The sequence below is a fragment of the Actinomadura sp. GTD37 genome (assembly GCF_041951365.1).
Classification (GTDB): Bacteria; Actinomycetota; Actinomycetes; order Streptosporangiales; family Streptosporangiaceae; genus Spirillospora.
In genome coordinates this window covers 625,043-682,713 of the sequence record NZ_JBGNUS010000003.1, presented here as the reverse complement: position 1 = coordinate 682,713, position 57,671 = coordinate 625,043, and the positions used below count along the sequence as shown (strand labels likewise).

General features: G+C 72.2%; 54 protein-coding genes (2 of these 54 running past the window's edge). 20 read left to right on the top strand and 34 right to left on the bottom strand.

Translation table 11 applies throughout. The features are described from left to right. Positions 1–1,039: the 3' portion of a DUF1266 domain-containing protein gene (locus ACA511_RS21605; protein WP_375026260.1), read on the top strand. Its footprint begins 389 nt before the window's first position; only the last 1,039 of its 1,428 coding nucleotides appear in the window; the start codon falls outside the window, past its left edge; it ends in the stop codon at positions 1,037–1,039. 26 nt (positions 1,040–1,065) lie between these two features. On the opposite strand, the gene ACA511_RS21600 is transcribed toward ACA511_RS21605, so the two are convergent. The 3 genes from ACA511_RS21600 to ACA511_RS21590 all read right to left on the bottom strand — a co-directional run bounded on the left by ACA511_RS21600 (position 1,066) and on the right by ACA511_RS21590 (position 3,693). Further along, positions 1,066–1,542 (bottom strand): hypothetical protein, encoded by a 477-nt coding sequence (locus ACA511_RS21600; RefSeq protein ID WP_375026259.1) that lies wholly within the window; start codon positions 1,540–1,542, stop codon positions 1,066–1,068. Further along, entirely contained in the window at positions 1,539–3,266 is a 1,728-nt protein-coding gene (locus ACA511_RS21595; RefSeq protein ID WP_375026258.1) for a CpaE family protein, read from the bottom strand. Before ACA511_RS21595 ends, ACA511_RS21600 begins: the two co-directional genes overlap by 4 nt. A gap of 142 nt (positions 3,267–3,408) precedes the next feature. Continuing rightward, positions 3,409–3,693: a hypothetical protein gene (locus ACA511_RS21590; RefSeq protein WP_375026257.1), complete on the bottom strand. Its 285-nt coding sequence runs from the start codon at positions 3,691–3,693 to the stop codon at positions 3,409–3,411. A 208-nt stretch (positions 3,694–3,901) separates the two neighbouring features. Here ACA511_RS21590 and ACA511_RS21585 point away from each other — a divergent pair, with 208 nt between their 5' ends. The 11 genes from ACA511_RS21585 to ACA511_RS21535 are packed head-to-tail and all read left to right on the top strand — an operon-like array spanning position 3,902 to position 22,821. Beyond that, complete coding sequence (locus ACA511_RS21585; RefSeq protein WP_375026256.1) at positions 3,902–4,303, top strand: YbaB/EbfC family nucleoid-associated protein; 402 nt, start codon at positions 3,902–3,904, stop codon at positions 4,301–4,303. Then, positions 4,300–4,602, top strand: a complete 303-nt coding sequence (locus ACA511_RS21580) for a WXG100 family type VII secretion target (protein ID WP_375026255.1) — start codon at positions 4,300–4,302, stop codon at positions 4,600–4,602. Before ACA511_RS21585 ends, ACA511_RS21580 begins: the two co-directional genes overlap by 4 nt. A 41-nt stretch (positions 4,603–4,643) precedes the next feature. After that, positions 4,644–15,968 carry an ADP-ribosyltransferase gene (locus ACA511_RS21575; protein WP_375026253.1) on the top strand — a complete coding sequence of 3,775 codons (11,325 nt, stop codon included), beginning with the start codon at positions 4,644–4,646 and terminating at the stop codon, positions 15,966–15,968. A 53-nt stretch (positions 15,969–16,021) separates the two neighbouring features. Then, on the top strand, positions 16,022–16,876 hold the full coding sequence (locus ACA511_RS21570) for a hypothetical protein (protein ID WP_375026252.1): 855 nt from the start codon (positions 16,022–16,024) through the stop codon (positions 16,874–16,876). A gap of 9 nt (positions 16,877–16,885) precedes the next feature. Beyond that, a complete protein-coding gene (locus ACA511_RS21565) occupies positions 16,886–17,302 on the top strand; it encodes a hypothetical protein (RefSeq protein ID WP_375026250.1) in 417 nt (138 codons plus the stop codon). Next, complete coding sequence (locus ACA511_RS21560) at positions 17,302–18,276, top strand: hypothetical protein (RefSeq protein WP_375026249.1); 975 nt, start codon at positions 17,302–17,304, stop codon at positions 18,274–18,276. The genes ACA511_RS21565 and ACA511_RS21560 overlap by 1 nt, the downstream gene beginning before the upstream one ends. Before the next feature lie 26 nt (positions 18,277–18,302). Then, positions 18,303–19,745: a glycohydrolase toxin TNT-related protein gene (locus ACA511_RS21555; protein ID WP_375026248.1), complete on the top strand. Its 1,443-nt coding sequence runs from the start codon at positions 18,303–18,305 to the stop codon at positions 19,743–19,745. 2 nt (positions 19,746–19,747) lie between these two features. Continuing rightward, entirely contained in the window at positions 19,748–20,251 is a 504-nt protein-coding gene (locus tag ACA511_RS21550) for a hypothetical protein (protein WP_375026247.1), read from the top strand. 32 nt (positions 20,252–20,283) lie between these two features. Continuing rightward, positions 20,284–20,772: a hypothetical protein gene (locus ACA511_RS21545; protein WP_375026246.1), complete on the top strand. Its 489-nt coding sequence runs from the start codon at positions 20,284–20,286 to the stop codon at positions 20,770–20,772. Between the two features lie 40 nt (positions 20,773–20,812). Next, positions 20,813–21,625 carry a hypothetical protein gene (locus ACA511_RS21540; protein WP_375026245.1) on the top strand — a complete coding sequence of 271 codons (813 nt, stop codon included), beginning with the start codon at positions 20,813–20,815 and terminating at the stop codon, positions 21,623–21,625. Continuing rightward, positions 21,622–22,821: a hypothetical protein gene (locus tag ACA511_RS21535; protein ID WP_375026244.1), complete on the top strand. Its 1,200-nt coding sequence runs from the start codon at positions 21,622–21,624 to the stop codon at positions 22,819–22,821. Before ACA511_RS21540 ends, ACA511_RS21535 begins: the two co-directional genes overlap by 4 nt. Positions 22,822–22,837: 16 nt before the next feature. On the opposite strand, the gene ACA511_RS21530 is transcribed toward ACA511_RS21535, so the two are convergent. The 5 genes from ACA511_RS21530 to ACA511_RS21510 all read right to left on the bottom strand — a co-directional run bounded on the left by ACA511_RS21530 (position 22,838) and on the right by ACA511_RS21510 (position 25,275). Then, positions 22,838–23,122 carry a hypothetical protein gene (locus ACA511_RS21530; protein WP_375026243.1) on the bottom strand — a complete coding sequence of 95 codons (285 nt, stop codon included), beginning with the start codon at positions 23,120–23,122 and terminating at the stop codon, positions 22,838–22,840. Positions 23,123–23,293: 171 nt separating this feature from the next. After that, on the bottom strand, positions 23,294–23,623 hold the full coding sequence (locus ACA511_RS21525) for a hypothetical protein (protein WP_375026242.1): 330 nt from the start codon (positions 23,621–23,623) through the stop codon (positions 23,294–23,296). Positions 23,624–23,641: 18 nt separating this feature from the next. After that, entirely contained in the window at positions 23,642–24,445 is an 804-nt protein-coding gene (locus tag ACA511_RS21520) for a hypothetical protein (protein ID WP_375026241.1), read from the bottom strand. Between the two features lie 51 nt (positions 24,446–24,496). After that, complete coding sequence (locus tag ACA511_RS21515; RefSeq protein ID WP_375026240.1) at positions 24,497–24,814, bottom strand: DUF6317 family protein; 318 nt, start codon at positions 24,812–24,814, stop codon at positions 24,497–24,499. Next, positions 24,811–25,275, bottom strand: coding sequence for a hypothetical protein (locus ACA511_RS21510; RefSeq protein WP_375026239.1), 465 nt, complete (start codon positions 25,273–25,275; stop codon positions 24,811–24,813). The genes ACA511_RS21515 and ACA511_RS21510 overlap by 4 nt, the downstream gene beginning before the upstream one ends. Before the next feature lie 323 nt (positions 25,276–25,598). On the opposite strand from ACA511_RS21510, the gene ACA511_RS21505 reads away from it, so the two are divergent. Together ACA511_RS21505 and ACA511_RS21500 are read left to right on the top strand one after the other, a co-directional pair. Next, complete coding sequence (locus ACA511_RS21505) at positions 25,599–25,916, top strand: hypothetical protein (protein ID WP_375026238.1); 318 nt, start codon at positions 25,599–25,601, stop codon at positions 25,914–25,916. 106 nt (positions 25,917–26,022) lie between these two features. Then, a complete protein-coding gene (locus ACA511_RS21500) occupies positions 26,023–26,805 on the top strand; it encodes a hypothetical protein (RefSeq protein WP_375026237.1) in 783 nt (260 codons plus the stop codon). Positions 26,806–26,815: 10 nt separating this feature from the next. On the opposite strand, the gene mycP is transcribed toward ACA511_RS21500, so the two are convergent. The 7 genes from mycP to eccD form a co-directional block, all read right to left on the bottom strand. Then, on the bottom strand, positions 26,816–28,096 hold the full coding sequence (gene mycP, locus ACA511_RS21495; protein ID WP_375026236.1) for a type VII secretion-associated serine protease mycosin: 1,281 nt from the start codon (positions 28,094–28,096) through the stop codon (positions 26,816–26,818). 81 nt (positions 28,097–28,177) lie between these two features. Then, complete coding sequence (locus tag ACA511_RS21490; protein WP_375026235.1) at positions 28,178–29,317, bottom strand: hypothetical protein; 1,140 nt, start codon at positions 29,315–29,317, stop codon at positions 28,178–28,180. A gap of 23 nt (positions 29,318–29,340) precedes the next feature. Then, entirely contained in the window at positions 29,341–29,829 is a 489-nt protein-coding gene (locus tag ACA511_RS21485) for a hypothetical protein (RefSeq protein ID WP_375026234.1), read from the bottom strand. Between the two features lie 215 nt (positions 29,830–30,044). Further along, the gene (locus tag ACA511_RS21480; RefSeq protein WP_375026233.1) at positions 30,045–30,341 is read right to left on the bottom strand and encodes a WXG100 family type VII secretion target; all 297 of its coding nucleotides are present in this window, start codon (positions 30,339–30,341) and stop codon (positions 30,045–30,047) included. A 45-nt stretch (positions 30,342–30,386) separates the two neighbouring features. Beyond that, positions 30,387–30,674 (bottom strand): WXG100 family type VII secretion target, encoded by a 288-nt coding sequence (locus tag ACA511_RS21475; protein WP_375026232.1) that lies wholly within the window; start codon positions 30,672–30,674, stop codon positions 30,387–30,389. Between the two features lie 209 nt (positions 30,675–30,883). Continuing rightward, on the bottom strand, positions 30,884–32,326 hold the full coding sequence (gene eccB / locus ACA511_RS21470) for a type VII secretion protein EccB (protein WP_375026230.1): 1,443 nt from the start codon (positions 32,324–32,326) through the stop codon (positions 30,884–30,886). A gap of 7 nt (positions 32,327–32,333) precedes the next feature. Continuing rightward, complete coding sequence (gene eccD / locus ACA511_RS21465) at positions 32,334–33,734, bottom strand: type VII secretion integral membrane protein EccD (protein WP_375026229.1); 1,401 nt, start codon at positions 33,732–33,734, stop codon at positions 32,334–32,336. 173 nt (positions 33,735–33,907) lie between these two features. Between eccD and eccCa the strand changes: the two genes are divergently transcribed. Next, complete coding sequence (eccCa, locus tag ACA511_RS21460) at positions 33,908–37,882, top strand: type VII secretion protein EccCa (protein WP_375026228.1); 3,975 nt, start codon at positions 33,908–33,910, stop codon at positions 37,880–37,882. A 75-nt stretch (positions 37,883–37,957) separates the two neighbouring features. On the opposite strand, the gene ACA511_RS21455 is transcribed toward eccCa, so the two are convergent. Continuing rightward, on the bottom strand, positions 37,958–39,211 hold the full coding sequence (locus tag ACA511_RS21455) for a S8 family serine peptidase (RefSeq protein WP_375026227.1): 1,254 nt from the start codon (positions 39,209–39,211) through the stop codon (positions 37,958–37,960). A 174-nt stretch (positions 39,212–39,385) separates the two neighbouring features. On the opposite strand from ACA511_RS21455, the gene ACA511_RS21450 reads away from it, so the two are divergent. Genes ACA511_RS21450 through ACA511_RS21440 form a run of 3 tightly spaced genes read left to right on the top strand, consistent with a single transcriptional unit; the run spans position 39,386 to position 41,114 of the window. Next, positions 39,386–39,931, top strand: coding sequence for a hypothetical protein (locus ACA511_RS21450; protein ID WP_375026226.1), 546 nt, complete (start codon positions 39,386–39,388; stop codon positions 39,929–39,931). Further along, positions 39,928–40,527: a hypothetical protein gene (locus tag ACA511_RS21445; RefSeq protein WP_375026225.1), complete on the top strand. Its 600-nt coding sequence runs from the start codon at positions 39,928–39,930 to the stop codon at positions 40,525–40,527. The genes ACA511_RS21450 and ACA511_RS21445 overlap by 4 nt, the downstream gene beginning before the upstream one ends. Further along, on the top strand, positions 40,524–41,114 hold the full coding sequence (locus ACA511_RS21440; protein ID WP_375026223.1) for a hypothetical protein: 591 nt from the start codon (positions 40,524–40,526) through the stop codon (positions 41,112–41,114). The genes ACA511_RS21445 and ACA511_RS21440 overlap by 4 nt, the downstream gene beginning before the upstream one ends. Here the strand turns inward: ACA511_RS21440 and ACA511_RS21435 are convergent. From ACA511_RS21435 to ACA511_RS21390, 10 genes are all read right to left on the bottom strand, one after another. Next, on the bottom strand, positions 40,996–42,303 hold the full coding sequence (locus ACA511_RS21435; protein WP_375026221.1) for a hypothetical protein: 1,308 nt from the start codon (positions 42,301–42,303) through the stop codon (positions 40,996–40,998). The two genes, ACA511_RS21440 and ACA511_RS21435, sit on opposite strands and share 119 nt — an antisense overlap. A gap of 247 nt (positions 42,304–42,550) precedes the next feature. After that, on the bottom strand, positions 42,551–42,859 hold the full coding sequence (locus tag ACA511_RS21430) for a DUF1416 domain-containing protein (RefSeq protein ID WP_375026220.1): 309 nt from the start codon (positions 42,857–42,859) through the stop codon (positions 42,551–42,553). Positions 42,860–42,906: 47 nt separating this feature from the next. Then, the gene (locus ACA511_RS21425; RefSeq protein WP_375026219.1) at positions 42,907–43,746 is read right to left on the bottom strand and encodes a sulfurtransferase; all 840 of its coding nucleotides are present in this window, start codon (positions 43,744–43,746) and stop codon (positions 42,907–42,909) included. Continuing rightward, positions 43,743–44,180 carry a DUF4395 domain-containing protein gene (locus ACA511_RS21420; protein ID WP_375026218.1) on the bottom strand — a complete coding sequence of 146 codons (438 nt, stop codon included), beginning with the start codon at positions 44,178–44,180 and terminating at the stop codon, positions 43,743–43,745. Before ACA511_RS21420 ends, ACA511_RS21425 begins: the two co-directional genes overlap by 4 nt. 77 nt (positions 44,181–44,257) lie before the next feature. Beyond that, positions 44,258–44,443: a putative leader peptide gene (locus ACA511_RS21415; RefSeq protein WP_375026216.1), complete on the bottom strand. Its 186-nt coding sequence runs from the start codon at positions 44,441–44,443 to the stop codon at positions 44,258–44,260. Next, entirely contained in the window at positions 44,440–44,868 is a 429-nt protein-coding gene (locus tag ACA511_RS21410) for a TlpA family protein disulfide reductase (RefSeq protein ID WP_375026215.1), read from the bottom strand. Before ACA511_RS21410 ends, ACA511_RS21415 begins: the two co-directional genes overlap by 4 nt. A 38-nt stretch (positions 44,869–44,906) precedes the next feature. After that, complete coding sequence (locus tag ACA511_RS21405) at positions 44,907–45,653, bottom strand: anti-sigma factor family protein (protein WP_375026214.1); 747 nt, start codon at positions 45,651–45,653, stop codon at positions 44,907–44,909. After that, on the bottom strand, positions 45,650–46,165 hold the full coding sequence (locus tag ACA511_RS21400) for a sigma-70 family RNA polymerase sigma factor (protein WP_375026213.1): 516 nt from the start codon (positions 46,163–46,165) through the stop codon (positions 45,650–45,652). Before ACA511_RS21400 ends, ACA511_RS21405 begins: the two co-directional genes overlap by 4 nt. Before the next feature lie 47 nt (positions 46,166–46,212). Beyond that, the gene (locus tag ACA511_RS21395; protein ID WP_375026212.1) at positions 46,213–46,920 is read right to left on the bottom strand and encodes a DUF2993 domain-containing protein; all 708 of its coding nucleotides are present in this window, start codon (positions 46,918–46,920) and stop codon (positions 46,213–46,215) included. An 87-nt stretch (positions 46,921–47,007) separates the two neighbouring features. Beyond that, positions 47,008–47,262, bottom strand: coding sequence for a MoaD/ThiS family protein (locus ACA511_RS21390; protein ID WP_375026211.1), 255 nt, complete (start codon positions 47,260–47,262; stop codon positions 47,008–47,010). A 227-nt stretch (positions 47,263–47,489) separates the two neighbouring features. Here ACA511_RS21390 and ACA511_RS21385 point away from each other — a divergent pair, with 227 nt between their 5' ends. Then, positions 47,490–48,206 (top strand): winged-helix domain-containing protein, encoded by a 717-nt coding sequence (locus ACA511_RS21385; protein WP_375026210.1) that lies wholly within the window; start codon positions 47,490–47,492, stop codon positions 48,204–48,206. A gap of 179 nt (positions 48,207–48,385) precedes the next feature. Beyond that, complete coding sequence (locus ACA511_RS21380; protein ID WP_375026208.1) at positions 48,386–49,291, top strand: alpha/beta fold hydrolase; 906 nt, start codon at positions 48,386–48,388, stop codon at positions 49,289–49,291. A 17-nt stretch (positions 49,292–49,308) separates the two neighbouring features. On the opposite strand, the gene ACA511_RS21375 is transcribed toward ACA511_RS21380, so the two are convergent. The 8 genes from ACA511_RS21375 to mshD all read right to left on the bottom strand — a co-directional run. Then, on the bottom strand, positions 49,309–50,934 hold the full coding sequence (locus tag ACA511_RS21375) for a phospholipase C (RefSeq protein WP_375026207.1): 1,626 nt from the start codon (positions 50,932–50,934) through the stop codon (positions 49,309–49,311). 18 nt (positions 50,935–50,952) lie between these two features. Continuing rightward, positions 50,953–52,161 carry an iron uptake transporter deferrochelatase/peroxidase subunit gene (efeB, locus tag ACA511_RS21370; RefSeq protein ID WP_375026206.1) on the bottom strand — a complete coding sequence of 403 codons (1,209 nt, stop codon included), beginning with the start codon at positions 52,159–52,161 and terminating at the stop codon, positions 50,953–50,955. Between the two features lie 57 nt (positions 52,162–52,218). After that, positions 52,219–53,358, bottom strand: coding sequence for an EfeM/EfeO family lipoprotein (locus tag ACA511_RS21365; protein ID WP_375026204.1), 1,140 nt, complete (start codon positions 53,356–53,358; stop codon positions 52,219–52,221). 107 nt (positions 53,359–53,465) lie between these two features. Continuing rightward, complete coding sequence (gene pstB, locus ACA511_RS21360; RefSeq protein WP_375026203.1) at positions 53,466–54,242, bottom strand: phosphate ABC transporter ATP-binding protein PstB; 777 nt, start codon at positions 54,240–54,242, stop codon at positions 53,466–53,468. A 19-nt stretch (positions 54,243–54,261) separates the two neighbouring features. Further along, positions 54,262–55,167: a phosphate ABC transporter permease PstA gene (gene pstA / locus ACA511_RS21355; RefSeq protein WP_375026201.1), complete on the bottom strand. Its 906-nt coding sequence runs from the start codon at positions 55,165–55,167 to the stop codon at positions 54,262–54,264. Further along, entirely contained in the window at positions 55,164–56,141 is a 978-nt protein-coding gene (pstC, locus tag ACA511_RS21350) for a phosphate ABC transporter permease subunit PstC (protein ID WP_375026200.1), read from the bottom strand. Before pstC ends, pstA begins: the two co-directional genes overlap by 4 nt. Before the next feature lie 89 nt (positions 56,142–56,230). Next, positions 56,231–57,334, bottom strand: coding sequence for a phosphate ABC transporter substrate-binding protein PstS (gene pstS / locus ACA511_RS21345; protein WP_375026199.1), 1,104 nt, complete (start codon positions 57,332–57,334; stop codon positions 56,231–56,233). A gap of 257 nt (positions 57,335–57,591) precedes the next feature. After that, a protein-coding gene (mshD, locus tag ACA511_RS21340) for a mycothiol synthase (protein ID WP_375026198.1) crosses the window boundary here: on the bottom strand, positions 57,592–57,671 show its 3' end. The gene runs 781 nt beyond the window's last position; 80 of the gene's 861 nt are visible here — the last part of the coding sequence; its start codon lies beyond the right edge, outside the window — the gene reads right to left on this strand; its stop codon occupies positions 57,592–57,594.

Here is a 57,671-nt window from a genome sequence, read left to right as displayed (position 1 = left end):
GGTGTGGAAGAACGGGCCGTTCTTCCGGCGCCTCTACGTCCGGCACCCGTCGCTGCGCAAGCAGCTCGCCGGCTTCTTCGGCAGCGAGGAGCGGCAGGCCGCGGAGTTCCAGCGGCGGCTCTGGGAGCTGATCGCCGAGCCCGACCTGCCCGGCGTCCTCGTCCACGGCAGCGACCTCACCCCCGTGCAGCGCTGGATCATCGGCGCGGGCGCGCCCTACGGCGCCGTCAACGGGTTCCGGGTCGACCGGCTCGGCACCGCCCCCGGCGAGTCCGCGACGGCCGCCGACCGCCGCGCCGCCCACGAGCTCTTGCAGGACCCATGGGGCGCCTACGACCTCGAACAGCTCCTCGCCGCGGCCACCTGGCTCGTCCAGGACGGGCACCGCGCCGACTTCGCGCAGGACGCCCACCTCGCCACCCGGTCCGCCGACGCGCAGGAGGAGTACGGGGCGCTGCTGCGCGAGGTCGACGGCCTCATCGCCGGCGACCGGCTCGAACCGCCGTTCGTCGAGCGGCTCATCGAGCTGGTCCGGGTCCGGTACGGGGACGAGGGCGGCTCGTACGCGCGGCTCGTCCCGGCGCTGCTGCGCGACGAGCCGGGCGCCGACGCCAGCGAGGAGGGCGCCGAGCTGGCCCAGTTCCTCCACCAGCTCTTCAACGACCGCGGCCACGCCGCCGAGGAGCTGCACCGGCTGAAGGCCCTCGCCGACCCGGCGCTGCGCGCCAACTCGGGACGCTTCCTCATCTGGGACTACGGGCGCGCCCTGATGCTCTACCGCTGGGGCCACATGGTCGGCTGGCTCACCGAGGAGTACTGCTGGGAGCGGATGCTCCCGCTGGCGATCGACATCCAGCGGCGCTACACGTCATGGCACGACATGGCCACCTGCTACCTGCAAGGGCGGATGCTCTGGTCGGGCAGCGCCCCGGACGCGCACGCCGACCACGAACGCCTCGTCGAGGACCTCGCCGCCGAGCCGCGCAGCCCCTGGAACCTCGTCCCGTGGGACCTCGACCTCACCCGCGACTGGACGTGACGCGGGGCGCGGGCGCGCGGGGCGGGTCAGCCGATCACGCCGCCCTGGTAGGCGTCGCCGGGCAGCCCGCCGCCGGGCGCCGGGGCGCCGCCGGCGGAACCGTCGCCCCCGTGACCGGACGCCCGCCAGCTGCGGGCCGGGGCGTCGGCGGCCCCCTCCGGGTACACCATCCCGCCGAGCCAGCGGACGAGGGAGTCGGCGAACTTCCGGGCCACCCGCATCGCGTCCGGGACGTCGGCGGCCGCCCGGACGTCCACCCACCAGCACGGCTCGGTCACCCGGCCCGCGAACTCGGCGCCGAGCAGCCTGCCGATCTCGCCCTGCACCGACACCTGCACCGGGTCCTCGATGGACACGAGCAGGCGGCCGTCGCCGTCGTGCAGGCGCGTCGAGTCGGGCTCACCGCCGCGCAGCTCCAGCGACTCGCCCATCGCGATCATGCCGTCGGCGATCGCGTGCACGTCGGGACGGCGCCGCACCAGCGCGACCAGATCGGCGCTCACGGCGTCACCCCCGCGGCCAGCGAGCGGGCGAACACCTCGTGGACGACGCGGAGCACGGCCGTCCGCGCGGCGGCGGAGATGCGGGACATGTCGAGGGAGCTCCCGGTCGCGAGCTGCCGGTCGTACGGAACGGCCACGACGGGCAGTCCCCACGCCGTGAGCATCTGGTGCGCGCGCTGCAGGTCGGCGTTCACCTGCGGCGCGTGCGACACCATCGCGATGACCGTGCGCGGCAGGAGCGCCTGCTGGTTGTTCGCCGAGAACCACTCCAGTGCCCCGCGCGCGCTCAACGCCCCGTCGACCGTGCCGGGCGTGACGAGCACGAGGCCGTGCGAGCCGGCGATGACGCCGCGGTTGACCTCCGTGAGGATGCCCGCGCCGCAGTCGACGACCGTCGCGGCGACGTACCGGCTGACCGCGCTCAGGGCGGTCTGCAACGTCTCCAGCGTGAACTCCCCCGCGATGCGCCCGCCGCGCGTGGACGACAGGACGTACAGTCCGGCGGGGGTGCGGGCGAGGTAGCGCTCCGCCTCCTCGAACGTCTGCGGGTTCTGTGCCGCCAGGTCGAACAGCGACACCTGCGAGTAGACGCCGAGGCGCAGCGGCAGCGACCCGAGTTCGGCGTCCGCGTCGGCGGCCAGCACCCGGTCGGCGCGGTGCCGGGCCAGCTCCGTCGCGACGAGCGCCGCCATCGTGGTCTTGCCGGCGCCGCCGCGCACGCTGGCCACGGCGATCCGCCGGGAGCTCGGCACCGGCCGCCGCATCAGGTCGGCGAACGCGGCCTGCTCCCTGGCCTGCTGCCCGCCGCCGCCCATCGCGTTGCGGACGCCGCGGCCCATCCGGCGGGCGAGGGGGTCTCCGTGCTGGTTCCTGCGGACGAGCTCGTGCGCCGGGATCTGGTGGCCGCCCGCGGCCTGGTCGGACGGGGCGGGCGGAGGCGCCTGCGACGCCGGGACCGCGGCGCCCGCGTCCGGCGCCGCCTGGCCGGCGCCCTCACCGGCCGACGACACTCCACCGAGGACGGGGTTGACCGCCGACTCCCAGTCGAAGTCGGAATGGATGAGGGGTTCGACCTGCTCCGGGCCGCCCGGGGCCTCCGCGGCCTCATGCGTCTGCGGAGCCTCTGGGGCCTGCGGGGCCTCGGGGGGCTGCGCGGTCTCGGGGGCCTGCGGGCTCTCCGGCCACGCGGCGGGCTGCTGGACGGCCTCCTGCCGCGGCGTCTCCTGCTGCTGTGCCTGCTGGTGCTGTGCCTGCTGTTGCGGTGCCTGCTGTTGCGGTGCCTGCTGTTGCGGTGCCGCCGCCTGCTGGTCGGCGGCGGCCGCGTCCGGCTGCGGGGGCTGCTCGAACCATTGCGGCGCCGTCTCGGGCTGCTGCGGGGGCGTCTCGGGCCGCTGCTCGGCAGGCGGCTGAGGGTCCGGGAGCTGCGGATCCGGGAGGAGCGGGGCGGCAGCGGACCCGGCGAGCGCCGGCTCGGTGGGCGCGCCGAACGGCGGCGCCGCGGGAGCCGCTTCGGACGCTGCCTGGACGGGCTGCGGCGCGGGGGGCCCCGGCTGCGGGACGGGCACGGCGGGCGGCTGCTGCTGCTGCTGAGCGGGACGGGGCGGCGCCTCCGCACCCCAGGACGCCTCGGCGGAGCCGTGCGACGCGACGTCGAGCCACTGCAGCCCCCGGCGCGACACGCCGATGTCACGCAGGACCGCGTGCTGCCAGTTGGAGTCGGACACCTGCCTCCCCTCTCACCGGCCAGCCTACGAGACACGCGTCGCCGGACGCACCGGGACGGGGTGCGCGAGCCGCCTCCGACACCCTAAGAGCCTTCGCGCACCAGGGTTTCACCGGCGCGGGGGCCTGCACAGGGAAACGTCGTCACAAATCCGACGCTTCGTCGGTCCGGCGCGCCGCCTTGCGCGCCTGGGCCGACTCGTAGGCGGCCAGCGACCGCTCCCCGCCGGGCCGCAACTCGAAGCGGATGCCCCGGTCGCCCTCGTAGGGGTTCCGGTGGTCGAACCCGCCGCGGTAGATCTCGTTCGGCACCTGCTCGGGGAACGCGGCGCAGTACGGAATCCAGCGGTCGAGCGTCGTCCGCGCGTCAGGGTTGGACCTCTTCTGCAACCGCACGCAGGCGTCACAGATGTTCGGTCTCCTGCGCATCGTCCGCCACCCTCCAAGGTCGTACTGTCGGCCTCCGCAGTGTTCCATACCCCCGCCGCTTCGCGCCGCGCCCGTCCGCTGTCATGGATAGTTGGGAAGCGGTTGCTAAAACGGCTTTGAAACCCGTATACATTGATCAATCCCTGTGTGTCTGTGATCGTGCGCGGTCGCGGGCTATCGCAAGCTCCCGACGAACAGAGGGGTGACCGTGCGCGCTGAATGGCAGGCGCATATCGACGAGCTCCTGCAGACGTACCAGGAGAAGCGTCGGCAGATCGCGGACATGCAGTCCCGGCTGGAGACCATCGAGGCCGAGGCGGAGGCCGCCGACGGCATGGTGCGGGTGAAGGTCGACCGGCAGGGCCGGCTGACCTCCCTCGAACTCGACCCGCGCGTGCAGCGCAAGCTCGGCTCCGAGGAGCTCGCCGAGGCGGTCATGGAAGCGTCCAAGGACGCGCAGGCGCAGGTCGCCGACCAGATGCGCGCGGCGATGCAGGGCCTCGCGCCCGAGGGCCCGGCCGAGAGCGGCTTCGACATCACCAAACTGCTGCCGGAGCGTCCCGACGACTTCGACGCGGTCCGCGAGCGTCTGGGGATCCCGCCGCGATGACCTACGAATACCTGGAAGTCGACACAGACGAGCTGCAGCGCGCCGGCAAGGGCTTCACGGACGGCGCCACGCAGCTCCAGGCGATCTACGACAGGCTCAACTCGGCGCTGATGGCCGAGGGCGAGTGCTGGGGCGCCGACGAGACCGGCCAGACGTTCGCCGAGGGCTACAAGAAGCCGAGCACGCAGGTGCTCGAGTCGTTCCCCAAGCTCAAGGAGGGCCTGGACGGCATCAAGAAGGGTGTCGACCAGATGGCCAAGACCTACAAACAGGCCGAGGACACGTCAAGGCTGAAGTGAGCTGATCCGTGGGTCTTGAAATCCCAGAATCGGTCCAGTGGTTGTCCTGGATCATTGGAGCCGACTGGCCCGAGGGCGATGAGACGGCGATGCGCCGCTGCGCCGAGGCGTGGCGGACCGCAGGCACCGAAGTCGGCGAGCTGATCGAGGAGCTCAACCAGGCGGCGACGGACGTCCGCGGCGCGCTCGACAGCGGCGCCGCCGACGAGTTCGGCAAGAACTGGGAGAAGTGGGTCTCCACCGACCCGCAGATCCTCACGAAACTCGTCGAGTCGTGCGGCCAGTTCGGTGAGACGCTGGACGGCGGCGCGCTCGACATCGAGTACGCGAAGTACATGTTCATCGCGCTGCTGATCATCACGGCGATCGAGATCGCCTATCTGATCGCGGCGGCCTTCGCGACGTTCGGCGCCTCCACCGCGGGCATCCCCGCCGTGGAGGCGGGGGCGCAGATCGCGTCCAGAACCATCTTCCAGCGGCTGCTGGAATGGCTGAGCAAGCGCCTCCTCGGCGCCGTTCTGAAGGGCGCGCTGGTCGGCGCGCTGGAGGGCGGCGGGCTGGACCTGCTCGTCCAGGGCATCCAGATCGCGCAGGGCAACCGGGACGGCGTCGACTGGAAGAAGACCGGCGCGGCCACCTTCGACGGTGCGATCGGCGGCGCCATCTCCGGCGGCGTCGGGCACGGCATCGGCAAGATCCCCGGCGTGGGCGAGGCCGCCGACACCGCGGCCGGCAACATGCTCAAGGGCATGGCCCGGGACGGCGCGTCCGAGGCCATCAGCGGCGTGGCCGGCACGGTCGCCACGGCCGCCATCCACGGTGACCCGCTGACCTGGGACGCCATCGCCAAGGGCGCCACGTCGGGCGCGTTCGGCGGCGCCGTCGGCGGCGGCAAGGACGGGCTCAACGACTACAACTCGTCCCACCCCGGCGGCGACCCGCCGGCCCCGGGCGAGCCACCCACCCCGACCCCGACCCCGACGCCCACCCCGACGCCGTCGCCCGATCCCAGCACGGGCCCCTCACCCTCGCCGTCTCCCTCGCCGTCGCCTTCCGGCGGCGGCGGAGGCGGCGAAGGAGGAGGAGGCGGCGGCGGCGGAGGCGGAGGCTCCGACCCCGGCGGTGGTGGCGGAGGCGGCGGCGGAGGCGGCTCCCACTCCAGCGGCGGAGACGGCGGCGGTGGTGGCGGAGGCGGCGGCAGTTCGCCCTCCGGCGGTGGTGGTGGCGGTGGCGGCAGTTCCCCGTCCGGCGGTGGAGACGGCGGCGGTTCGCCCTCCGGCGGCGGCGGTAACCGCATCGCGACGCTGCTCGGCGACACCGGCGGAGGAGGAGGCGGAGGAGGAGGCGGTTCCTCCCTGGCCTCTTCATCCCCCGACGGCGGTGGCGGCGCGCCCTCCGGTGGGACGGGCGGATCCGGCGGCGGCCTCGGCGGCAACCCGGCCGCGTTCGGCGGCTCGTCGCCGTCCGGCGGCGGTGCGGTCGGCGGCGCTCCCGCAGGCGGCGCCGCGCCCGGCGGCATGGCCCCCGTGGGCGGCGGCGCCGCCCCCGGTGGTGCGGCCCCTGGCGGTGCGGCCCCTGGCGGTGCTGCTCCCGGCGGCGGATCGTCCTCGCCTGGCGGCAGTTCACCCTCGGGAGGCTCGACCTCCTCGGGCGGATCGTCCTCGTCTTCGTCCGGTGGCGGATCGTCTCCCGGAGGCTCCTCCTCGTCCAGCGGCGGGTCATCCTCGTCGCCCGGCCGCGGCGGCTCGCCGTCGTCCTCCGCCCCTTCTTCGAGCACCGGCGGCGCGCCGGACGGCGGCTCCGGCACGCCCGGCAACGGATCGCCCACACCGCACCCCGACACCGGCTCCGCCACCCCCGAAACCGCGGGCGCGGGCACACCACCGTCCAACGGCGACCCGTCACCGGCCCCCGGCGGCACACCGGACGGCGCGACACCGAGCAACGGCCCGACACCCGGCGACGGCTCCGGCGCAACGCCGAACAACGGCCCGACGCCAGGCGACGGCACAACCCCGGGCGACGGCCGGACGCCGAGCGACGGCACGACCCCGGGCGACGGCACGACCCCAGGAGACGGCACGACCCCGGCCGAAGGCCAACCGCCAGGGGACGGCGCGACGCCGGGCGATGGCACGACGCCAGGCGACGGCGACGGTGCCGGTACGACGCCGGATGACGGCACGGCCCCGGCTGAGGGCACACCTCCCGGCGACGGGACCGCGCCCGGCGGCGAGCCTGCGCCCCGCGGCGGGGGGACCACGAACACCGCCTCTGAGGCGCCCGACGGGTCCGATGGGACGCGGGACCCCGCGTCGCCGTCCGACGATGGTTCCGGCGCCCAGCCCGCTTTCATCGCCCCAATGCCGATGGGCATGATGGGCGGCCCCGCAGGGACCGCGTCGGCGGGCGGCGTCGGCGGCCCCTCCGGCGGAGGCTCTGAGCGGGCACCCGCGTCCCCGTCGCCGTCCACGTCACGGCCGGCGGAACGTACGGGCGCGGACAGCGGCCCCACTCTGGAGTCTCCGCGACCGAGGCAGGAGCCCCAGCCCTCCGCTCCCGTGGACTCCGATGGCGTCGTCCGCAACGAGCAGGCTCCGCCCGCGGACGAGTCGGCGCAGCCCGATGGGGACGCACCCCACAAGAAGGAAGCGGACGGCAGCACGCCGGACGACGGCTCCACCGACGACGGCTCGTCCGACGACGGCACCCCGGACAAGAACGACTCGCCGGACGAGGCGCAGCAGCTCGCTGACGCCGAGCAGCAGGCCCAGGACATCCTCGCCCAGTTCGGCGACGACGCGCCCACGGTGGACTTCACGTCCAACCCGATCGACCCGGCCGCGGCACGCGAGGTCAACAACGCCCTCCAGTCGCTCTCCGCGGACTACCCGAGCACCATGCAGGGCCTGACCCACATCGGGTCGGAGGACTTCAGCCAGTCGCTCGGGCCGGGCAACGAGGACGTCCTCGCCTACGCGACACCGGAGTCGGGCGACCCCGGCATCTACCTCAATGACGACTCGTTCGCGGACAACGAGCAGCGAACCGAGGACGGCGCCGACGAGGAGGCGACCAGCTTCACCGTGCCGGGCGGCGGCTCCACCGAAGGCGTCTTCACCCACGAGTTCGGTCACCACCTCGGCGAGCAGCTCCTCAACGACCCGCAGATGCTCGGAGACCTGAACCAAGCGGTCTCCAACGCACTCGGCATCCCCTACGACGCGACCCAGCCGCATGACCCGGCCACGCAGCAGCGCGTGGAGGACGCCCTGTCCGGCTACGGTTCCGGCGACCCGCACGAGATGATGGCGGAGGCGTTCACCGAGTACCGCCTCGCCGAGAACCCCCGTCCGCTGGCCCAGGCCATCGGCGAGGTCATGGACCGCCACCTCGGCGCGAACAACGGTAACCCGCCCGCGCCGGACGGAACGAGCAACACCGGCGGCGACTCGACACCGTCCCAGACCGCGGACGGCGCGGACCCCGAGAGCGGCAACCCCCAGAACGGGGAGGGCCAGCCCGAAACCGAGGGAAGCCAGCCAGGCTCAGACGGAACCCAGGACAACCCCAGCGGCGACCCACCGCGCACGAACGACGACCCACCGCCCGCCGACGACGGCCAACCCCGCACCGACGAGGACCAGCCGTCCGCCGACAGCGAGCAGCCGCGCACCGACGAGGACCAGCCCCGCACGGACGACGGCCAACCCCGCACGGACGAAGACCAGCCGTCCACCGACAGCGAGCAACCCCGCACCGACGAAGACCAGCCCCGCACGGACGAAGACCAGCCCGCCACCGACGACGGCCAACCCCGTACCGACGAAGACCAGCCGTCCACTGACAGCGAGCAGCCGCGCACCGACGAGGGCCAACCCCGCACGGACGAGGACCAACCCTCCACCAACGACGGCCAGCCACGCACCGACAGCGAGCAGCCGCGCACGGACGAAGGCCAACCCCGCACGGACGGCGAGCAGCCACGCACCGACGAAGGCCAGCCACGCACCGACGACGGTGAAGGCCGACCGCACGACGGGCAGCCCCGTAACGACGGTGATGGGCAGCCCCGTAACGACGGTGAAGGGCAGCCGCGGGCGCGGGAGGGGCAGCCGGAGGACACCTCCAACGGGCAGCCCGCTCGGCGGGACGTACCGGAGGGCCTGCCGGACCGTCTGCACGACACCTGGCGGAACAGCGCGGAGACCCCGGCGGGGCGGGCGCTGTACGGGCCGGACGAGCCGCACATGCGGGACGCGGCGGCGATGGTTCCGCCCGATCCCGCGGGCCGGTTCGTCCTCGACGCGCACGGCGACCGCAACGGGCTGATCGTCGGCGACCGGCCGATGAACGCGACGGATCTCGCGGCGCTGGTCCGCAACGACCCGACCTGGAACGGGCGCGACCTGGTCCTGCTGGCCAACAACAGCGGCGACGGGCGGCTCCCTGCCGACCTCGCCCAGCAGCTCGGGGTCCGGGTCACGGCCCCGCGCGGCGCCGTCGACCTCAACGCGCACGGCACCCCCGAGTCGACGGGCTGGACGGTCCACGACCCGGACGGCAGCACGGTGGCGCACGACCCGGTGCGCCGCTTCGACACCAACGACGAAGGCCAGCGGTACGGCGACGACCGGCTCGGGGACCAGTACCGGAACCTGCCGCCGGAGCTGCGGAACGCGCTGTACCAGTACACGGTCCAGTCGATGCCGAACGCCTTCCTCCGTCCCGGCGCCGACCTGCCGGGCTACCTGAACCATCTGCAGGGCGAGTACGGCACGGCGTGGGCGCTGAACAACATGAACGGCGGCAACGGCCTGCCGACGCTCGACACCCTCAGCAACTGGGCGTCCAACCCGAATCTGACGCCCGACCAGCGCGCGCTGGTCGACCACGTGATGTCGGCGGCCGACCCGGCGGACCGGCTCGCGCAGATCTCGAACAACGCGAACTACTGGTCGTTCCTGCACGGGTACTTCGGCGACACGCCCACCGTGGACGCCTTCAACGCCCGCATCGGGGAACTCGACCAGGCGCTGAACCAGCCGCTGCCGGACCCGCTGCAGACCGAGCGCGGCCTGCACGACCTGAGCTTCATGCAGCTCCCGGACGGGACGACGCTCGGCCCGCGCGACGCGCAGCTGCTCGTCGGGACGGTCCAGACCGAGCCGGGGTACATGTCGACGTCGCTCGGACGCGACCCCGCCGTCGTCGACGGGAGCCCGTTCGGCTACCGGATCCACATGGATCTGCCGGAGGGGTCGCGCGGCGTGTGGATGGGCGGCGAAAGCGCCTACTCGACCCAGCGTGAGCTGGTCCTCCCGCGCGGCACCCGCTACGAGATCACGCACGTCGACACCAACGCCCGGGACGCCGACGGCAACCCGGTCGTCGAGATCCGCGCCACGGTGATCCCGCCGGGCGCCCCCGACCCGGGCACGCCCGGCCCCGGTGGCACACCGGCGCCGAACGCCGACGGATCGTGGCCCGCCGGCCCCGCGCCCGACCCGGGCCCGGCACCCGGCACAGGCCCGGCACCCGGCACGGGCCCGACACCCGGTACAGGCCCGGCGCCCGGCACGGGCTCGGCCGGTCCGGGGTCGACCGATCCCGGTTCGTCGTCGGGACCGCCGCCGCGCTTCCGCTCCACGCCGCCGTCCGATCCGGGCTCGGCCCCCGCGCCCGGGACGCCCGGCGGCAACGACGCGGGACCGCGCCCCGGCACCGACGCCCCCGCCGCACGGGGCGGCGACGGACCGGCCGCCCGCGACAACAACGGACCGGCCGCCCGCGACAACAACGGACCGGCCGCCCGCGACAACAACGGACCGGCCGCGCGCGACAGCAACGGCCCCGCAACACGCGACGGAGAGGGACCCGGCCCCCGAGGGGACGACGGTCCAGCGGCGCGGGGCGGGGACGAGCCCGCCGCGCGGGGCGACGACGCGGCGCCGCGTTCCGATGACGGTGGGCAGCACCGTGACGAGGACGGCCCGGCCCATGACGGGGACACGGGCGAGACGCCGCCCGACGGCCTTCCCGACCATCTGCACGACGTCTACCGCGGCAGCCAGGAGACCCCTGGCGGGCGCGCCTTCTACGGGCCCGGCGAAGGCTCCATGCGCGACCTCGCCTCGCGCGTGCCCGCCGACCCCCAGCGGTTCATCGTCGACGGGCACGGCGACGCGGACGGTATGCGGGTCGGTGACCGCCGGCTCAGCGTCGACGAGGTCGCCGACCTGATCCGCAACGACCCGAACTGGGACGGCCGCGAGGTGATGCTGCTGTCGTGCGAGACGGGCGACGGCCAGTTCGCCACGCAGCTCGCGCAGCGGCTCGGCGTCCCGGTCACGGCGCCGCACGGGCTCGCCTGGTCCGACTCGGACGGGAACGTGTACGCCTCGTCCGGCCGTCCCGGCGAGGACGGGCGGACGCGTCCCGACCTGCCGCCGAACGGCGGCTGGCAGACCCACCGCCCGGACGGCTCAGCGACCCCGGCCGGACGCGACGGCTACGCGCCCGGCCATCCGGTGCCGCAAACCGGGGACGGCCCGGCGCGACCCGGCGACGGCGACGCGACCCGCGGGTCGCCCTCGCAGGACCCGTGGAATCCGCCGCGGGTGGACCGGGGCGCCACCCTGGACCACGAGCTGCGGCCGGGCCAGCACGCCGCCGACGCCGACTACCCGAGGCGGGAGGGCCGCCACCGCATCCTGGCGCTGGACGAGCACGGCGCCCAGGTGCGGGACGACAGCGGGCGGCAGGTCGTCCGGTCGATCGTCTACACGAACGCCGACGGCCAGGTCACCCACGTCACCAACCCGCAGGCGGAGGGCGAGCCGGGCGCGCTCCGCAACCCCAACGAGAACATCGACCTGACGCAGCCGAGGCCGGGCGTCGTCCACCAGATCGACTTCGGCCAGGGGGACCCGCACGTCTTCGTCGGCGGCGAGGACGGGCGGTCGCCGGCCGCGGCGCCGTTCGACCCGCCGACCCACACGGCCGACGGCGAGCCCCTCGACGAGGTGACCCGCAGCCACGACCCTTCGGACGGGCCGTACAGCGCGAACCAGCCCCTGGAGCCGAACTCCAGGATCGAGGTCCGCGACGGGAACGACCGGCTGCACGGCATCTTCTGGACGGACGGCGACGGCAACATCACCCACGTCCGGACGTGGTTCGGCGACCAGGACGGCGCCGCCAACTACAACCCGGAACTCGGCCTCCTCCCCCACAAGAACGAGGGCGTCCCGCTTCCCAACGTCAACTACATGGTCGAGCCGCGGGACCGTTTCGCGACCCTCGACCCGGCGGACTTCGACCCGAGCGACGCCGTCCGCCGCGGCGATCTCGGTGCGCAGCGGGACCCCGACGAGGACGGGGTCCCCGATTCCGACGACCCGGACGGCGGCCCGACGGAGAACTACCAGGTCGAGCCCGGCACGTTCCTGTTCCACACCGACGAGAACGGCCAGACCGACCTGGCCACCGGACGGCCCGACTACGCGGCGGGCGGCGGCGCCCGCTACGCGGTGCAGGGACACGTCGGGCACATGGGGAACGACGAGTACTCCGGTACCCGGTTCAACGGCGGCCACATCTTCGGGCACCAGGGGCACGGCCCGCGCGAGCGCATCAACTACTTCCCGCAGTGGGAGGTCGAGAACCAGGGCAAGAACGCCCACCAGGTCACCCGTCCCGAAAGCTGGTTCGGGCTGGAGGAGCACCTCGCGCAGCTCGACCAGAACAGCGGCAACCGCATCAGGGTCGACCGGTTCGAGTTCTTCGCCGAACCGAACCGCACCGACGCGGACGGCCTGGCCTACACGCCGCAGGTGATCCACGCGCGGTGGGCGCAGACCGATTTCAGCACCGATCCGCCGACGACGACCGTCCACTACCGGTCGTTCTACAACCTCCCGCCGAACCAGGTAGGCACGTCGCCGACGCTGCCCGTCGACTCGGACGGCAACCCGAAGGGCCCGGCGCGGCCCTTCGGCTGGACGGACCCGGCGTCCAGGACGGCGGGCGAGCCGCCCGAGCCGATGGCCCGCTCGGCGGACCCGACTCCCCCGGACGGCCCCGCGTCCCGTCCGGATCCGGCGGCGGGCGAACCGGGCCGGGAACCGGCGGCGGGCGAGCCAGGTCGGGAACCGGCGGCGGGCGATCGGCCGGAGGGCGCGCCGCGCTCGGATGACGCGGATTCGCCGGCGCCCGGCCAGCGCGCTTCGGACGAGGTGATGCGCCAGGTCCACGACGATCCGCGCGTCCGGGAGATGCTGGACCGCGCCGGGGAGCCGCTCGGCGAACAGCTGGCCACGCAACTGCGCGACACGCTGCCGGACCACCCCGAGCTGGCCCGGATCATCGCCGGGGACGGCCTGAACGACGTGGAGACGTCCCTCCGCGAGTCGCTTCTCGCACGGCCGAAGACGCTGAACAGCGTGCTGAGCCATCCCGAGGCGGTGCGCATCCTCGAAGGGGCCGTGCACGACGTCAACGAGCGCGGTGCGGACGCCATCCTCAACGGGGACCGGGTGAGGGCCCAGCCGACGCCGCTCACGCCCGACCAGGAGCGGATCAGCCGTGACCTCGCCGACTCCGTCGCGGACGCGCGGCGGCCGGGCGAGGATGAGAACCCGCGGGTGGCGCCGGACCAGCCCGGCTTCGAACCGTCGCGGGTCGATCCCGAGGCCGGACGCGACGACCCGTACATCAATGCCTACCTGGACGGCCTCTACGACGCCAAGCACGAGTCCGAGGCCGTGCTGCACGCGCTCGTCCACGATCCGGAACTCGCGGAGATGGGCGCCGACCCGAAGCTGCGCCCCGGCGACAAGGACCGGGTCCGCGCCCTCGACAAGATCATCGGTGACTACGAGGGGGACGCGAGCAGGCTGAACGACCTGCTCGGCGCCCGCATCCAGTTCCGCTCCGTGGACGGGCTCTACCAGGCGCTCGGCAACATCCAGCGGATCGCCGGGGAGCACGGCGTGCAGATCGTCTCGGTGAAGGACCGGATGCAGAACCCGGTGCCGAGCGGCTACCGCGACGTCCAGCTGACGATCCGCATGCCGAACGGGCACATCGGCGAGTTGCGGCTGCACCTGCGCTCGATCGACGACGTCGCCTCCTACGAGCACTCCCTGTACGAGGTGCGCCGGGACCTGCCGAACGTCGCCGAATCCCAGAACCGGGACCTCACCCGGGAGGAGCGCGCACTCGACGAGGCCATCAAGCAGCGCGTGATCGGCCGCTTCCAGGAGGCCCTGGACGAGGCCCTCACCGACCCGCCGCCGGGCGACCGGACCACCGGAACGCCTGACACGTCCCCACACGCCCCGCCCCCGGTCGACGGCCCGAACCCAGACGACGGCCCGCCCCCGGCAGACGGCCCCAACCCGGACGACGGCCCGAAGCCGGACGACGGCCCCAACCCAGACGAGGGCCCGGACCCGGACGACGGAGGAACTCCCGGCAACGGGCCGATCCCCGGCGACGGGCCTCCCCCGGGCGACAGGCCGTCCCCGGGCGACGGGGCGGCCGCACGCAGCGAGGCGCCGTCCCAGTCCGGGGTGGCCGCGAAGTACGGCTGGTACTCCGAGCCCGCGCCGGTCACCCCCGCGCCGGTCACCCCCGCACCCGGCGGGACGGTCCCCGGCGGCGACCCCGGCGACCCCGGCGACGCCGGGCGGCCGCACGGCGAGGAGCCCGCGCGGGACGGGAGCGATGCCGGGCCCGCCGACGCCGACCGTCCCGGCACCGACTCGGACCCGGCCGACTCGGACCGGGCCGACACCGACCCGGCCGACACCGACCGATCCGACGCGGACGCAGACGCGGGGGACGGCGGCGACCCGGTGCCCGGCGACCTGCCGCCGCACCTGCACGACGTCTTCCGGGACAGTGAGGGCACCCCGGCCGGGCGGTCGTTCTTCGGCACGGACGAGCCCGCCATGCGCGACCTCGCCCGGCGCGTCGCGCACGATCCCGAGACGTTCGTGGTCGACGGCCACGGAGACCGGGACGGGATGCTGGCGAACGGGCGGCGGCTGAGCGTCGACGACTGGGCGCACCTCATCCGCAACGACCCGACGTGGGACGGCCGCCAGGTCATGCTGCTGGGCTGCCGGACCGGCGAGGGCGACTTCGCCGCCCAGCTCTCCGAGCGGCTCGGCGTGCCCGTGGTGGCGCCGCGCGGCCTCGCCTGGTCGGACTCCGACGGCAACGTCTTCGCCTCGTCCGGCCATCCGGACGCGGACGGCCGGCAGCGCCCCACCTGGCCGCCGGACGGCGGCTGGGACGTGCACCGCCCGGACGGCACCGTCCTCGCCGGCGACGGCGGCCACGCGCCCGGCCATCCGCACGGCCGCACCCCGCCGCACGACCCGGACGGCGGACCGCCGCCGGACGCCGAGGCCCGCGGGATCCGCGACTGGCTGCGGCCCGAGGGCCGGACCGATTCCGGCGGCGTCCACCGGTTCGACACCGACCGGCAGGGCGAGCGGTACGGCGAGAGCCGGCTCGCGCACGTCTTCCGCGGCCTGCCGGAGCCCATGCGGCGCGCCGCGTGGTGGTACACGCGGCAGTCCATGCCGAACCGGTTCCTGCGGCCCGGCGGGCCGGACCTCGGCGCGCACCTGAACCGCCTCGCGTGGTCGGAGTGGTCCGCCCGGCAGCTGCACCACCTGAACGGCGGGCGGATGCCGACCCGGCTGGAGGAGATCGCCCGGCTGCGGAGCCGCACCGACCTCGACCCGCACCAGCGGCAGCTCGTGGACCGGCTGCTGGCACCCCCGCTGACGTCGGTGACGGCGCGCCTGGAGCAGCTCAGGGCCGACCACCAGGAGCGGAACTGGCTGCGCCAGTACCTCGGCGAGGAGCCGACGGAGCAGGCGTTCTGGCGGCGCATCGCCGAGCTGGACCAGGCCCTCCACCAGCCGCTGCCCGAGCCCGTCCAGGCGGTGCGCGGCCTGGACAACCTGAACTTCCTGATCGGCCGGGACGGCCTGCCGCTCAACGGACGCGACCCCGAGGCCCTGGTCGGCACGGTGCAGACCGACGGCGCCCCCATGTCCACGTCCCTGGGACGCAACCCGGCGGAGGTGGACGGGCAGTCGTTCGGCAACCGCGTCCACCTGGTGCTGCCCGCGGGCAGCCACGGGCTGTGGATGGGCGCGCGCAGCGCCTATCCCGACCAGCGCGAGCTGATCCTGCCGCGCGGCACCCGGTACCAGATCACCAGCGTCGTGCACACGGGCTACGAGACGGTCACGCTCCGCGACGGAACCGCGGTGCGCAGGCCGACCTACGATATAGAGGCCGTGGTCATACCTCCCGGGCCGCCGCCCAGGCCGGGGCCATGATGGGCAGGTCATGGCCATGATGGGCGGACGTCGACGTGAAAGGTGCGCGCGAGATGAGTGACCTGCCTCCCCCGTGGGATCCGGGCGCTCCCGCCGCCGCGCCCGGGGCGCCGCCGCCGTTCCCGGACGACGACCCGCTGCCGCCTGCCACGCCGTCGTACGCGCACTGGACGCGGGAACCGGTGATCTACTACTGGGTGCGGCTGCGCGGCCGGGCGATCGGCTGCCTGTGGGCGTCCGTCCGGCAGCGGGCGGCCGGGTTCCTGCTCGTCCCCGACGTGTCGGAGACCGAGATGTTCGCCGCCGACTACTGGGAGGACCGGCTCGCCGAGGCGTACGCGGCGGACGTGCCCGCAGCGGAGGCCGTCCGGCGCGCGCGCGGGGCCGCCGAGGACCGGGTGGGCGGCGGCATCCCGGCGGACGAGGCCGAGCAGCAGGCGGCCAGCCTGGCTGCCCTGCACCAGGTGGTCGCGCCCGGCTATCCGGTGCCGGCGGGGCCGTCCGTGCAGGACGGCAGGTTCGAGGACGGGACGCCGGCCGACCGGTCGCAGGGGTTCGGGCCGCTGTTCAGCGTCCTGCCGCCGACCTACCCGGAGCAGACCTCCGCGCCCGTCCGGTACCTGCCCGTCACGGTCCAGGGCGCGGTGGCCGGGTATGTGTGGGCTTCGACGGACGGCCTGGCCGCCGGTTACCTGGCCCGCGGGCCCGCGGGCACGGCGGGCGAGGTCGCGGCCGGGCTGTGGAAGCTGCGGCTGAGCGACGCCCACCGGGAGGGCGTCCCGTCGCTGGAGGCTCTGCGGCGGTGCGCGCTCGCACCTGAGGACAGGCTGTCGGGCGTCATCGGCCAGGACGTGCCCGCGCGGGATCTGCCGGGCATCGACGCATTGCGCGAACTCGCGCGCCGGTGAGGGAGCGAAGTGGCTGAGACGTATCCGCAGTACTACGCCTACGAGGGAAGGCCGGTCATCTTCGTCGAGACGCCCGACGGCGGCCTGGCCGTCTGGGTGCTGTCCGGGCGGACCGGTGAGTTCGTACGCGACCGGTCGTATTTGGAGAAGATCTGGTTCGGGACGACCGCCGACATCGAAACGCTGACCCGTGACGAGTTCATCCAGTGGGTCGAAGAGTTCCGGGGTCGGCGGCTGCGCGGTGAGGGGCCGGCGTACGCGCTCTACGAGACCATCAACGGTATCGAGGACGCGGCCCGTGCCGAGCCACGCCGCCTCACACCGGAGGAGAAGGCCCTCATTCACACGCTGCGTCTCCGCGTCCACGACCTTTTCGATGCGGAACTCCGCGCGCAGGGACGCCAGGGAACACCCGAAGATGCGTAATGGGTCCTGAAACGCTTCCGGAGGTTCCGCAGGACGAGCACGAACTCGTCGGGCGGCTCTATCCGGAAAGCGCCTGGACGTTCGTCTGGGCGCGCCGCGTTTTGCGCGACTTCGCCGGCGGCCGGGCGTCGCGTTTCCTGGTAGGACGGCTCGAACCCGGCTGCTGGTCGGTGCTGCGCGGGGACGGCGAATGGCTGATCGTCCGTTCCGCGGATGAGGCGACGCCTTCGCACGTGGCGTCCTTCGCGTCGGCCCAGGACGCCGTGGCGTACGCGGTCGCGGGGCTGATCGTCGATGAGGGCGTGACGGTCCACGAGGACCTTCTGCGGGAGCAGGGCGTCGTCGGCCGCATCTGGGACGAGTCGGCGAGCCGCCTGGTGTGGCGGCTGACGGACGAGGGCGAACGCCTGGTGGCGGCCGCCCGCGACGAGGGACGTCAACGGTACGGGGAGTCCTGCGTCCCGTTGGACGGCGTGCTCGGCGATCCCCGGGGCTACCAGGTGATCCCGCGGACGCCCGGCCCGGAAGGGGACCGTTTCCTCCGCGAGCACGATCTGTTCACCGCGCATGTCCGGGCGCGCCTTCCCGGAGATTTCGGTGCGAGCACGGGGCGGGAACTCCCGGAGGACACGCTGCTGGACAGCTACGCCTCCGCCGACGAGCCGTACCTGTTCACCCTGGACACGCCTTTCGAGCGCCGCGGGCTTTTCCGGTCGGGCAGGGACGTGGTGCGCAAGTTCTTCGTCGTGCGGCGTCCCCTAACGGTGCATCCGGGTTTCCCGGTCAGGAGCACCACCGTTCCCGCACGGCGGCGGAGGAACTCCGGGGAGTCGTCCGACAAAGGTCAGGGCTATCTCCTGCCGCGCCCGCTCGCGGCCCTTCTCGATTCCGGTGACATCGCCCGGATCACCGAGGCGGAGACCCTGCGGATATACCGGGAACAACGCGAGTCGCAACGTCGCCGGGACGGCTGAACCCATCCGGCGGGGAGGTGAGAAGAGTGCTGAGCACGGCCGAGCAGGATACGCGTCTGGACGAGATCGCGTCACTGCTGCTCCATCTCGCGCCCGGCGGCCTGACGTCCATGAAGTTCGCCTATCTCGCGGTGGGCGCCTCCTTCGAGCAGGCCGTCATCCCCGACGGACACGAGCGGACCGAGTCGCTGCTCCCGTTCTCCGGCGTCCTCCCGCTGCTGCGCGAGCTCCGGTCGCGGATGCACGTCGAGGGCGACGGCACCTGGCTGGAGATGAACCTTGAGGTTCACCTGCGGCCCGGCGCGGACGGCGGCGTTCCCCACTGGGAGGTCAGGTTCAAGAGCGTCGACGAGATCACGTCCACGGACGAGATCACTCCGGCGGCCGCGGCCGAGGAGCTGCGGATGTTCCCGCAGGAACCGCACCGCGTCCCCGCTTGGCTGGCGGACCTGGCGGCCGTCCAGGAGGCGGCGGACCGGTTCGCGGCGGACGACTTCGCACCCCAGCGGGAATCCGACCTTGAAGCCGCGCTGCCCGACGGGCAGGGCGGCCTGTTCGAGACGGCACGCGGCCGGCTGCGGGACGTCGTGGCGGCGGAACCGGCCGGCCGGTTCCTGGTCGGCCGCCTCGCGGACGGATGCTGGTCGGTCGTCCACCTGGCGCCCGCGTGGCTCGCCCTGCGCATGGACGGCGGCGAGTGCGCCGAGCGGCGGGCGTTCGCCGACCCGGCGGCCGCCGTGGCGTTCGCGGCCGGCGCCGTGCTCGCCGAGGCCGGCGCGGAGGTGAACTCCTCGGTCCTGCGCGGCGCCGGCGTCCTGAGCGAGACCGCCGACCGCCGGAACGGCGTCGACGCCTGGAGGCTCACGACCCCCGGCGGGAACGGGACCCGGCAGATCCGGCGTTCGATCGGCGCCGAGCGGCCGCGGGGCCCCGCCGCCCGCGGCCGGCGCTATTTCGCGCTGCTGCCCCTCGACAACAGGCCGGGTGGATACTTCATCGTCCATCCCGGCCCAGTTCCCGAGAAGGGCGACTTCGCCAGCACCCACCAGATCTTCGAATGGCATGTCGGGAGCTCGCTCCCCAAGGCGAAAACACCGGAACCAGCCCCGGTGGAGGACGTCGTTCTGGAACCCGGCATGGAATTGGACACCTACGACGGCGAGAACACCGGGACCTTGTTCACCATCGGCACACCGTTCGAAAGGCGCCAACTGCACGGCTATCCCGAGGACACACCGCTCCGCGTCTACCGCGTCCTGCGGCCCCTCCGCGCGACGCCCCTCACCCTGGACGCCCGGACCGTGTACCGCCCCGGGGAGCGGGGCCCGAAGAGGCTGCCCGACGAGCACGGCGCGGCGTACGGCCTCGAATTCTCGATCGGGGACCATCGGGAGTCCGGCGACCTGACCGAGATCAGCGGCCCCGGCGGCGAACCCGTCCCGCCGCGCGACCCGGACGCGGGGGAATAGCCGTGGCCAGGAGAGCACCCGTCCGGCTCGTCCCGCCGGACGTCCCGGCGCAGGAGCCCCGCCCCTACGACGAGGAGCAGCACGCGCGTCTCCTCGACCGCGTGAAGCGGACGCTGACCGATATCGCGCCGCGGGACTGGGCCCGCGTCGACGCCAAGATCCTCATGCTGGCGGACGTTTGCGAAACCGACCTGACCGTCGTGACGAAGAAGGGCGGCAGGCCCTTGGTCGAGCCCGTCCCCGAACTCGTCCGGACGGCCGCGGAAATCCGGTCGGCCATGTACCGGCCGGACGAGGGGACATGGTTCGGAATCCGGTTCATGATGGACGCGCCCGGCACGTTCTGGGCGAGTTTCAACCGGACGTTCGACCCGCTGTGGGACCCGCCCCTCCCGCCCGAGGTCTGGGCCCGCGACCTGGCCGTGTTCCCCCGTGCGGAAGAGGCCGTTCCCGAATGGCTTCGCGGCAGGCTCGCGGCGCCCGCCCCGCACCGTCCGGACCAATAGACTTGCGCGACGAGGAGAGGAGCAGCGACGCGATGAACCAGCCCCCCGCCGAGTTCCCGGTGCCGCCGCAGGAACCGCGGCCCTACGACCGGCAGCGCTACGAGGAACTGACGCAGCAGTTCGGGCTGGCGGTGCTGCAGGTCGCCCCCGCGGGCTGGCGCCGCGTCGACCTGCGGATCCTCATGCTGGTCGGCGTCACCGACCTCCGGCTCTCGGTGATCATGCCGGACGGGGCCTCCCCCGCCGTCGACCCGCCCCGCGAATGCGCGCAGATCGCGGCCGAGCTGCGGTCCATGATGTACCGGCGAGGCGAGGGCACCTGGTTCGGGATGCGGTTCATGATGGACCCGCCGAGCGCCTACTGGGTCAGCTTCAACGCCGACTTCGACCCCCACTGGGACCCGCCCGTCGCGCCCGAGGCATGGGCCCGCGACCTGGCCGTGTTCCCCCGCACGAACGAGCACATCCCCGGCTGGCTGCGCGAGCGGCTCGACCAGACCGCGGGCGCGCACGGCGGATGACGCCAGGCCAGCCCCCCGGACGGACGGAAAGAGGTAAGTCGTGAGCGAGAACGGGCCGCTGAACCCCGTCGAGCAGAACGACCTGCTCCAGCAGATCACCCTGCTGCTGACGCACACCCTGCCCCCCGGGTGGGGTGGCTGCACGGTCGTGCACCGCTCACTCGGGCCGCACACCGAGACCCTGGGGCAGCTCCGCCTCGTCACCGGGCCCGGCCTGCCCAGCCCGTTCGACGTGCCCGCGGCGCTCGGCGAACTGTTCGAGCGGTTGCGCGCCGGAATGTACGCGCCCGGCCTCGGCACCTGGTTCTCCGCCACCTTCACGCTGACGTTCCCGTTCTCCTACGAGGTCCAGTACGACCGCGACGGCGAGCCGCGCTGGCAGGCCCCGCCGCCGCCGGGCGCGGCCGAGGACGACCTCCGCAGGTTCCCGCGCGACGCCGAGCACGTCCCCGCCTGGCTGGGCGCCGCGGCGGCGCCGGGCATGCGCGTCGCCCGCCCCTTCGACGGCACCGCCCCCGACGGGCGGCCCGAGGTGCGGCGGCCCGACGTCCCCGGCGCCGAGCGGGACGCGATGGTCCGCTACCTGGAGCAGGCCCCGATCGTGCTGGCGGCCCGCAGTTACGACAGCGACGCCCTCGACCCCGGCCACGCGCGGAACGTCCCGCTGACCTTCCACACCGACGGCACGTGGATCTGGCCCGGTGCCGTCGGCTACTACCTGCGCGCCCACGGCGTCCCGCCGGAGCCCGAGCTCGCCGCCCACATCCGGGAGGCCGGGTTCGAGGTGCCCGACGTCGCCGACGGCGTCCGCTCCGCCGCGGTCGCGGCCATCACCGGCTCGGAGTCGTCATGAGCAACGTCCCGCCGCCGAGCGGTTCCAGCGGACCGCCGGTGCCCGCCTACCAGCCGCCGGAGGGCTACGCGACCTCGACGCGCACCCCCGTCGTCCACCTCCCGGTGCTGCTGAACGGCCTGCACATCGGCTACCTGTGGGCCGGGACGGACGACCGGTCCGCCGGTTTCGTCCGGCGCAAGGAGTTCCTGGAGCAGGCGTACGAGGCACCGCTCGCCTGGTCGCGCCGCCTGCGCGAGGCCCACGCGGCGGGCCTGCCCGCCCGCGAGGCGATCCGCCAGTGGATCGGCCGCCCCGAAGACCCGCGCGGCGGCGGCGTCCCCGCCGGCGCCCGCGAGGACGTCGCCGACGGCAAGCAGGACCTGCTGCGCCTCGCCGACCCCGACGCCGAGCCCTCCCCGTGGGACTCGCTGCGCCCCGGCGAGCTGCCGGACGGCACCCCGATGGACCGGTCGCAGGGCTGGGGTCCGCTGCACTTCGAGCTGCCGCCCGGCTACGACCTGACCACCGACGGCCCGGTCCGGTACCTGCCGGTCGTCCAGGACGACATCGTCCTCGGCTACCTGTGGGCGGGCGGCGCCGCCGCACTGTTCCTCCCCCGCGCCGACGCGGGCGCCCTCGGCGGCGACGCCATGGGCGCCTGGGTGCTGCGGCTCCGCGAACTCTACGCACAGCACGTCCCCGCGTCAGAGGTCCTCGCCCGCTCCCGCACCCTGCCGGCCGATCCCGCCGCGGGCGCCGTTCCGGCGGACGCGACCGTCCAGGAGGCGCCGAGCCTCCAGCACCTGCGCGACCGCGCGGACGTCTACGAGCAGTCGCTGCGGCCGGCGAACAACCCGGTCCCGGGCGACCCCGAGGTCATGAAACGCCCCGCTCCGGACGCGGCCGAACGCGACGCGGTCCTGCGCTACCTACGCGAGGCCCCGGTCGTGTACGACAGCGGCCGCCTCCTCACCGACGGCTTCGACCCGGCCCGTCCCGCAACCGTCCCCGACACCTACCAGACGGACGGCACCTGGATCTGGCCCGGCGGCATCCCCCACCACCTCGAACACCACGGCGTCCCGCTCGAACCCGACCTGCTCCGGCACATCCGCGGCAACAACGCCCAACTCCCCCCCGAGGACCCCACCGCCCGCGAGCGCGCCAAACGCACCCTCCGCTGGCACCGCATCCTCGTCCCGCCCCCCACCTGAGCGGACGTCCAGCCGGTCAGTCGAAGGGGTCCTTCCCCGCCTGGCGGACCGTGTTGATCAGTACCACCACGCCCGCGCCGAGCCCGAGGCACATCGACACCAGCATCACGGTGCCGGCGACCGCACCGGACCTGTCCAGCGCGAACGTGATCAGGAACAGGCCCATGAAGAAGTTGGAGAAGGCGACGTACTGCAGGCCCTCCAGTTCCGTGCCGCGCTGAACCCGCAGCACGCAGGCCCCGGCCAGAATCAAGCCGAACACGACGAGCCCCGCCCCGACCGCCAACTCAAAATTCTTCATACGTCTCTACTCTGCTAGAACAGATCTTCAATACCGCCCCATATGCCACCACCGGACGAGCCGATCAGCCCCCCGATGGCGGCTCCGGCCCGTCACACCACCGCCCGCGAGCGCGCCAAACGCACGCTCCGCCGGCACCGCATCCTCGTCCCGCGCCCCGGACGGGCGGGCTCAGCCCGCCTTGGCCCGCGCGATCTCCTGCGCCGCCCTCCGCAGACCCGTCTGAATCACCACGTAGGCGACGAAGGAGCAGAGCGCCACGAAGAAGAGCACTGCTACGACAGCCTCCGGCAGGAGACTGAACGGGGCGCACAGGAGCAGGACGACCCCGAGAACGAGCAGGGCGTTCCCCGTGCGGACCCGTTCCCGGCGCGGCAACTCGCCATAGCTCACCTTGCTGCTGCGGGACACCTTGTAATTCCCCACACCTCGACGCGTTCGCACTCCCGAGGCGATACAAGCGAGCCCCAGCAGCACGTACGCCGCGGTGCCGACGATCACAGGCACAACGAAACCCCTTCAGAACCAGTCATCGATTTGATCGACGGCCCACTTTCCTCCGCCCACCACCCCACCGGCGACAAGCCCGATCCCTCCCCCGATAGCGGCACCGGGAACGGCTCCAACCCCGCCGAAGAACGCTCCGATGGCAGCGCCGATTCCGGCCCCGCCTCCGACCCAGCCCACGAAGTCGGTCCAGGGGAAGTCATCGTCGGGCAGCCCGTCATCGAGATCGTCCTCCACGTCTCCGAGCTTGCCCCTGAGGTTCTTCGAGACGTCGTCATCCTTGGAGCGGGCCTTGACCGCGTCCAGCACCGACCAAGACCCCTTCTTCTCTCCCGAATAGAGCGAGACCAGGTGTTTCGCGGCGTCCGACTGCATCTCCCTGGCCTTGTTCTTCGCGTTCTGCAGCATGATGCTCAGGTCCCGCTTCACCTGCGGATCATCGGCCGGCCGGGTGCTCTTGCGCTCGTACTCGAGCTTGCGGTTGTTCGCCGCGATCTGAAGCTCGGCGAGCGCCGAGGCCAGATCATCCAGGATCTTGGCCGCGTCGTCGGTGAACATCGAGAGCTTCCCGGCATCACTCGCGTCGGCGCCCCACGCGTCCTCGAACGTGTTGGCGTCGTCGCCCTTCCAGCCGGCGTCTCCGACCAGCCTCTTGACCGAGCCCTGCATCTGCTCGACGACCTTCTCGCTCGCCGGCGCGTATCCGTAGAGCTTGGTGGCCAGCGCCGCCAGACCGCGGATGTCCACCCCGAGGCTGAAGAGACCTCCCGCCGCCTGCACGCCCGGCGGAATCGGTGCCGCCTCCTTCGGAGCCACTTCCTACCTCCGGGTTTTGCTCGCTCTCATCGCGCGCGCTCGGCGTCCGCTTCAGAACTTGGGTTGGATGTTGTCCGGGTCATCGATCCTGTCCAGCAGGTCGTTCAAGTCATCCTCGGTCTTCCGATACCTGTCGTGCACGTACTTGAGCTTGTCCCCGTGGGCTTGCATGGAGGAGCCGAGCGCATCGTGCATCACCTCGACCGCATTGAGCACGGAAGAGATCGCACTTTCAAGCGACCCTTCGGTCACCTTGGGTACCGCGCCGATGCTCTCGGGAACAATGTCGGCGTACTTCTTGCCGCTGTCCTTGAAGAGGGTCGAGGTTTTGAGGATGTCGGCGTAGACGACCCCGATCTCCTTGCTCATGAGCCCGCCCAGGGCATCGCCGGTGTCCCGGTGAGGCCGGGGTCCAGCCGCGGGTTCAGGGCCACGCCGATGCGCTTCTTGCCCACCAGGTAGAGGAGTTCCAGCAGCGATGCCTCCGACCAGGGCTGGTCGACTCCCAGACACTCCACGAGGCGGTCGGCCGACGTGTACACCGCGATCCCCGCGCTGCCGTCCTCCAGCGCACGCAACTGGTACTCCGGCTTCTCTCCCGGCCCTACCGGACGGGTTGTGGGGACGTAGACGCTGGACAACCCACCCGGTGCCGCCTCGCCGGAACTCACGGGCGGCCGGGAGGCGGCGGCTCCGGCGGACGTCCCCGGCGGTGGAGGGGCCGAACGCGTGGCGGCCAGCCGCTCTGCGGCCTCATCGGCGTCACCGGGAGCGTGCGGAGTGCTCTGGTTCAGCTTGCCGAGCAGAGAAGAGGGAACGTTCGGCTCCACCTCGCCGACCTCCAATCAATCCCGGAACACGATCAGCGCCAGACCCGGCCGGCACGTGCGGCACGATACTTCCCAATCCACCATTCAGTAAAGACCGTCGATATTTTGGAACTGTCCAACGATCTGGACGGCGACCCACATCAACTCCACCTTGACTAGGCAGATATTTTTCAAGGCAGCTGACCTGCGCATTATTACCGGCCAGGCGGAGGACACTGAAGTCCGGCCGTCATGCATCCGATCGGGAGAGAATCAGAGTCCACGGAGCACCCGCTCCGGAACCACCCGGCCTCGCCCCGGACGCACGCTCACTTCCATCCGGCTTGACCGCCGAAGCGCAGGAACCGGCCGCCGGCGCCTGGTTCGCGGCATCCGTGCTGCTCATCGCGCTGACCTTCGCCGTCGCCGCGGTCGTCCCCGGCGCCGTGGTCGCGGTGCTCGCGGCGCTCGCCGTCGTGCTCATGCTGGTCTCGATCGTCGTCTACCTGCATCCGCCCAGGTGGCTGCTGCCCCGATACGTCCGGTGGCTGGACGGGGACGGCCGGCTCACCGAGCGCCCCGCCTGCCTCGACACGTACCGGGATTCGCGGCTGAACAGGATCATGCGCAAGCTCACCCTCGATCCCCGGCAGGAATTCTGAGGCGCCGGGCCGTGAATGTTAACCTCTCGGCGGATGTCGGGATATGAGAATGGGAGCTCGCGTCTTGACCGATGGCTCGCGGCCTGAAGGGTCTCGTCCGGAGTTCGTGGCTTCGGAGCAGGAGCTGGACGGCTCCGCGCGGGTCGTCGAGGACGCGCCCGCCGAGGCGCCGGAGCCTGCCGCGCGGGGCCGGCGGCCCGTTCCCCGGGGGCGGTGGGCGGCGGGCGCCGGTGCGGTGGCTCTGATCGCCGGCGGGATCGGCTGGGGGGTGCACGCGGCCTCCGGTGAGGCCGAGCCCGCCCGGTTCACGTCGATGCCCGAGCCGTGCTCACTGGTCCCCGGGGAGACGCTCGAACGGTACCTGCCGCTCACCGATCCGCCCGTCCCGGACGAGGGCGCGAAGTCGGCGGACGAGCGGTACGTCGGCTGCTCATGGGTGGAGCGCCCAGGTCTGACGGGCGTCCAGGCGTCACGACGGCTGGACGTCTCGGTGCGGCTGCACCTGAAGAACGTGACGCTCGCGGAGGCGGAGTACGACGCCGCGTGGAACGGCGCCCGGACGATGGAGGGGACGTCGAAGGGCGCACCCGGATCCCTGCGCGCCGAGGCCCCCACCCTCATCCGGATCGGCGACCGGGCGTTCGCGCAGTACCTGACGCTGACGGGCCCGCTGGGACGGTCCGGCACGGCCGCGGCCACCGTCCGCCTGCGGAACGCGGTCATCACGGTGCGGTTCCGGGCCACGGCGTCACCAGCCGGTAAGGACGCCTCCCCCAAGACCCGCGAGGCGCCGCCGCTCGACAAGGCGGCGGCCCGCGCCGCCGCCGAAGCCGCCGCCCGGGGCATGACCGCCGCCCTCACGGCCTGCCGGACCTGCCTGAGCCGCTAGCGGACGTCCGTCAGCGGCCGGGAGGCGGGTTGTGCGGCCCGCCGGGCGGGGGGCCCTGCTGCGGTCCGGGCCCCGGCGCCCCGAAGGGCTGCGGCGGCGCCATCGGCCCCGGCACCGCCCCGGACGGCGCGGCGCCCTTCTTCCGGCCGCGCATGAGCAGGAATCCACCGACGCCCACGACGATCAGCACCACCACGACGCCGCCCACGATGAGCACCGGGAAGCCGCCGGAGTCGTCCTCTTCGGCCGCGGCCGGCTTGGTGGCGCCGGCCCCGGTCTTCGCGCCGCCCCCGACCTTGTCCAGCCGCTCGTAGACGGGGTTCGGCGCGGTGGCCGGCACGTCCTGCTTGAGCGCGCGCGGGATGCTGATGACGCCGTACCCGAGCAGTTCGTCCTTGCCCTTCGGGCCGAAGTCCTTCGCCGTCGCGGTGACGCGCTGCACGATCTGACGCGCCGACATCTCCGGGTAGCGGCTGCGGACGAGGGCGATCGCCCCGGAGGCCAGCGCGGACGCCTGGCTCGTGCCCTGCCCCGAGTTGTAGGCGTGGCCCTCCTTGCCGAGATACCCGACATCCGCACCCGGTGCCGCGACGGTGACGTACGGCTGCCGCTGCGTCGACTTCCAGGGCTGGCCGTCATGGCCGAACGCCCCTACGGCGAGGACCCCTGGGCACGACGCGGGATAGTTGGGCTTGTTGCCGATGTCGCCCGAGTTGCCGGCGGAGGCGACGAGCACCACGTCCTTCGCCGCGGCGTACTTGACCGCGTCGAGCAGCTCCGGCGGGCACTGGTTCGGGTAGATGTCGGCGGACTCGCTGCTCTCGGAGATGTTGACGACCTTCGCCCCATGGTCGACGGCGAACCGGACGGCCTTCGCCGTCGTCGGCCCGCTCACCGAGGGGGCCGCGATGGGAAGGATCTTCGCCTCGGGCGCGATGCCCATGAACCCCGTCTTGGTCCCCTGCGAGGCGATGAGGCTGGCCATGCCGGTGCCGTGACCGTGGTTGTAGGAGTCGTTGTCGCGGCGGCCGTCGCCGCCCTTGCCGGTCAGGTCGGTGCCGGGGAGCACCACGGACGTCATGTCGGGCAGTTGCGCGTTGACGCCCGTGTCGATGACGGCGACCGTCACACCCTTGCCCTTGGTGACGGGCCACACTTCCTTCTGGATGCTCCAGGCCTGGAACCACCACTGGTCAGACCTGGGGCCCGGGGCGGCGTGCGCGGGAACGGCGGGTGCCGCCGCCAGCCCGATCGCCGCCGTCGCCGCCGCCGTCCGAAGCAGCCACCGCATCTGTCGCACTCCCTAGTCCGTCGTGCCGGTGCGGGCGGCACGGAGGCCGTTCGGCCGTCCGTCCGCCCGCGTCCGAGAGGTTCAGCCGATCACCGGTGGAGCGGTGTCGTCATCGGCTCCCCACACATCTTCGTCCTCGGTGAGCCAGGTGTTGCGCTCGCGCTCTTCGCCCTTGCCGCCCTGGGCGCCCTGCCCCATCGGCATACCGCCCATGGGCATACCGCGCCCGGCGGCGCCGCCCGCGCCCGCTCCGGGGCCGCTGCCGAGAGCACCACCGGGGCCGCCGGCCGGGCCGCCCGCCGCGTTCGCGCCGCCGAGGCCGCCCGGGTCGGCGCCGAAACCGGCGCCGCCGCCGCTGGGCAGGCCGCCGCCGCCACCGCCGCCGGGCGGCATGCCCGCCAGGTCGGTGCCCGGACCTCCCGCGCCCGAACCGAACGGCGAGGTCCCACCCGAACCGAACGGTGAGGTCCCGCCGGGCGACGGGCTGTACGAGCCCGCGCCATCAGGGCTGAAGGGGCTGTTGCCGCCGGGGGCGAAGGGGTTGCCGCTCCCGGACGGGTTGAAGCTGCCGGCGCCGTCCGACGTCGGAAGCTTCGGGCCGTCGCCGCCGGGGTCGGTCTTGAACCCGCCGGGAGGCGTCCCACCAGGAGGGGTGCCACCGGGAGGCGTGCCGCCCGGAGGGTCGCCGCCAGGAGGAGTGTCGTTGACACCACCGCGCTGGCCGGGCAGATCCTTGGTGATCTTGAGCGGGTGACCGTTGAACGCCTCTTGCATACGCCCGATGAACCTGTTCATCAGATTGCGGGCGTTCTTGTCGTCACCGCCGGTGTGCACATAGCCGTCCGTCATGGTCTCGCCCTGGGTCTTGTACCAGTCGAGGACGTCGTGCTTGTACCAGGAGTAGAGCGTCGCGTTGTTGTGGCTGTCGTCCGAGAGCTTTCCGGCCGTGGTGTAGACCTGGCCCAACTGGTCGAGAGCCTTCTGCGCGTAGTCGCCCTTCCAATGCTTAATGATCTTCTTGGCGAAGTTGTTGGTCAGCTCATCGGTCATCTCGGCCAGGACGTCCGCGGCGTCCTTGTAGGCGGTCGAGGCATCGCCGACCTTGCCGGGGTTCAGGCTCTTCAGCTTCTTCTTGACGTCGTCATGGCTCATGCCATCGGCGTTGTGGGAGCCGAAGGCCATCCCATCCCGGATGGGGTAATGCTCGGTGTTCTTTCCCATCGATCCTCCTCTCGGGCCGACGATCAGCTGAGGTTCGGGGTGCCGCCCGGGTCGGTGGCGTTCACGGTCTTCTGCGTGTTCCCGTGAGCGTTCTCGTACTGGTCCGCCGTCGCCTTGAGGTTCTCGATCACGCCCAGGTAGGCGGTCTCGATGGCGGTGATGTACTCCTGGAAGCCGCTCTTGCTCGCGTTCACGACGTTCACGAACTCTTCGGAGCCCTGGATGTTGCCGAGGTCGGCCTGCGAGATCGACGTGGTGCCGACCTTGTTCAGCTTGCGCTTCCAGATGTCCAGCTTGTACTTCATATCGCCGGCGAGACTCCTGAGCTCCGCCGGATCGACCTCGTACCCCTTCTCGGCCGTGGCCTTCCAATCACCGCGTTCGGGCTGCTGGCCGCGCGGAAGGGCGTTGCTCGGGTCGTCCCACGTTTTGGCGTCGGCGCCCCCGCTGTAATCGAAGTACAGTTCGCGCTGCCGCGACTCCGAGAGGTTGTCCCATTCGTCGCGGGTCATTCCCGTGACGGTCTGGTACTCCGGGATATCCCCGCTCTCGTCCCGACCAGCGGTGCCCACGTGCCTGTCGTGAACGACCTTCGCGAGTTCCGCGTCTGTCAGATAGTAATCACTCATCGCTGACCCCTCCGGCGGATCACATCACCCCGGCACATCTGCGTCGTGCGAGTCCGCGACGGACCCGCACGACGTAGACGGACCTTGCGGGCCTTCCTTCAGCCCGACCAGATGTTCTGGTTGGCCCGCTCGGCACCGCTGTAGTTGCTGTGCGCGTCGCCGATGACGACGCCGAGCTGGTTCAGAACCCTGCCGATGTGGGCGGCGGCGGCGTCCCACTGCCGCTTGGCCTCCCAGTAGGCGGACTGGGCGCCGCCCTCCCACTGGGAGAGGTGCTGCTCCAGGTTCTTCTCAAGGTCGTCGAGCTCGTCGACGAGGGCGCGGTAGGCGAGCGTGAAGTCGGCCTGCGCCTGTTGCATCGCGCCGAAATTGGCCTTGGTGTAGCTGTCACTCACGATCGGAGTCCTTACGGTCGGAGGGATGGCGGGAACGGGTAACGATCAGGTGGCGCCGTTGAGCAGCTGGTTGATCTTGTTCACCGCGTCCTGCTGCTCCTGCTCCGTGCTCTCGTACGTGATCTTGGTGTGCACGAGCTTCTGGTGCATGCCCTCCAGGGCCGTCCGCACCTTGCCCATTTCGGTCTGGAACTCGGTGAAGACCCGGTCGAAGGACACCGCGGCGTTACCGGCCCAGCCGGCCATCAGCTGCGACTTGTGTCCGTCGAGCTGGGTCGAGAGACCCTTGACGATGCCCGCGGAGTCCTCGATGCGCGTGGCGGCCTGCTGCATTGCCGCTCTGTCGGCTGCGGATGTGTTCCCCACAGTGTCACCTCCGTTTTCCGATTTTTGGTCGCGCACCATCGGGAGAGTGGAGGCCGACCGTAACCCGGGCGGCCAGGGAGCAATCCCGATGACACGAAATGTCAGCGATCATAAGCCTTGCGCCCACCTATGTCGACGCAAATGATGATCTAGTGGTTCCTGTGATCTACATTACATTATGCCTTCGATGACGAGACGGGCTGCCGTGCGAGCGCGGGGTCGAGGGCGGGGCCCTGCGGGATCAGGTGGATGACGCTTGACGGCACCGGCGCGGCCTGCTTCGCCTCGTAGCCGAGCTTCTTCGCGACGTCCGCCGAGGGCAGCGCGAACCGCACGCCCTGGTCGTTGACGAGGGACAGCGACCCCGAACCGGCGCCGGAGGTGTCACCGCCGGCCGGCACCAGGCTCATCAGCGCAGCGCCGCCGGGCGGGAGCACCATCTGGTCGATCGTGCCGGACGAGCCCGAGGTGCCGGCTCCGAGCGCGCCCGCCGCCGGCGCCGGCAGCGACCCGCCCATCGTCAGCTGCGCCGTCGACGAGCCGATCGGGAACACCGAGCACAGCGGCGTCGAGGTGTCCCAGGAGACGAACTTCGGCAGCGTCGGCGGCAGGTTGTTGTCCAGCAGCGGCCTGCTGGAGGCGAGCGCCTGCGCGGACGGGACGTCCGTCGGCAGCGGCAGGGCCTGCGCGCCCGGGTAGGCGGCGGCGGTCCGGACGTCGCGCAGCAGCAGCTGCGCCTGCGTCTCGTTGATCTGCGAGAGCCCGTCGGCCAGCATCACGTACCACAGCGCCTGCCCGCCGGCGCCGGTCTCGGCCTTGAACACCTGGCCGACGCGCGCCGTCCCGTTCCGCGGGCCGGTGACCGACTTGCCGCGGTCGGGGACGTCCGGTGAGGCGAAGTTGCCCGCCGCCGGGATCGCGTTCAGCCACGTCGCCGAGACCTCCACGGCGCCGGGACCGCCGGTCAGCGCCGTCACCTGGTTCGCCGGGGTCGTCATCTGCATCCGGTGGTCCTTCCAGACCACCCACGGGACGCCGCCGCTCTGCACGACGATGGCCTCGGTGTCGGCCAGCCGGCGTCCGCCCACCTTCCGGCCCGCGGCGAGCGCGCTGATCTGCCGCTTCACCCCGGTCGGCCCGGCCGCCTCCCGCGTGCACACCGACCAGGGCCCGCGGATGAGCTGCTCCTTGCCGGGCAGCGAGTCGGGCGCGCCGATGATGCCGATCATCGCGCCACGCTCGAAACCGGCCAGCGACTTGCGCGACACGGTGCGCCGCTCCGGCGTGCTGTCGGAGTCGAGGGCAAGCAGCGCGGACGCGTAGTTCGCGACCGGAAACATCTTCCCGCTCTGGGCGTTGTAGATGTACTTGGTGCCGGTCTCCTTCTCGATGATGAGCTGACCGGCCTTGTCCAGGCCCTTGGCGCCGCCCGGGGACAGGATTCCCCAGATGCCGAACACGGCGATGATCAGCAATCCGACCATCACGCCGGAGAAGGCGCCCACCGACAGCCGCCGCATCGGCGACTCGGCCACATCCGGTTCGCCTTGCAGCAGGGCCAGCCCGACCCGCTGCGTCATCAGGCGGTGCGCCTGGTACAGATCCCGCCGGTTCTGCATCAGCGCGTCACCCGGCCAGCCCGCGCACGCGGGAGTAGACGTCCAGCACGGCGAGTGCCAGCGGAATCAGCCCGATCATCACGAACATGTCGAGGATGTCGCCCCACCGGCCCCAGACCGGGGTTGGACGGTGGCCCGGCAGCCACAGCGTCACCGCGACGACGATCCCGGTGAGCACCAGCAGCGGGACGAGCGCCACGGCGAGCGCGACGATCTGGCTGCCGTGCAGCGCCATCCCGATCGTCGTCAGCACCAGGCCGAACAGCCCGATCACGAGCATCCACGAGCGCTGCCCGACGCCGCGGAAGATCCGGGCGCGCAGCAGCAGCGACACCGACATGGCCGTCGCCGTCGCCGGTCCCGCCCAGCCGTCCTCGCCGGACAGGAACAGCATCGCCCCGGCCGCGACGAGCGCGATCGAGGCGATGAGCCCGGTGGAGAACCGGTCGGCGGCGGCGGTGCGGCCGAGCACCTCGCGGCCGTCCACCGTCTCGGTGTCGCGGCGCAGGTCCTCGGCGCTGCCGGGGACGGGCGGCAGCGGCATCCGCGCCAGCTTGAACGACAGCGACGGGACCGCCGCGATGAACATCATCATGACGACCGCGCAGACCGCGGCGATGCCCGCGGCCGGAAGGTCGTCGAACACGAATCCGACGGCGGAGCCGATCACGCCCATGAACGCGGCGAACGCGATGCCGAGGAAGACCGGCAGCCCGTCCGCGATGGCGAACGCGGCGATGATCGCGGCGAGCGCGGTCACCCCGAATCCCGCCAGCAGGTGCGGGGCGCCGAGGTCGAGCAGCTCCAGGTCCTTGCGGGCGGGCGCGGCCAGCCCGGCGATGAACGCGTACGGGAGCGCCGTGTAGCCGAGGATCACGCCCGCGCCCGAGTCGGCGACCGCCCGCGACAGCACCGTCGCCATGATGAGGGTGATGAGCGCGACGATGCCGGCGGCGACGGCCGGGACGATCCACGGCGGCCCGGACAGCGCGATCACGACCGCGCCGACGAGCAGCGCGATCCCGCCCGCGCCGAGGCCGAACGAGCGGGTCGTGGTGGGGCGCCACCGGTCGGTGCGCTCGCGGATCCCGGACGCGATGACGTCGGCGACGTCGTCGAACGACATCTCCGGCAGCTGCGCCATCCGCGGCCGGAAGTAGAGCATCTCCCCGTCCCGGATACCGAGGGCGCTGGTCGTCTGCGCGGCGTCGAACGGGTTGCCGTCGAGACGCTGGAGCACCCAGCCGGAGTGGGCGAGCCCGGCGTCCGCCATGTCCTCGCCCGCCGCGCGCAGCAGCGTGGGGAGCATGTGGGCGAGGGGGACGTCGGCGGGCAGGGACACGTCGATGCGCCGCTTGGGGGCGACGATGGTCACCCTGCACAGTTCGGTCGTGGCAGGCGAGTTCACGGGAGCTCCCGTCCTCCAAGTCAGATCAGGGGCCGGATCCGAGCAACGCGCAGCTTAGGATGTGGCGTCCGCTTACGCTAAAGCAACCTCAAAGATAAACAAGTATCCCCCAACGGGCCGGCCTTCCCCCCGCACCGGCCGCCCCGGTGTCAGAGCTCCGGAGGAACGCCGAGGTGAGCACGATCCTCGTGCGGCGCAGGGAGCGCCGCAAACCCCCGCCCGCCCCCAAGGGCGAACTGCTGCTCGAGTCGCCGCCCGAGATCCCGGAACTGCAGAGCGGCGGCCTGCAGAACGTGCTCACGTACCTGCCGATGGCCGTGATGCCGCTCATGATGGGACTGATGTTCCTGGGCGGCGGCACCCGCAGCCCGATCATGATGGTCAGCAGCGGCGGCATGGCGCTGGCGATGGGCGGCATGATGCTCGGCCAGCTCGGCCGCGGCTCCGGCGAGCGCAAGTTCAAGCTGAACGGGGCGCGCCGCGACTACTTCCGCTACCTGTCGCAGGCCCGCCGCAAGGTGCGCCGCGCCGCCGAGCAGCAGCGCGAGTCGCTGGAGTGGAACAGCCCCGCCCCCGACTCGCTGTGGTCGCTGGTGATGAGCGCCCGGATCTGGGAGCGCCGCCCCAGCGACCCCGACTTCGGCAACGTGCGGATCGGCGCCGGCCCGCAGAAGCTCGCCGTCCAGCTGATCCCGCCGGAGACGCGGCCCGTGGAGGACCTGGAGCCGATGACGGCGGGCGCGCTGCGCCGCTTCGTCCGGGCGCACTCGACGGTGCCGAACCTGCCGGTCTCGGTCTCGCTGGCGTCGTTCGCGCGGATCCTGCCGATGGGCGACCCGGACGCGGCGCGCGGCATGGTCCGCGCGATGATCTCGCAGCTCGCCGCCTTCCACTCGCCCGACGACCTGCGGATCAGCGTGTGCGCGTCGGCCGAGGCGATGCCGCACTGGGACTTCGTCAAGTGGCTGCCGCACGCGATGCACCCGACGGTGTCGGACGCGGCGGGGCCCGTCCGGCTGATGACGGGCAGCCTCGTCGAGCTGGAGCGGATGTTCGGCGCCGAGGTGAAGGACCGACCCCGGTTCACCCCCGGCCTCCAGCAGAGCGACCTGCCGTACCACGTCATCATCGTGGACGGCGGCGCCATCACCCCGGACTCGCAGATCGGCTCGGACGGCATCGAGGGCGTCTGCGTCATCGACCTCACCGGCGCCGTCGCCCCGACCACCGACGGCACGATGCTGCGGCTGCGGGTCGCGCCCGACAAGATGGCGATGCTGCGCCGCGACCGCACCGGCAAGGACGTCCCGAGCCTGCTCGGCAGGCCCGACGCGTTCAGCTACGTGCAGGCCGACGGCCTGGCCCGGCAGCTCGCCCCGCTGCGGGCGAGCGCCGCCACCGGCCCGGAGATGGACGCGCTGGCGGCCGCGACGACGCTGACGACGCTGCTCGGCGTCCCCGACCCGGCCCGGGTCGACCCAGGCCAGGTCTGGCAGCCGCGCGCGCCGCGCAACCGGCTGCGGGTGCCGATCGGCATGGACGCCGAGGGCCGCCCGGTCGAGCTGGACATCAAGGAGGCCGCGCAGGGCGGCTACGGCCCGCACGGCCTGTGCATCGGCGCGACCGGCGCCGGCAAGTCGGAGCTGCTGCGCACGCTGGTGCTCGGCCTCGCGATGACGCACTCGTCGGAGGTGCTGAACTTCGTCCTCGTCGACTTCAAGGGCGGCGCGACGTTCCTCGGCATGGACGGCCTCCAGCACGTCTCGGCAATCATCACGAACCTGGAGGACGAGCTGCCGCTCGTCGACCGCATGTACGACGCGCTGCACGGCGAGATGGTGCGGCGCCAGGAGTGGCTCCGCGCCGCCGGCAACTACGCCTCGCTGCGCGACTACGAGAAGGCCCGCGAGCAGGGCGCGCCGCTCAAGCCGATGCCGACCCTGTTCGTCGTGCTGGACGAGTTCTCCGAGCTGCTGTCGGCCAAGCCCGACTTCGCCGAGCTGTTCGTGATGATCGGGCGGCTCGGGCGTTCGCTGGGCGTCCACCTGCTGCTCGCGTCGCAGCGGCTGGAGGAGGGCAAGCTGCGCGGCCTCGACACCCACCTTTCGTACCGGATCGGCCTGCGGACGTTCTCCGCGGCGGAGTCGCGGGTGGTCCTCGGCGTGCCCGACGCCTACGAGCTGCCGCAGGCGCCCGGCAACGGCTACCTGAAGATCGGCACGGAGACGATGACGCGGTTCCGCGCCGCCTACGTCTCCGGCGCCTACAAGCCGGAGGACGGCCAGCCCCAGCAGGCGCAGGGGGGGCCGCGGCAGGTCGCGCAGATCGTGCCGTTCACCCCGGCGTACATGCGGCCGCAGATGCTGGAGCAGGCGCAGCGGCAGCGCCCGCAGGAGGACGAGGGCCCGCAGATCAGCCTGTTCGACCTCGTCGTCAGGCAGCTCTCCGGGCACGGCCCGCCGCCGCACGAGATCTGGCTGCCGCCGCTGGAGGAGCCGTCCACGCTCGACCAGGTCCTGCCGAACCTGCAGCAGACGCCCGAGTTCGGCTTCAGCACGGCCGGCTGGGACGGGCGGGGCCGGCTGCACGCGTTCGCGGGCATCGTCGACAAGCCGTTCGACCAGCGCCGCGACCCGATGTGGCTGGACCTGTCCGGCGCGGCCGGGCACATCGGCGTGGCGGGCAACCCGCAGGCGGGCAAGTCGACGCTGCTGCGGACGCTGATCACCTCGCTCGCGCTGATGCACACGCCGCAGGAGGTGCAGTTCTACTGCCTCGACTTCGGCGGCGGCGCGCTCGCCGCGCTGGCCGACCTGCCGCACGTCGGCGGCGTCGCCAGCCGGCTGGACCCCGACCGCGTCCGCCGCACGGTGGCGGAGGTGTCGGGGCTGCTGGAGTCGCGGGAGCGGTTCTTCACCGAGCGCGGCATCGACTCGATCGTCACCTACCGGCGGATGCGGGCCGAGGGGCAGATCGCCGGGGACGGCTTCGGCGACGTGTTCCTCGTCGTCGACAACTGGCTGACGGTCCGGCAGGAGTTCGAGGCGGTCGAGGCGACGGTCACCGACCTCGCCGCGCGCGGCCTCGGCTACGGCATCCACGTCATGGCCTCGACGAACAAGTGGTCGGAGTTCCGGCTGACGATCCGCGACCTGCTGACGACGAAGCTGGAGCTGAAGCTCGGCGACCCCTACGAGTCGGAGATGGACCGCAAGATCGCCACGAACGTCCCCGCGGGGCGTCCGGGGCGCGGCATCACCCGCGAGGGCCTGCACTTCCTCGGCGCGCTGCCCCGCATCGACGGAAGTCCGTCGGCGGGCGACCTGGGCGACGGCGTCCGGCAACTGGTGCGGACGATCCAGGCGGGCTGGCAGGGCCGGCCGCCCGCGCCGCCCGTCCGGATGCTCCCGGACGTGCTGCCGCACACCTCGCTGCCCGCGGTGGCCGAGACGGGCAAGCGCATCCCGATCGGCATCGACGAGGACACGCTCTCGCCCGTCATGCTGGACTTCGACAACGACCCGCACTTCGTCGTGCTGGGCGACAACGAGTGCGGCAAGTCCAACCTGCTGCGCCTCATCGTCGAGTCCATCAAGGAGCGGTACACGACCGCGGAGGCGCGGATCGTCATGCTGGACTACCGGCGGGCGCTGCTCGACTCGGCGGAGAGCGAGCACGTCATCGGGTTCGCGGCGTCCTCGACGGCCGCGGCCGGGCTGACGAAGGACGTCAACGGCGCGCTGGTGAACCGGCTCCCCCCGTCCGACCTCACGCCGGAGCAGCTGCGCAACCGGTCCTGGTGGAGCGGGTCGGAGCTGTTCCTCGTGGTGGACGACTACGACCTGGTCGCCACCCCGTCCGGCAACCCGCTGGCACAGCTCGCCGAGCTGCTGCCGCAGGCCCGGGACATCGGCATGCACCTGATCATCTCCCGCACCATGGGCGGGGCGGGCCGGGCCATGTTCGACCCGGTCCTGCAGCGGCTGAAGGACATGGCCAGCCCGGCGCTGATCATGTCCGGCAACAAGGACGAGGGCAACCTGTTCGACGTGCGGCCGAGCCCGCTGCCGCTGGGCCGCGGCACGCACGCCGACCGCCGCATCGGCAAGCGCCTCGTCCAGACGGCCTTCTACAGCCAGGAGCAGTAGCGGGGAACGGGAACGCCCCGGGCCGGTCCGGCCCGGGGCGTTCCCGTTTCCGTTCGCCCGCGCCGCGCGGCGCGGTCAGTCGCGTTCTTCGGCGGGGAGGACCGCGCGTCCCGGCCGCCAGCGGCGCCGGCGGCCGAGCGGGATGATCGCCCCGGCGAACGCGACGGCCAGCGCGACCGCGACGGCGCCGCCCGCGACGGCCAGGGCGATGCCGCGGCTCCGGTGGTCGACGGGCTCCGGCTTGGGGAACCGGACGGCGCCGCCCAGCGGGCGCGCGCCGGCCGCGCCCGGCGTCGCGTTCGGGTCGACGAGGGCCGACACCGCCTGCAGGGGGCTGATCATGCCGTGCCCGCTGCCCCGTCCGTTGCCGCCCTCCGCGGTGATCAGAATCCGGTTGATCACCTGCTGGTAGGTCAGATTCGGCTGGCGGGCGCGCACCAGCGCCGCGACACCGGCGGCGTAGGGGGCGCCGAAACTCGTGCCCTGCAGCCCGCCGGCGTAGCCGTCGCCGAGGGTCGAGATGACGTTCTCGCCGGGGGCCGACACGTCGATGCGGGACTTGATGTTGGAGAACCCGGTGATGGTGCCGGCCTCGTCCACCGCGGCGACCGACAGCACGCCCTGGTAGCTCGCCGGATAGGCGGCGCTCTCCTTGCCGCGCTGCTGCTCGGTGACGTTGCCGGCGGCCGCGACGATCAGCGCGTCGTGCCGCTGCGCGGTCTTGACCGCCGCGCGCAGCGCGGGCGTGTCCGGCGCCGCCGACGACACGTTGATCACCTTGGCGCCGTGCTCGGCGGCCCAGGTGATGGCCTTCGCGAGCAGTGAGTTGTCCACCGTGTTCTCGCCGGAGGCGAACTTGGCGTTCAGCAGCCTGACCTGCGGGGCGACTCCGACGAAGGGGACGTTGCGGCTGCGCATGTCGGTCCCGGCGATGATGCCGGCGACCTCGGTGCCGTGCCCGAGGCAGTCGTCGGGCGTCGTGCCGGACGCGTCGTAGGCGCCGGCCACCTTGCCCTTGAGCTGCGGATGGTCCGTATTGATGCCGCTGTCGACGACGGCGACGGTGACGCCCCGTCCGCGGGTGATCCGCCACGCCTCCTCGAAGTCGAGCCGGCGTTGCGCCCACGGCTCGACGGTGATCGCCGACGCGGGCTGCCCGATCGGCTTGTTGCACTTGGCCGCCGGGGCGCGCTGCGGCTTCGCCGGCTGCCGGCTCGTGGGAGCCGCCTGGGGCAGGGCTCCCGGTGCCGCGGCCACCGCCGGGGCGAACGCCAGAACGGACGTCAAGGCCAGACTCGCGGCGCCCGCCGCGATTCGCCCTTCGCGCATACCTCGTCTCTCCTGACGTGTGCGAACCCCACGACTCTAAGGGATGACGGGCCTGGGCATCACGCCCGCGCGACGACAACCCGGTGCATTATCGTCTAGCGGGTGCATTCCACCGCACCGGTCCCCCCGCCCCCCACCGGACAGGGGCGAAGCGCGCCCGCACGGCGCCGGCTCGTGCCGCTCGCCGTCGCCGCCGTGGTCGGGATCCTCGTGCCGGTGGTCTGGCTGGCGGGCGGGTTCGAGAAGACGCCCGAGCAGCCGGCCAGGAAGGCGGGAGAGGCGCTCGACCTCGGGCTGTTCACCGTGACCGTCCACGACGCGAGGATCGGGATGTCCGACGATCCGTTCGGCAGCGGTCAGAAGCGGTTCCTCATCGTGCGGATGCGGGTGCTCAACAAGGGCAAGGAGACCAAGTCGCTGGGCGGCAGCGGGCTGGCGAAGGGCGTCGTCGCGCTGACCAAGGCCGGCAAGTGGGTCGAGCCCGACCGCATCGAAGGGGTCTCCGGCGGCTCGAACACCGAGGTGGCGCAGCCGGGGCTGCCGGTCGACGCGTCCGCGATGTGGGAGGCGGGCCCGGCGGACTCGCCCGCGAGCCTGACCGTGGGCCTGCGCCAGTGGCGGTACGAGCACGGGTTCACCGATGTCACCTACAACTGGATCATCACGCTCGGCAGCGACGCGCTCGCCGGCCGCCTCACACTGCCGGTGAGTCGGACGTGAACGCGCGGCAGATGCTGCTGCGGGGCGGCGCCGGGCTCGGCGGGACGGTCCTGCTCGCCGGCGCGATGTGGCTGCACTCCGTCCGGCCGGAGGTCAGGGCGGAGGCGCTGGAGCCGATCCGGACGGACGGGACGGTCGGCGAGAAGGTCATGACCCGCGACTTCGGCGTGCGGGTGGAGAAGGTCGACGCGGCGCGGTCGCTGGAGCCGAGCCTCTCGCTCGGCGGCAAGCCCCCGGTCGGGACGGACGGCGTGTTCCTGATCGTCCGGCTCAGCGCGACGGCGGCGCGCGAACCGCTCCAGCTGCGGACGGCGGAGCTGGAGACGCCGGGCGGCTACACGTTCCAGGGCGATCCGCGCACCGTGGACGTCTCGGTCAACCAGCCGACGTACCAGCCGATGATCTGGACGTCCACCAAGCTGCTGTTCGAGTTGCCGAAGGACCGGGTGGAGGGCGCGCATCTCGTCGTCGGCACCGGCGGCCTGCTGCCGCAGCTGTCGGCGGCGGCCGACATCGACCTCGGGCTCACCGAGGGCCGGGCGGCCGGGCTGATCCGGGCCGCGGCCGACCGCTACCAGGTCAGGGCGACGTCATGACGGCCTCCGACACCCGGCCCGACGGGATCCCGCTGCCCGGCCCGCCCGGACGGCCCGGGATGCGTCCCCGCGACCGGCGGATCGTGCAGGCGATCGCGCTCACGTGCGCGATGGCGGCGATGCTCGTCCTGCCGTGGCTGGACGAGACCGAGAACGTCCGGAAGTCCCTGAAACCGCCGGAGAAGGTGACGACCGTCCCCGAAGGCCGGATCGGCGAGCTGGCCGGCGCGCAATGGAAGATCTTCGACCGGCGGACGGCCGCGCCGCTCGGCACCGCCCAGGACGGCGAGACGCGGAGCGACGTCGTCGAGTTGCGGCTGGAGGTCGCCGTCCGCCCCTCGGACGCCGCCAGCGCCAAGGCCGTCGGCTCCTACGGCCTGCGGTACCGGTTCCGCGACGGCGACGGCCGCACATGGTTCGCGAACGGGTTCCGGAGGACCGAGCCGAAGGCGGGTGTCGCGATGCGCGTCACCGTCCGGGGGACGGTGCCCCGCTCCAAGGCGGAGGCGCTGCAACTACAGATCCAGGAGCCGAAGGAGTCACGGAAGCTGGGGGCCCCGCTGGCTTCGCTGCGTTTCGTGCACTGACCCGCGCCATCACCAGGTTGAACGCCGCCGCCAGCAGGCACACCCGCAGGATCTCGAACACGAGGCCCGTCCCGTAGCCGACGGCGGGGAGCCACTGCATCCACCACGTCACCTCGTGCGGGCCGATCAGCTCGTACACCAGCCGGCGGGTCGCGTCCTCCCCCACGTGCAGCCCGGCGAACAGCAGGGCGAACGCGGCGAACGGCATCATCCCGGACCGGCGGACGAGCCGCAGCCCGTACCAGGCGGGCAGCCACATCTCCCGCAACCCTCGGGTGAGCAGCTCGCGGGGACTGTTCGTCCGGTCGATCCCGCCGGCCCGCGCGAGCCGCCGCGCCGCGCGGCCGCCGCCGAGCACGACCCGCTCGTCCGCCGCGTCCAGCCCGAGGATCACGCCGGCGATCACGAGCCAGATCAGCGCGCCGAGGACGGCGTCCTTGAACGTCGGCCACAGGTCGAACGCGGGGCCCGCGACGCCGGTCACCCAGCCCCACACCTCCCGCCCGGTGAACCAGCCGACGCCGAGGCCGCGCAGGTGGTCGATGGTGAAGATGCCGAACAGCGCGAAGTTGATCTCCAGGAAGGCGACGAGCGCGCCGATGGCGCGGGGCAGCCGCGCCTCCAGCCGCCACTCCGCCAGCACCTTCAGCACGAACAGCCCGGCGGTGAGGCCGATCGCGAGGCCGATGTGCTTCTCCAGCGAGAGGAGCATCCCGGCGCCCTCGATCTGCCCTTCGAGGCCGCCCTCGGCGAACCCGCGGCTCGCGGCGGACGACGCGAACTCGCGGGCGTCCTCGCTCTGCAGGCCCCACGCCAGGTAGAAGATGACGAACGGGAGCGCGGCGCGGCCGATCGCGCCGATCACCGGTTCCTCGTTGCCGACCGCCCACGGCGTCAGGTCGCCGTCCGCCTCGCGGGCGTGCACGACGTCCAGGCCCTCCCGGACGCTGTGCACCATCAGCACCGTGACCGTCAGCGTGATCACCACGAGCAGGCCGATCGTGACGATCGGCGCGACGGACACGGCCGTGCCCTTCATCGTCCCGAGCTTGTAGCCCCCGTACATCGCGCCGTAGCGGAGCAGCTCCCCCACCGTGAACCACAGGGACAGCGGCAGGACGAACCGTCCCGCGAGCTTCAGGGCGGCCCACGGGAGGACGAGCGGCGAACGCGCGGACGGCCAGGCCATGGCGCCCGATCGTAAACGATCCGTGGGACGGCCGGCTCGGCAGACCGGAACGCGCGGCGCCACGCCGATCATCGCGGCGGGCGCAGGGTGCGGCCGGTTCCGGCCGCGGGCCGGTTCCGGCCGCGGAGCGGGCGGGCGGTGCGCCCGCCCGCCCGCGGTCCGGCCCGGCCCCCGCGCTCGGGGGACGACATGACGAACCCCGCCGTCCCGGATGGGCGGGACGGCGGGGTTCGGCGGCCGGGCTCGGCTAGATCGCGACCTGGAGGCCGGCGACCTCCCCGGTCTTCGCGGTGACGGTGCTGTCGACGCTCACGCCGCCCGCCGCGAGGACGCGCACGGTCCAGTCGCCGTCGGCGGCGAAGAACCGGAACACGCCCTCGTCGCCCGTGACCACCTCGGCGGTGAACTCGCCGGACGAGTCGAGCAGGCGGGCGTAGGCGCTGGACACCGGGGCGCCGTCACGGGTGACGGTGCCCTGGATGACGGCCTCGTTGGTCAGGTCGACGGTCGCGGGCAAGTGCGCCGTCTGCTCGGGTGCTGCGCAGCCCTGGGTCATAGCTCCTCCAGCTTCGGCAAGTCTGCGGACTTAGGTGCGGACGCGGGCTACTTGGGGGCGCCGAGCTCGATCGGCACGCCGATCAGCGAGCCGTACTCGGTCCAGGAACCGTCGTAGTTCTTCACGTTCTCGATGCCGAGCAGCTCGCGGAGCGCGAACCAGGTGTGCGAGGAGCGCTCACCGATGCGGCAGTAGGCGATGGTGTCCTTGTTCAGGTCGACGCCGGCCTCGGTGTAGAGCGCGCGCAGCTCGTCGTCGGACTTGAACGTGCCGTCGTCGTTGGCCGCCTTGGACCACGGGATGCTGCGCGCGGTCGGGATGTGCCCGGCCCGCTGCGACTGCTCCTGCGGCAGGTGCGCCGGGGCGAGCAGCTTGCCGCTGAACTCGTCGGGCGACCGGACGTCCACGAGGTTCTGCTTGCCGATCGCCTCGACGACCTCGTCGCGGTAGGCGCGGATGGCCAGGTCCTGGTCCTTGGCCTTGTAGTCGGTCGCCGGACGGGACGGGACGTCGGTCACCAGCTCGCGGGAGTCCAGCTCCCACTTCTTGCGGCCGCCGTCGAGCAGCTTCACCTTGTCGTGGCCGTACAGCTTGAAGTACCAGTACGCGTAGGCCGCGAACCAGTTGTTGTTGCCGCCGTAAAGGATCACCAGGTCGTCGTTGGCGATGCCCTTGGCGGACAGCAGCTGCTCGAACCCGGTCTTGTCCACGAAGTCGCGGCGGACCGGGTCCTGCAGCTCGGTCTTCCAGTCGATCTTCACGGCGCCACGGATGTGGCCCTTGTCGTAGGCGGACACGTCCTCGTCGACCTCGACGAGAACCAGGCCGGGCGCGTCCAGGTTGGACTCAACCCAGTCGGTGTCCACCAGGACGTCTGAGCGGCTCATGCGGGAACCTCCCTCTCGGAGCGAACTTTCGCGGTGATACGTCGGAAGAGCAGGTACATCTCGCAGCCGAGGCAGAACCCGAACACCGCGTTCAGGAACGCCGCCGCCAGCGCGAGGGCGGTGGCACCGATGCCGAGCCAGGTGGTCCCCGTCAGATATCCGGCCGTTCCGGCCAGGGCGAACGCGAGGCCGACACCCTGCGCGAAGCGGGGCGGGGCGGCGTCCTCCAGTTCCCTGGGCGGCGCGAGCCGGGGACGGATCAGCACTTTGAACGCCAGACCGTACGGGGCGTACCGGAGGCCGAGGAAGGTCGCGAGAGCGAACACGACGGCCTGAGCGGCGAGCAGTGCCCAGCTTCCGGTCACCAGCACCACGATGAGGACGAACGTCGTGACGGCTGCACCGAAGCGCGGCCCACGCGGATCGACCTGCATCGGGGTGCTCCTGGCGGAGTGGAAGCGTGCGTACGAGCTGGAAATCTACGTGCTCGGGGGCGGACGGGCTCGATGCCTCAGGCCATGCGACAGAGCGAGGCGGCCACGCGGCAGAAGTCCACCGCGCGGCGCTTCGTGAGCGTCTGCTCTGTCCAGTAACGCACGGACTCGATGTTAAGCGGCAATCCACGCGCTGTCACATCCGTCTCGCCTTCCGAGACGGTGACATTCCTCTTAGCGCAGGTCGCGAGGCCGGTGTTCACGCGATGACCTCGCCGAGAGCCGCGATGACGTCGGGCTTGCGGGGCGCGCCGGTGGCGCGGCGGACGACGCGTCCGGAGCCGTCGAGGACGAGGACGGTCGGGGTCCGCACGACGTTCAGCCGGCGGACGAGGTCCAGGTGCGCCTCGGCGTCGAGCTCGACGTGCGCGACGCCGTCCACCATCCCGGTGACCTCGCCGAGGACGCGGCGGGTGGCGCGGCACGGCGCGCAGAACGCGCTGGAGAACTGCAGGAGCGTCGCCTTCTCGCCGAGTTCGGCGCCCACGTCGTCCGGCCGGATCGTCTCGGCCACCTCGTCACTCCCGTCCCGCCGCCGGGCGCGCAGCACCCCGTCACGGCGCCGCCGGACGAGGCCGAACACCGTGGCCGCGATCAGGACCGCCGCTGCGATCAATGCTCCGGTCATCGCTATGCCCAACCCGCGGGGGCCGCGTTTTCTTCCGTTCAGGTCGGGATGGTGAGGAGCGGCCGGCCGTCCAGCCCGACGATCTCGAACGAGAACAGCTGGCCGCGGGGGAACATCGTCGACCCGCGGTACTCGCCGTAGCCCTCGTCGTACGGGACGTACCAGCTGCCGAGCGCGTCCCGGCGGCCGTCCCGCGCGATCACCAGCAGCCGGCAGTGCGACCCCTTCTTCACCCCGGCCAGGTGGAGTTCGACCTCGGTCCCCCACTCCTTCCTGCGGAGCACCACGTAGCCCTTGATGTTGCTCGCGGGGTTCGCCGCGCTGATCCGCTCGGCGGTCGCCGCGGGCGGCGCCGTCGCGGACGGCGGGGGCGCCGCGGCGGTGCCGTCCGACCCGATCGGCAGGACGAGACCGCCGAGCAGGCCGCCGATGACGAGCAGCAGGCACGCGGCTGCGGCGAGCGGGGCCCACCCCCCGGCGCCCCGCCCACCGGTCAGCCCGCCGGTCAGCCGGCCGAGCCGTCCCCTCCGCCGCTCGGCGGCCCTGGCCAGCAGCCGGTCGAGCAGCTCGGGCGGCGGCGAGTCGTCCTGCGGGGGGACGACGCTCTCGAGCTGCTCCCGCTCGACCCGTCCGAGCATCGCGGGCAGGCCGGCCAGCCCGGCGAGTTCGTCCCGGCAGGCGGGGCAGTGCTCCAGGTGGTGCTCCACCTGGTTCCGCTCGCCGGGGTCGAGCGCGCCGAGCACGTACACGCCGAGTGAGGTGCGCACGTCCGTGCAGCCGTTCATGGCGCCAACCCCCGCTCCTCCAATGCGAGCTTGAGCGCCCGCAGCGCGTAGAAGGTGCGGGACTTCACCGTGCCGGGCGGTATGCCGAGGGTCCTGGACGCCTCCGCCACCGACCGGCCCTTGTAATAGGTCTCGACCAGGACCGCCCGGTGGGACGGGCTCAGCCCGGCCAGCGCCTCCGCCACCGTCCAGGACTCCAGGGCCCGGTCGATGTCGTCGGAGCCGTCGGCCGTCATCATGACGTGCTCGTCGATGCCGGTCTCCGGCGGCCGGGCGCGCTTGGCGCGGTGCGCGTCCACGACCAGGTTCCGCGCGACCGTGAACAGCCAGGGCCGCACCGGACGCCCCGCCAGCGCGTCGGGATGCCTCCAGGCGCGCAGCAGCGTCTCCTGCACGACGTCCTCGGCCTGGGTGCGGTCCCCTCCCGTCAGCCGCAGGACGTACCCGTGGAGGGGACCCCCATGCTCGCTGTACAGGGCGCGAAGCAACCCCTCGTCCGCGGTCGGACCCACACCACTGACACGTACGCCCCGGCGGGCCGGTTCACCCGGGTCTCGGGCTATTTCGGGACCTGCTGGAGATCGTTCAGCCGGACGTTCTCGGCGGTCGCGGCGACGCGCAGCCCGTCCGGCGTCGGCTCGATCCGGCTGATCCGCGAGCCGACCGGCAGGTCGGTCACCGGGACGACCCAGGTCAGCTGCCGCTTCACCAGCGCCAGCGGGATCTGCGCGGCGCCGTTCGACCCCACCGAGACGGGCGAGATCGCGATGCCCTTGGCGGTCGGCTCGACCTCCACGACGGCGGTCCCGGTGAGGGCGAAGCCGAGGATGTCGCCGGTCAGGTCGACCGAGAGGTCGTCGCCCTTCGGCCCGATCCGCTGGATCTCCTTCGGCGCCTCTTTCTTGATCACGTCATAGGGGATGACGGCGGACGCGGTCGCGGTCTGCGCGGTGACGTTCGCGGCGCTGCCCTTGCTGACCTCCGACAGCGGCGCGTCCACGCCCCGCATGTCCACCTTGACGCCGGTGACGGTGACGCCCCGTTCCGTCCAGTCGCCGATGCCGACCTCGATGTGCTTGTACTCGCCGCCGACCGCCTGCGTCAGGAACGGGATGCCGTGGATCGTGACGTCGGGCTGCCGCTGCAGGTTGTACTGCGCGGCCACCTGCTCGCCGATCTTGTCCTCGGCGACGCGCACGCCGAGCCGGTCCGCCGCGACCAGCACCACGGCCGCGAGGACCAACAGCACCAGCAGTACTTTCCGCATGTCTCTCCTTCGGGCCGCGGCATGCGATCCGCCACACTTTAATGGGCATTCACCACATACCGGGTCGCGCTGGAGGATGACCTCCGGTCACCCTCCGGCGAACGGCGGCAGCACCTCCACGACACCGCCGTCCGGCAGCGCGACGGACTCGTGCGGGCGGCCGCCCACCGGATCCCCGTCGATGAGGAACGAGCTGCGGCGGATGACCCGCGCGAACTCCTCGTCCCGCCCCGACAGGGCCTCGGCCAGCGCCTCCGCCAGCGTCCCCGCCTCGTACGGCTCCTCATGCGTCCCCGCCGCCGCCTTGGCCGCCGCCCAGTACCGCATCGTCCCCTTGCCCATGCGTCCAGTATTCATCGCGGCACGCCGTGCATCGGACGTGATCACGGCGGCGGCCGAGACCGGCGGGGACGGTTCCGTTATGCTCTGGTTGAGGGATCCGGGCGACGAGGCCATGGAGTTCATCCGAAAGACCCTTCATGGTCACCTCGTCTTCGAGTCGCCGGCCACGGGCGGGGTTTGGGGGATGAGCCGCCTGGGTCCTAACGTCTTTGGACGGGAGGCGGCACTTGAGCAGCCTGCTCTTGCTGACCAACGCACTGGAGCCCTCCGACGAGGTCCTGCCCGCGCTCGGGCTCCTGCTGCACTCCGTGCGCGTCGCGCCCGCCGAGGCGTCCGCGCTCATCGACGCGCCGCCCGCCGAGATCCTGCTGGTGGACGCCCGCCGCGACCTGGTCCAGGCCAAGAGCCTGTGCCGCCTGCTGCGCACCACCGGCCTCGACTGCCCGCTCCTCGCCATCGTGACCGAAGGCGGCCTCGCCGCCCTCACCCCCGAATGGGGCCTGGACGACGTCCTGCTCCAGACCGCCGGGCCCGCCGAGGTCGAGGCCCGCCTCCGCCTCGCCGCGGGCCGCGCGGCCGCCGCCGGCGACGACGACGAGGTCCCCGGCGAGATCCGCAGCGGCGACCTCACCATCGACGAGGCCACCTACACCGCCCGCCTGCGGGGCCGCGTCCTCGACCTGACGTTCAAGGAGTTCGAGCTGCTGAAGTACCTGGCGCAGCACCCGGGCCGGGTGTTCACCCGCGCCCAGCTCCTCCAGGAGGTCTGGGGCTACGACTACTTCGGCGGCACACGCACCGTGGACGTCCACGTCCGCCGCCTGCGCGCCAAGCTGGGCGCCGAGTACGAGTCGCTGATCGGCACCGTCCGCAACGTCGGCTACCGCTTCGTCCCCGACCACCGGCCCGGCGACAGCGAAGAGAAGACCCCCGCCCGCGCCTGATCCGCACCGGCGGAGCGTCCGGCCGGCGCGGGCGCCGTCCGCTGTCCCCCGTCCGAGCTACCGGCGATTGTCCACCGCGCGGTGATGATCACGCGACCGGCGAATCAATAGCGTTTCCAACGTGAGCGAGAGCGCTCACCGGAACATTTCGGAACGCCATTCTTTCGCCGGAGGAAATCATGACTCGCAAGATCAGGTCGACCGCCGCCATCGCGCTGTGCTGCGCCGTCGCCGGCGCGGCGCTCACCGGTTGCGACGACGTCTCGGGGACGGATTCGTTCCCGTTCGGCTCCGCCTCCCCGAAGAAGGCCGCGGACGGGTTCACCGGCGCCAAGAAGATCGAGATCGCGGGCAAGTCGGTGCACGTGTCGTGCGCGGGCGGCGCGGCGAAGAACGAGCCCGTGATCGTCCTGATGCCCGGCCTGGGGGACGGGCTCGACAAGATGTCCGCCGTCCAGAAGACCCTGGCCGAGAAGAACCGGGTGTGCTCCTACGACCGGCTCGGCGAGGGCAAGAGCGACCGGCCGGACGGGCCGCAGAGCCTCGCCGCCACCGGGAAGGTCCTCACCGGGGTGATCGACCGGGTCGCCGGGGACGGACCGGTCGTCCTGGCCGGGCACTCGCTGGGCGGGATGATCGCCGCCCGGTACGCCCCCGACCACAAGGGCGCGGTGAAGGGCCTGGTCCTGCTGGACGCCACCTCGCCGACCTCGGCCGCCGACATCGAGAACGCGATCCCCGCGTCCGCGACCGGCCCGGCGGCCGAGCTGCGTGCGAAGAGCCTCGCGGTGGGCAAGGGGCAGAACCCGGAGAAGCTCGTCTTCGGCGACGGGAAGGTCCGTTCGGCCGGGAGCATCCCCGTCGAGGTGATCGGGCACGGCAAGCAGTACCTCGCGGCCGTTCCCCAGTACGGCCCGGGCCTGGAGCGGGCGTGGACGGCTGGGCAGCGCAAGTGGCTCGCGGTGTCCGGCCGCAGCAAGGCGAGCACGGCCGAGAAGAGCGAGCACTACATCTACGCCGACCAGCCCGACGTGGCCGTCAAGGCGATCCAGCGGGTCGCCGCCCAGGCCGCGGACGCCGCCTGACGTCCGGTCGCGGCCGGTCAGGAGCGGGAGGCGACGGCCCCCGTGCCCGGGTCGAGGAGGAGGCGGCCCGCCGCCGGACGGCCGAAGTCGAACATGTGGGCGAGGGTGCCGGCCCGGGTGTCGAAGGACGTGCCGCCGATGCGGCCGGTGCGCCAGTTGTCCTCGATGAAACGCAGGACGGACGCCTGCTCCACCAGGTGGTGGTCCAGGTGGTCGACCTTCGCGTAGGGCGAGATCACGAGCAGGGGGAGGCGCTGGCTGGGGCCGCAGCGGTCCCTGTGCCCGCCGGCCGCCCGCACGCGGCGGCAGGCGGGCTGGTCCTGGGCGGGGTCGTCGGAGCCGTTGGTGATGTGCGGCCGGACGTGGTCGTACCAGCCGTCGGAGTCGTCGTAGGCGAGGATCACGGCGGTCGACTCCCACTCGGGCGACCGCTGGATCCTGTTGACCGTCGCGGCGACGAACCTCTGCTCGTCCAGCGGGTCGGAGTAGCCCGCGTGACCGTCCTGGTAGGCGGGGGCTTTCAGGAAGGAGACGGCGGGCATGGTGTGCGCGGCGAGCGCGGCGTCGAAATCCTTCAGGTCGTACTGGTGGTTGGCGCGGTCGGTGCGGCCGATCGCGGAGACCGACGACGGCGGCAGGTGCTTCTCGTTGGCCGTCGACTTGTAGTACTGGAACGGCTCGTGGTGCGGGCTGTAGTCGATGACCTGGTTCTTGCCGATGTTGGCGTGGGCGGCGCCGCACACCTTGTACCCGTTCTTCGTCCCGGTCGGACGGAAACCGCCCTGGAACCAGCCCCACGTGACGTTCTTCGCGTTGAGCAGGTCGCCGATGTTGCGGCCGGTCATCACGGCGAGGTTGTTGTCCGCCGTGTGGCCGTTGTTCGAGCAGTCGTCGAACGCCGGGTCAGGGTCGGTGATGACCGTCCCGATGCCGTTCCTGCCCGGGGACGCCACCACGGACGCGTCCGAGACCTTCTTGTGCGTCTTCGGGTCGACGGCGTACCCGCCGTACGTCTGCCCCGAGATCAGGTTGAGCGCACCGGGCGTGGACGGCCCGAAGATCGAGTCCCACGCGTTGTCGCTCATCGCGTAGTGCTGCGCGTAGTTCCACATGGCGGTGACGGTGTTGCCGTCGAAGTAGTCCATGACGAGGCCGGGCTCGCCGAAGAGAATGGGCTGCCCCGTGCATTTGTCGTGCTCGGTGAACTCGACGAACCTGTCCATGCGGCCGCCGTTGACGGCCTTCTGCTCGGCGCCGTAGCTGTGGTTCTGGTCGCAGGTGAGCGCCTGGGAACGACTCAGCCGCCGCGGGTCGTAGCGGTTGGGGTTCCGCTTCAGGAGCTTCTTCGTCAGCCCGTTGACCTTCGGGGTGTTCCCGGCGGCGTGGAATGGCGTGCCATCGGTGTTGGCGGCCTTCGGATAGGTCCCGAAGTAGTGGTCGAACGAGATGTTCTCCCCGTAGATGACCACGACGTGCTCGATCGGCGTCTGCGTCGCCCGGCCTCCCGCGCTCCCGGAAGGAGACGCACCGGACGGGCTGAGCCCCGCCTTGCCGGGTCCCCCCGCCGACTCGCAGCCGGCGCCGAAGGCCGCCAGCACCCCGGCCGCCACCACGGACGCGGCCAGCATCGCGGGCCTTCCCATGTCTCCTCCTTCGCCGTTCTACGTCAGCAGAGCGCTGCCGAAGTGGTCCGAGTCGTCCGCGACACCCGGAAGTACGAAGAAATAGCCGCCACCGAACGGAGAGATGTAGTCGGTGAGCGGCTCGTCCAGCAACCGTTCCTGGACGGCCTCGAACTGACGCCGCGGATCCTGCTGGAAGCACGTGAAGACGAGCCCCATGTCGAGATCGCCCGCCTCGTCCACGCCCCGGTCGTAGTTCCACGCGCGGCGCAGGACGCGGCTGCCGTCGGTCTCCGGGACGCGCGGGTTCGCGCGCCGGATATGGCTGGTCAGCGGTATGACGTCGCCGACCGGGTCCGCGGCGTAGCGGGGTTCGTCGCGCTCCCGGGTCCCGTCGAGCGGCGCGCCCGTCTCGCGGGCGCGGCCGAACATCCGCTCCTGCTCGGCGAGGCCGACCCGGTCCCAGAACTCCACGAGCATCCGGATCAGCCGGACGACCTGGTACGTGCCGCCCGCCGTCCAGGCCGGCTCGGACCCGTCCCGCGCGGCCCAGACGAGGCGTTCCATATCGGCGCGGCGCGCGACGTCCGGGTTGGCGATGCCGTCCTTGAACCCCATGAGGTTGCGGGGCGTCCCGGACGGGCGCGGCCTGCTGCTGAACCCGTTCATCCGCCACCGGATCTGCATCGCACCGCGCGTGTGCCGGCACACGTCCCGCAACGCGTGCAGGACGGTGTCCTCGTCGGCCGCGCCGAACCTCAGCAGCAGATCGCCATGGCACCAGGCCGGATCGAGGTCGTCGCCCGGGAACGTCCGCATCTCGGTCAGCCGGGCGGGACGCCGTGCGACCAGCCCGAAGCGGTCATCGAACAGGGACGCGCCGACGCCGACGGTCACCGTCAGCCCGCCCGCCGGAACGTCCGGCCCGAGGATGCCGGAGTCGGGCGGCGGCCCGGCGACACCCACCTGCTGCGGCGCGCCCCCGCTGGTCAGCGCCCTGGCGCGGGCCGTCAGCCCGCGGAACAGGTCGACGAGTTCGGTGCGCCGCTCACCGATCACGTCGAACGCGACGACGATCGCGCGGGCCTGCGGCTCATCCAGGATCCCGGCCTGGTGGACGCCGTGGAATGCGGGCACGGTCGCCTTCGCGCCGCCCGCCGGCGCCCCCTGGACGACCGCCCCCGCCACCCCTGCCGCGACCGCCCCGCGCAGAAACGTCCGCCGCCCCGGCCCGCTCACGCCTTTCACGCCCACTCCACTACGCGCCCACCCGCCGACCACGCGCTGCGCATGGTCTTTCGCGTCTCATGATGCTCTTCGCGCCGTGGCGATGGTCGCGACCGACGCCAGGCGTTCGACGAGTTCTCCGATGGCGCCGTTGATCCGTTCGCGTTCCATGGTGGTCAGGCGCGTCGGGGGCGTCCAGTTTCCGTGCCGATGCTGTGCCTTGAGCAGGCGCTCGGTGCGGTCGAGCCAGGCGTCGATCCCGGTGAGGTCCATGCGGGGTTCGAGGAGGGGACGCAGTGGGGCGAGGACGGCTCGCGTCCCGTCGAGGTTCGCGGCGGCCGTGGCGAGCGCCGTCCCGCTGCCCTGGTCGGCCTTGCCCGCCAACTCGGACCGGAGGGTGTTCTCCAGGATCTCGTGGGCGCGAAGCCCCAGGTCGTCGGGGTCGGTCTGCCTGCGCGCGAAGTCGTCCCGGAGGGCTTTGACGTCGCGGGCGAGCCGGTCGGCCGGACCGCGCAGCGAGGACGGCGGCTCGCCGTGCCACAGCCCCCGCTCGACCCGGTGGAACCCGGTGAACCCGGCGTCGCGGACGCCCTCCGGCAACCCCGCCGGGCGCCCGTTGATCTCGTCGGCGGCATCGCCGAACGTCCCGTAGGCGGCGCCGAGCCGCTCGTACGCCAGATGCGCGGGCAGCCACGCCGCGCGCGCCGCGTCCAGGTCCCCCGACCGGACGGTGTCGCGCAACTCGTCCGTGCGCTCCTCCAGCACACCAAGACCGCGACTGACGTGGGCACGGTACGCCCGCACCGCCGGATACAGGTCGTTCCGTGTGATGGGCCGCACACCACGCGCGCCTACGCCCTTCCCAGTGACCCGAACGCGCGGCCCGCGCACCAGCGCCGCGTCCTCGGGCCGGCACGTGACCGTGTACGTCCCGGCAGCGAGACTGACGCGCAGCGGACGTGTCGTCCCCGGCCCGACGTCCTCCAGCTCCGCGAAGACCGCCCCGCCCGAGACGACGGTGACATCGACAGACGAACTGTCCCCGTTGTGGACCAGCAGGGATCGGGTACCGGCGGCCGAGTGGGACCACCCCTCCCCGCAGTGCGCCCGCCCCACCTGGACGGTGACCGCGTACCCGCCCGAGCCCCCGCAACCCGACAGCGCAGCGGCCGCGACGACCAGGGACACGGCGAAGCCCAGCGCCACCCTCCCGACCATCGGCCATACCGCCTCTCGCCCCGGAGCCAACGGCACCGTAGACCAGCCCGACGGTATCGACCACCACCCCGCCCCCGCATGGCGCGGCCGTCAGAAACCGGCGGCCTTCACCCGAAGCGGCCGGTGATGTAGTCCTCGGTGGCCTTCTGCTCCGGGTTCGCGAAGATCTTGCTGGTGTCGTCGATCTCGATGAGCTTGCCCGGCTTGCCGGTGCCGGCGATGTTGAAGAAGGCCGTCCGGTCGCTGACGCGGGCCGCCTGCTGCATGTTGTGGGTGACGATCACGATCGTGTACTGGGTCTTCAGCTTGTCGATCAGGTCCTCGATCGCGAGGGTGGAGATGGGGTCGAGCGCGGAGCACGGCTCGTCCATCAGCAGGACCTGCGGCTGGACGGCGATGGCGCGGGCGATGCAGAGGCGCTGCTGCTGGCCGCCGGACAGGCCGGCGCCGGGCTTGCCGAGCCGGTCCTTGACCTCGTTCCACAGGTTGGCGCCGCGCAGGGAGTCCTCGACGATCTCGTCCAGGCGGGACTTGCGGCGCACGCCGTTCAGCTTGAGCCCGGCCGCCACGTTGTCGTAGATCGACATGGTGGGGAACGGGTTGGGCCGCTGGAACACCATGCCGACGACGCGGCGCACCGCGACGGGGTCGACGGACGTGTCGTAGAGGTCCTCGTCGTCCAGCATGACCTTGCCCTCGACGCGCGCGCCCGGGATGACCTCGTGCATCCGGTTCAGCGTGCGCAGGAACGTGGACTTACCGCAGCCCGACGGCCCGATGAACGCGGTCACCGAGCGCGGCTCGATCGTCATCGAGATGTCCTCGATGGCGTGGACGCCGCCGTAGTAGGCGTGCAGCCCGGAGACGTCGATCCGCTTGGCCATGGGTCTTCCTTTCTGACGGTCAGCGGCTCGTGGGCGCGGCGCGCCGGGCGACGAGGCGGGCGACCAGGTTGAGCAGCATGATGATCCCGATCAGTACGAGCGCGCCCGTCCAGGCCCGGTCGATCGAGTGCCGGCTGGGGTCGGCGGCCTGCTCCCAGATGAAGGTGGGCAGGGACGCCTGCGGGCCGTTGAACGGGTCGTTGTTGATCGCCTTGGTGAAGAAGATCGTGAGCAGCAGCGGCGCGGTCTCCCCCATCACGCGGGCGACGGCGAGCATGACGCCGGTGACGATCCCGGTCATGGCGGTCGGCAGGATGACGAAGCAGATCGTCCGCCAGCGCGGCACGCCGAGCGCGTAGGACGCCTCGCGCAGGTCGTTCGGGACGAGCTTCAGCATCTCCTCGGCGGCCCGCACGACGGTCGGGATCATGAGGATCGTCAGGGCCAGCGCCCCGGCGAGCCCGGAGAAGTCGAACCCGAAGGTGAGCAGCCACAGCGCCAGCACGAACAGGCCCGCGACAATGGACGGGATGCCCGTCATCACGTCCACGGTGAAGCTGACGACCTTGCCGAGCCGCCCGTTGCCGGCGTACTCGACCAGGTAGATCGCGGTGAGGATGGCGAGCGGGACGGCGATCACGGTGCTGATCGCGACCTGCTCCAGGGTGCCGATGATGGCGTGGTAGGCGCCGCCGCCCGCGTCGCTGCCGCTGACCGCGTTCATCGAGAACTGGAAGAACGTGGGGTCGAGCCGCTTGGCGCCGTTGACGACGACCGTCCACAGCACCGACACCAGCGGGACGAGGGCGAGCGCGAACGCCAGGTAGACCAGCCCCTGGACGAGCCGGTCCTTGATCTTGCGGGCGGGCGACACCGAGGTCAGGCTCGCGGGCCCCGGCGCGGCGCGCTTGGACAGGCCGGTCACGCGAACTCCTTCCGGCGCGCGACGACCGCGCGGGCGGCCATGTTGACGACCAGGGTGATCACGAACAGCACGAGGCCGGAGGCGATCAGCGCGCCGCGCCCGGTGACGGACGCCTCGGCGAAGCTGTTGGCGATGTTCGCGGCGAACGTCGCGCCGCCGTTCTCCAGGATGTGCCAGTTGATGCCGGGGACGAACGTCAGCACCATCGCGACGGCGATCGTCTCGCCCATCGCGCGGCCGAGGCCCAGCATCGAGGCGCCGATCATGCCGGACCGCCCGTACGGCAGCACCGCCATCCGGATCATCTCCCAGCGGGTGGCGCCGATCGCCAGCGCCGCCTCCACGTTGGCGCGCGGGACCTGGAGGAACACCTCCCGGGAGATGGACGAGATGATCGGCAGGATCATGATCGCCAGCACCACCGAGGCGGTGAAGATCGAGTTCTTGCCAGGGCTGTCGCCGCCGAACAGCGGGATCCAGCCGAGCGCCGCGTTGAGGAAGGCGCTGATCCCCTCCATGTGCCGCGACAGGAACGCGAGCCCCCACAGCCCGTACACGATGCTGGGCACGGCGGCGAGCAGGTCGACGACGTAGCCGAGCCCGGACGCCAGCCGCCGCGGCGAGTAGAACGAGATGAACAGGGCGATCCCGATCGCGACCGGCGTCGCGATGAGCATCGCGAGCAGCGAGGAGATCACCGTGCCGAACGCCAGCTGCGCGATGCCGAACTCCGGCGGCGTCGCGTTCGGGTTCCACTCCTCGGTGGTGAGGAAGTTCGCCCGGTTGTCCTGGAGTGCGGGGATCGCCTTCCAGACGAGGAACGCGGCGATCGCCGCGACGATCGCCAGGACCGTGATGCCGGAGCCCCGGGCCGCCCCGGCGAAGATGCGGTCGCCGGCCCGTCCGGTGCTCATCGGCCCGGCGGCGCCCTCCCGGGTGGCGGCGCGCGCCGCGACGCCGGTCTCGGTGGTCATGGGGGAACCTCCTTCGATCACGCCGGAACCCGCGCGGGCCCCGCCGCCGAGGTCGTCGGCGGCGGGGCGGCGGGTGCCGTCGTCCGGTGTCAGGACAGGGCCTTCACGGACGTCTGGACCTTGGTGAGCACGTTCTCCGGCAGCGGCGCGTAACCGTGCTGGGTCAGGATCTTCTGGCCGTCCGCGCTGGAGGTGTAGGTGAGGAAGGACTTGACGAACCCGGCCTGCTCGGCCGGCAGCCCCTTCTCACAGGCGATCTCGTAGGTGACCAGGACGATCGGGTAGGCGCCCGGCTCCTTGGTCGTGTAGTCGATCTCCAGCGCGACGTCGTTGCCGGTGCCGGTGACCTTCGCCCCGGCGACGGCCTTGGACGCGGTCTCCGGCGACAGCGCGGTGTACTCGCCGGCGCCGTTCTTCACCTGCGCGGTCTGGAGCTTGTTGTTGGTCGCGTACGACATCTCCACGTAGGAGACCGCGCCCGCGGTGCTCTTCACCTGGCTGGTGACGCCGTCGGACTTGGCGGCGCCCTGGCCGGTGGAGTTCGGCCACTTCTTGGCCTTCTCCCACGTCCAGATCTTCGGCGCGACCGTGTTCAGGTAGTTCGTGAAGTTGTCGGTGGTGCCGGACTCGTCCGAGCGGTACACCGGCTTGATCGCGGACGACGGGAGCTCGGCGCCCTCGTTCTCCGCGGCGATCGCCGGGTCGTTCCACTTCGTGACCTTGCCGGAGAAGATCTTGGCGATGGTCTCGGACGACAGCTTCAGCCCGTCCACGCCCGGCAGGTTGTAGACGACCGCGACGGGGCCGACGACCATCGGCAGGTTCAGCGCGTTACCCCCCTGGCAGCGCTGCTTCGCCGCGGCGGCCTCCTCGGGCTTGAGCGCCGAGTCCGAGCCGGCGAACGACACCTGGCCGCTCGTGAACGCCTGGATGCCGGCGCCGGAACCGCTCGGGCTGTAGTTCAGGTTGGCGCCCGCGCACCTGCTCGCGTAGAGCTTCGTCCACTCCTCGATCGCGTTCTTCTGCGCGCTGGACCCGGCCGCGTTGACGCTGGCCTTCGCGCAGTCGATGTCGCCGGACGGGGCGCTGCCCGGATTGGCCGTCGTGTTGTTGTCGCTCCCGCAGGCGGACAGGGCCAGCACGCCCGCGACGACCACGCCGCCCAGGGCGGCGATTCGGGAACCGTTCTTCACCGGAGGGTCTCCTCTGAGTTTTCGGGGGCGGGTCCCCCGTCCCGTGCCTCGGCCGGACGGTGGGTTCGCCGTCGAGTGCGACGCTAGGCAGGCGAGGTGACCAGCCGCCCCGATCCAGGTGAACGGCAGATGAACGGCAACGAGCACGGTTGCGAAGAATGCCCCGATTCGCCATGGACGCCGGGTTAACGGCGCAGCTCAGGCAGTCAAAAACCCGGTCGAGACATGCTCAACCGGGTTTGCGCGGAGGCGGGGCGCTACGCGTACATGACGTCGACGGCGTACCTGGTGAAGCCCAGCGTCTCGTACAGCCGGACGGCCGCGACGTTGGATTCGT

Excerpts from the sequence above, each read along its gene's own strand:
- ACA511_RS21590 (WP_375026257.1), bottom strand. The coding sequence starts at position 3,693 with ATGCGCAGGAGACCGAACATCTGTGACGCCTGCGTGCGGTTGCAGAAG.
- ACA511_RS21580 (WP_375026255.1), top strand. The coding sequence starts at position 4,300 with ATGACCTACGAATACCTGGAAGTCGACACAGACGAGCTGCAGCGCGCC.
- ACA511_RS21570 (WP_375026252.1), top strand. The coding sequence starts at position 16,022 with ATGAGTGACCTGCCTCCCCCGTGGGATCCGGGCGCTCCCGCCGCCGCG.
- ACA511_RS21560 (WP_375026249.1), top strand. The coding sequence starts at position 17,302 with ATGGGTCCTGAAACGCTTCCGGAGGTTCCGCAGGACGAGCACGAACTC.
- ACA511_RS21545 (WP_375026246.1), top strand. The coding sequence starts at position 20,284 with ATGAACCAGCCCCCCGCCGAGTTCCCGGTGCCGCCGCAGGAACCGCGG.
- ACA511_RS21535 (WP_375026244.1), top strand. The coding sequence starts at position 21,622 with ATGAGCAACGTCCCGCCGCCGAGCGGTTCCAGCGGACCGCCGGTGCCC.
- ACA511_RS21530 (WP_375026243.1), bottom strand. The coding sequence starts at position 23,122 with ATGAAGAATTTTGAGTTGGCGGTCGGGGCGGGGCTCGTCGTGTTCGGC.
- ACA511_RS21515 (WP_375026240.1), bottom strand. The coding sequence starts at position 24,814 with ATGAGCAAGGAGATCGGGGTCGTCTACGCCGACATCCTCAAAACCTCG.
- mycP (WP_375026236.1), bottom strand. The coding sequence starts at position 28,096 with ATGCGGTGGCTGCTTCGGACGGCGGCGGCGACGGCGGCGATCGGGCTG.
- ACA511_RS21490 (WP_375026235.1), bottom strand. The coding sequence starts at position 29,317 with ATGGGAAAGAACACCGAGCATTACCCCATCCGGGATGGGATGGCCTTC.
- ACA511_RS21485 (WP_375026234.1), bottom strand. The coding sequence starts at position 29,829 with ATGACCCGCGACGAATGGGACAACCTCTCGGAGTCGCGGCAGCGCGAA.
- ACA511_RS21475 (WP_375026232.1), bottom strand. The coding sequence starts at position 30,674 with ATGCAGCAGGCCGCCACGCGCATCGAGGACTCCGCGGGCATCGTCAAG.
- eccB (WP_375026230.1), bottom strand. The coding sequence starts at position 32,326 with ATGCAGAACCGGCGGGATCTGTACCAGGCGCACCGCCTGATGACGCAG.
- ACA511_RS21455 (WP_375026227.1), bottom strand. The coding sequence starts at position 39,211 with ATGCGCGAAGGGCGAATCGCGGCGGGCGCCGCGAGTCTGGCCTTGACG.
- ACA511_RS21440 (WP_375026223.1), top strand. The coding sequence starts at position 40,524 with ATGACGGCCTCCGACACCCGGCCCGACGGGATCCCGCTGCCCGGCCCG.
- ACA511_RS21435 (WP_375026221.1), bottom strand. The coding sequence starts at position 42,303 with ATGGCCTGGCCGTCCGCGCGTTCGCCGCTCGTCCTCCCGTGGGCCGCC.
- ACA511_RS21430 (WP_375026220.1), bottom strand. The coding sequence starts at position 42,859 with ATGACCCAGGGCTGCGCAGCACCCGAGCAGACGGCGCACTTGCCCGCG.
- ACA511_RS21425 (WP_375026219.1), bottom strand. The coding sequence starts at position 43,746 with ATGAGCCGCTCAGACGTCCTGGTGGACACCGACTGGGTTGAGTCCAAC.
- ACA511_RS21420 (WP_375026218.1), bottom strand. The coding sequence starts at position 44,180 with ATGCAGGTCGATCCGCGTGGGCCGCGCTTCGGTGCAGCCGTCACGACG.
- ACA511_RS21410 (WP_375026215.1), bottom strand. The coding sequence starts at position 44,868 with ATGACCGGAGCATTGATCGCAGCGGCGGTCCTGATCGCGGCCACGGTG.
- ACA511_RS21405 (WP_375026214.1), bottom strand. The coding sequence starts at position 45,653 with ATGAACGGCTGCACGGACGTGCGCACCTCACTCGGCGTGTACGTGCTC.
- ACA511_RS21395 (WP_375026212.1), bottom strand. The coding sequence starts at position 46,920 with ATGCGGAAAGTACTGCTGGTGCTGTTGGTCCTCGCGGCCGTGGTGCTG.
- ACA511_RS21390 (WP_375026211.1), bottom strand. The coding sequence starts at position 47,262 with ATGGGCAAGGGGACGATGCGGTACTGGGCGGCGGCCAAGGCGGCGGCG.
- ACA511_RS21380 (WP_375026208.1), top strand. The coding sequence starts at position 48,386 with ATGACTCGCAAGATCAGGTCGACCGCCGCCATCGCGCTGTGCTGCGCC.
- ACA511_RS21375 (WP_375026207.1), bottom strand. The coding sequence starts at position 50,934 with ATGGGAAGGCCCGCGATGCTGGCCGCGTCCGTGGTGGCGGCCGGGGTG.
- ACA511_RS21365 (WP_375026204.1), bottom strand. The coding sequence starts at position 53,358 with ATGGTCGGGAGGGTGGCGCTGGGCTTCGCCGTGTCCCTGGTCGTCGCG.
- pstB (WP_375026203.1), bottom strand. The coding sequence starts at position 54,242 with ATGGCCAAGCGGATCGACGTCTCCGGGCTGCACGCCTACTACGGCGGC.
- pstC (WP_375026200.1), bottom strand. The coding sequence starts at position 56,141 with ATGACCACCGAGACCGGCGTCGCGGCGCGCGCCGCCACCCGGGAGGGC.